This is a genomic window from Pseudomonas sp. ef1 (genome assembly GCF_007293365.2).
GTDB classification, from domain to species: domain Bacteria; phylum Pseudomonadota; class Gammaproteobacteria; order Pseudomonadales; family Pseudomonadaceae; genus Aquipseudomonas; species Aquipseudomonas siliginis.
Genome location: NZ_CM129815.1, coordinates 1,491,051 through 1,548,721 on the forward strand (window position 1 = coordinate 1,491,051; position 57,671 = coordinate 1,548,721).

General features: G+C 59.9%; 46 protein-coding genes and 1 riboswitch (2 of these 47 cut by a window edge). Of the genes, 34 read left to right on the forward strand and 12 right to left on the reverse strand.

The annotated features are described in order from the left end of the window. On the forward strand, positions 1 to 707 hold the 3' portion of the coding sequence (waaA, locus tag FEE99_RS06880) for a lipid IV(A) 3-deoxy-D-manno-octulosonic acid transferase (RefSeq protein ID WP_041477641.1). The gene continues 568 nt to the left of window position 1, outside the view; 707 of the gene's 1,275 nt are visible here — the last part of the coding sequence; its start codon lies beyond the left edge, outside the window; it ends in the stop codon at positions 705 to 707. Between the two features lie 91 nt (positions 708 to 798). Here the strand turns inward: waaA and FEE99_RS06885 are convergent, their stop codons facing one another. Next, positions 799 to 2,232, reverse strand: coding sequence for a TolC family outer membrane protein (locus tag FEE99_RS06885; protein WP_041477642.1), 1,434 nt, complete (start codon positions 2,230 to 2,232; stop codon positions 799 to 801). Between the two features lie 204 nt (positions 2,233 to 2,436). After that, positions 2,437 to 2,542: riboswitch (TPP riboswitch) on the forward strand. A 145-nt stretch (positions 2,543 to 2,687) separates the two neighbouring features. On the opposite strand from FEE99_RS06885, the gene thiC reads away from it, so the two are divergent. Continuing rightward, entirely contained in the window at positions 2,688 to 4,577 is a 1,890-nt protein-coding gene (gene thiC / locus FEE99_RS06890) for a phosphomethylpyrimidine synthase ThiC (RefSeq protein ID WP_041477643.1), read from the forward strand. Positions 4,578 to 4,686: 109 nt separating this feature from the next. Next, entirely contained in the window at positions 4,687 to 5,979 is a 1,293-nt protein-coding gene (gene cytX, locus FEE99_RS06895; protein WP_041477644.1) for a putative hydroxymethylpyrimidine transporter CytX, read from the forward strand. On the opposite strand, the gene FEE99_RS06900 is transcribed toward cytX, so the two are convergent. Next, positions 5,948 to 6,694: an RsiV family protein gene (locus tag FEE99_RS06900; RefSeq protein ID WP_016771974.1), complete on the reverse strand. Its 747-nt coding sequence runs from the start codon at positions 6,692 to 6,694 to the stop codon at positions 5,948 to 5,950. The genes cytX and FEE99_RS06900 overlap by 32 nt on opposite strands. Positions 6,695 to 6,921: 227 nt before the next feature. On the opposite strand from FEE99_RS06900, the gene FEE99_RS06905 reads away from it, so the two are divergent. The 9 genes from FEE99_RS06905 (at position 6,922) to FEE99_RS06945 (ending at position 16,299) form a co-directional block, all read left to right on the forward strand. Further along, positions 6,922 to 7,539, forward strand: coding sequence for an NUDIX domain-containing protein (locus FEE99_RS06905; RefSeq protein ID WP_024011344.1), 618 nt, complete (start codon positions 6,922 to 6,924; stop codon positions 7,537 to 7,539). Beyond that, positions 7,530 to 7,982: a DUF1249 domain-containing protein gene (locus FEE99_RS06910; RefSeq protein ID WP_016771972.1), complete on the forward strand. Its 453-nt coding sequence runs from the start codon at positions 7,530 to 7,532 to the stop codon at positions 7,980 to 7,982. The genes FEE99_RS06905 and FEE99_RS06910 overlap by 10 nt, the downstream gene beginning before the upstream one ends. 97 nt (positions 7,983 to 8,079) lie before the next feature. Beyond that, positions 8,080 to 8,895, forward strand: a complete 816-nt coding sequence (gene cpdA / locus FEE99_RS06915; protein WP_041477645.1) for a 3',5'-cyclic-AMP phosphodiesterase — start codon at positions 8,080 to 8,082, stop codon at positions 8,893 to 8,895. 168 nt (positions 8,896 to 9,063) lie between these two features. Further along, complete coding sequence (locus FEE99_RS06920) at positions 9,064 to 9,672, forward strand: YqiA/YcfP family alpha/beta fold hydrolase (RefSeq protein WP_041477646.1); 609 nt, start codon at positions 9,064 to 9,066, stop codon at positions 9,670 to 9,672. 41 nt (positions 9,673 to 9,713) lie between these two features. After that, positions 9,714 to 11,621: a DNA topoisomerase IV subunit B gene (gene parE / locus FEE99_RS06925; protein WP_024011346.1), complete on the forward strand. Its 1,908-nt coding sequence runs from the start codon at positions 9,714 to 9,716 to the stop codon at positions 11,619 to 11,621. Continuing rightward, the gene (locus FEE99_RS06930; RefSeq protein WP_041477647.1) at positions 11,621 to 12,610 is read left to right on the forward strand and encodes an esterase-like activity of phytase family protein; all 990 of its coding nucleotides are present in this window, start codon (positions 11,621 to 11,623) and stop codon (positions 12,608 to 12,610) included. The genes parE and FEE99_RS06930 overlap by 1 nt, the downstream gene beginning before the upstream one ends. Beyond that, positions 12,607 to 13,131 (forward strand): retropepsin-like aspartic protease family protein, encoded by a 525-nt coding sequence (locus FEE99_RS06935; RefSeq protein ID WP_041477648.1) that lies wholly within the window; start codon positions 12,607 to 12,609, stop codon positions 13,129 to 13,131. The genes FEE99_RS06930 and FEE99_RS06935 overlap by 4 nt, the downstream gene beginning before the upstream one ends. A 7-nt stretch (positions 13,132 to 13,138) precedes the next feature. Next, positions 13,139 to 15,403 (forward strand): DNA topoisomerase IV subunit A, encoded by a 2,265-nt coding sequence (parC, locus tag FEE99_RS06940; RefSeq protein ID WP_024011349.1) that lies wholly within the window; start codon positions 13,139 to 13,141, stop codon positions 15,401 to 15,403. A 185-nt stretch (positions 15,404 to 15,588) separates the two neighbouring features. Further along, on the forward strand, positions 15,589 to 16,299 hold the full coding sequence (locus tag FEE99_RS06945) for a PqiC family protein (protein ID WP_024011350.1): 711 nt from the start codon (positions 15,589 to 15,591) through the stop codon (positions 16,297 to 16,299). A gap of 226 nt (positions 16,300 to 16,525) precedes the next feature. Here FEE99_RS06945 and FEE99_RS06950 read toward each other — a convergent pair whose 3' ends face one another. Beyond that, positions 16,526 to 18,037 (reverse strand): AhpA/YtjB family protein, encoded by a 1,512-nt coding sequence (locus FEE99_RS06950; RefSeq protein ID WP_041477649.1) that lies wholly within the window; start codon positions 18,035 to 18,037, stop codon positions 16,526 to 16,528. A gap of 134 nt (positions 18,038 to 18,171) precedes the next feature. Between FEE99_RS06950 and serB the strand changes: the two genes are divergently transcribed. Beyond that, positions 18,172 to 19,386 carry a phosphoserine phosphatase SerB gene (gene serB, locus FEE99_RS06955; protein WP_041477650.1) on the forward strand — a complete coding sequence of 405 codons (1,215 nt, stop codon included), beginning with the start codon at positions 18,172 to 18,174 and terminating at the stop codon, positions 19,384 to 19,386. Between the two features lie 307 nt (positions 19,387 to 19,693). Continuing rightward, the gene (locus FEE99_RS06960) at positions 19,694 to 20,689 is read left to right on the forward strand and encodes an IS110 family transposase (RefSeq protein ID WP_064361053.1); all 996 of its coding nucleotides are present in this window, start codon (positions 19,694 to 19,696) and stop codon (positions 20,687 to 20,689) included. 70 nt (positions 20,690 to 20,759) lie between these two features. Here FEE99_RS06960 and FEE99_RS06965 read toward each other — a convergent pair whose 3' ends face one another. The 4 genes from FEE99_RS06965 to FEE99_RS06980 all read right to left on the reverse strand — a co-directional run bounded on the left by FEE99_RS06965 (position 20,760) and on the right by FEE99_RS06980 (position 25,850). Next, complete coding sequence (locus FEE99_RS06965; protein ID WP_041480744.1) at positions 20,760 to 22,508, reverse strand: hypothetical protein; 1,749 nt, start codon at positions 22,506 to 22,508, stop codon at positions 20,760 to 20,762. 66 nt (positions 22,509 to 22,574) lie between these two features. Beyond that, the gene (asd, locus tag FEE99_RS06970) at positions 22,575 to 23,435 is read right to left on the reverse strand and encodes an archaetidylserine decarboxylase (RefSeq protein WP_041480743.1); all 861 of its coding nucleotides are present in this window, start codon (positions 23,433 to 23,435) and stop codon (positions 22,575 to 22,577) included. A gap of 18 nt (positions 23,436 to 23,453) precedes the next feature. Beyond that, the gene (gene rhdA / locus FEE99_RS06975; protein ID WP_041480742.1) at positions 23,454 to 24,269 is read right to left on the reverse strand and encodes a thiosulfate sulfurtransferase; all 816 of its coding nucleotides are present in this window, start codon (positions 24,267 to 24,269) and stop codon (positions 23,454 to 23,456) included. Between the two features lie 42 nt (positions 24,270 to 24,311). Continuing rightward, the gene (locus FEE99_RS06980; protein ID WP_041480741.1) at positions 24,312 to 25,850 is read right to left on the reverse strand and encodes an HDOD domain-containing protein; all 1,539 of its coding nucleotides are present in this window, start codon (positions 25,848 to 25,850) and stop codon (positions 24,312 to 24,314) included. Positions 25,851 to 26,016: 166 nt separating this feature from the next. Here FEE99_RS06980 and motA point away from each other — a divergent pair, with 166 nt between their 5' ends. Beyond that, positions 26,017 to 26,868 (forward strand): flagellar motor stator protein MotA, encoded by an 852-nt coding sequence (gene motA / locus FEE99_RS06985; RefSeq protein WP_024011357.1) that lies wholly within the window; start codon positions 26,017 to 26,019, stop codon positions 26,866 to 26,868. 3 nt (positions 26,869 to 26,871) lie between these two features. Then, complete coding sequence (gene motB / locus FEE99_RS06990; protein ID WP_041480740.1) at positions 26,872 to 27,918, forward strand: flagellar motor protein MotB; 1,047 nt, start codon at positions 26,872 to 26,874, stop codon at positions 27,916 to 27,918. 59 nt (positions 27,919 to 27,977) lie between these two features. On the opposite strand, the gene FEE99_RS06995 is transcribed toward motB, so the two are convergent. The 3 genes from FEE99_RS06995 to rsgA form a co-directional block, all read right to left on the reverse strand. After that, entirely contained in the window at positions 27,978 to 28,463 is a 486-nt protein-coding gene (locus tag FEE99_RS06995; protein ID WP_041480739.1) for a toll/interleukin-1 receptor domain-containing protein, read from the reverse strand. Beyond that, positions 28,463 to 29,422 carry a caspase family protein gene (locus tag FEE99_RS07000; protein WP_041480738.1) on the reverse strand — a complete coding sequence of 320 codons (960 nt, stop codon included), beginning with the start codon at positions 29,420 to 29,422 and terminating at the stop codon, positions 28,463 to 28,465. The genes FEE99_RS06995 and FEE99_RS07000 overlap by 1 nt, the downstream gene beginning before the upstream one ends. 312 nt (positions 29,423 to 29,734) lie before the next feature. After that, a complete protein-coding gene (gene rsgA, locus FEE99_RS07005; protein ID WP_024011360.1) occupies positions 29,735 to 30,766 on the reverse strand; it encodes a small ribosomal subunit biogenesis GTPase RsgA in 1,032 nt (343 codons plus the stop codon). A 107-nt stretch (positions 30,767 to 30,873) separates the two neighbouring features. On the opposite strand from rsgA, the gene orn reads away from it, so the two are divergent. From orn to FEE99_RS07035, 6 genes are all read left to right on the forward strand, one after another. After that, positions 30,874 to 31,416 carry an oligoribonuclease gene (orn, locus tag FEE99_RS07010; protein WP_016771957.1) on the forward strand — a complete coding sequence of 181 codons (543 nt, stop codon included), beginning with the start codon at positions 30,874 to 30,876 and terminating at the stop codon, positions 31,414 to 31,416. A 151-nt stretch (positions 31,417 to 31,567) separates the two neighbouring features. Continuing rightward, positions 31,568 to 32,182 (forward strand): trimeric intracellular cation channel family protein, encoded by a 615-nt coding sequence (locus FEE99_RS07015; RefSeq protein WP_178089433.1) that lies wholly within the window; start codon positions 31,568 to 31,570, stop codon positions 32,180 to 32,182. Between the two features lie 177 nt (positions 32,183 to 32,359). Then, positions 32,360 to 33,385: a hypothetical protein gene (locus FEE99_RS07020; protein ID WP_041480736.1), complete on the forward strand. Its 1,026-nt coding sequence runs from the start codon at positions 32,360 to 32,362 to the stop codon at positions 33,383 to 33,385. A gap of 184 nt (positions 33,386 to 33,569) precedes the next feature. Further along, a complete protein-coding gene (locus FEE99_RS07025) occupies positions 33,570 to 36,089 on the forward strand; it encodes a leucine-rich repeat domain-containing protein (protein ID WP_143979088.1) in 2,520 nt (839 codons plus the stop codon). A 341-nt stretch (positions 36,090 to 36,430) separates the two neighbouring features. Then, positions 36,431 to 37,417 carry a hypothetical protein gene (locus FEE99_RS07030; RefSeq protein WP_041480734.1) on the forward strand — a complete coding sequence of 329 codons (987 nt, stop codon included), beginning with the start codon at positions 36,431 to 36,433 and terminating at the stop codon, positions 37,415 to 37,417. Between the two features lie 80 nt (positions 37,418 to 37,497). Continuing rightward, positions 37,498 to 42,240 (forward strand): RHS repeat domain-containing protein, encoded by a 4,743-nt coding sequence (locus FEE99_RS07035; protein WP_081932652.1) that lies wholly within the window; start codon positions 37,498 to 37,500, stop codon positions 42,238 to 42,240. Between the two features lie 55 nt (positions 42,241 to 42,295). Here the strand turns inward: FEE99_RS07035 and queG are convergent, their stop codons facing one another. Further along, positions 42,296 to 43,396 carry a tRNA epoxyqueuosine(34) reductase QueG gene (gene queG / locus FEE99_RS07040; protein WP_041480733.1) on the reverse strand — a complete coding sequence of 367 codons (1,101 nt, stop codon included), beginning with the start codon at positions 43,394 to 43,396 and terminating at the stop codon, positions 42,296 to 42,298. 63 nt (positions 43,397 to 43,459) lie between these two features. On the opposite strand from queG, the gene FEE99_RS07045 reads away from it, so the two are divergent. The 9 genes from FEE99_RS07045 to hflC all read left to right on the forward strand — a co-directional run bounded on the left by FEE99_RS07045 (position 43,460) and on the right by hflC (position 53,531). Continuing rightward, positions 43,460 to 44,959 carry a bifunctional ADP-dependent NAD(P)H-hydrate dehydratase/NAD(P)H-hydrate epimerase gene (locus tag FEE99_RS07045; RefSeq protein ID WP_041480732.1) on the forward strand — a complete coding sequence of 500 codons (1,500 nt, stop codon included), beginning with the start codon at positions 43,460 to 43,462 and terminating at the stop codon, positions 44,957 to 44,959. Next, entirely contained in the window at positions 44,947 to 45,417 is a 471-nt protein-coding gene (tsaE, locus tag FEE99_RS07050) for a tRNA (adenosine(37)-N6)-threonylcarbamoyltransferase complex ATPase subunit type 1 TsaE (RefSeq protein ID WP_041480731.1), read from the forward strand. Before FEE99_RS07045 ends, tsaE begins: the two co-directional genes overlap by 13 nt. A 51-nt stretch (positions 45,418 to 45,468) precedes the next feature. Beyond that, positions 45,469 to 46,848, forward strand: a complete 1,380-nt coding sequence (locus FEE99_RS07055; RefSeq protein WP_370593506.1) for an N-acetylmuramoyl-L-alanine amidase — start codon at positions 45,469 to 45,471, stop codon at positions 46,846 to 46,848. Then, positions 46,845 to 48,752 (forward strand): DNA mismatch repair endonuclease MutL, encoded by a 1,908-nt coding sequence (mutL, locus tag FEE99_RS07060; RefSeq protein WP_041480730.1) that lies wholly within the window; start codon positions 46,845 to 46,847, stop codon positions 48,750 to 48,752. Before FEE99_RS07055 ends, mutL begins: the two co-directional genes overlap by 4 nt. After that, positions 48,752 to 49,723 carry a tRNA (adenosine(37)-N6)-dimethylallyltransferase MiaA gene (gene miaA / locus FEE99_RS07065; RefSeq protein WP_041480729.1) on the forward strand — a complete coding sequence of 324 codons (972 nt, stop codon included), beginning with the start codon at positions 48,752 to 48,754 and terminating at the stop codon, positions 49,721 to 49,723. The genes mutL and miaA overlap by 1 nt, the downstream gene beginning before the upstream one ends. A 95-nt stretch (positions 49,724 to 49,818) precedes the next feature. Further along, the gene (gene hfq, locus FEE99_RS07070; protein WP_016771947.1) at positions 49,819 to 50,085 is read left to right on the forward strand and encodes an RNA chaperone Hfq; all 267 of its coding nucleotides are present in this window, start codon (positions 49,819 to 49,821) and stop codon (positions 50,083 to 50,085) included. 12 nt (positions 50,086 to 50,097) lie between these two features. Beyond that, positions 50,098 to 51,399: a ribosome rescue GTPase HflX gene (gene hflX, locus FEE99_RS07075; protein ID WP_041480728.1), complete on the forward strand. Its 1,302-nt coding sequence runs from the start codon at positions 50,098 to 50,100 to the stop codon at positions 51,397 to 51,399. Positions 51,400 to 51,495: 96 nt separating this feature from the next. After that, positions 51,496 to 52,662 (forward strand): FtsH protease activity modulator HflK, encoded by a 1,167-nt coding sequence (gene hflK / locus FEE99_RS07080; protein WP_024011368.1) that lies wholly within the window; start codon positions 51,496 to 51,498, stop codon positions 52,660 to 52,662. Then, positions 52,662 to 53,531 (forward strand): protease modulator HflC, encoded by an 870-nt coding sequence (gene hflC / locus FEE99_RS07085; RefSeq protein ID WP_016771945.1) that lies wholly within the window; start codon positions 52,662 to 52,664, stop codon positions 53,529 to 53,531. Before hflK ends, hflC begins: the two co-directional genes overlap by 1 nt. 17 nt (positions 53,532 to 53,548) lie before the next feature. On the opposite strand, the gene FEE99_RS07090 is transcribed toward hflC, so the two are convergent. Beyond that, entirely contained in the window at positions 53,549 to 53,755 is a 207-nt protein-coding gene (locus FEE99_RS07090; RefSeq protein WP_143497950.1) for a hypothetical protein, read from the reverse strand. 88 nt (positions 53,756 to 53,843) lie between these two features. Between FEE99_RS07090 and FEE99_RS07095 the strand changes: the two genes are divergently transcribed. The 3 genes from FEE99_RS07095 to FEE99_RS07105 form a co-directional block, all read left to right on the forward strand. Continuing rightward, positions 53,844 to 55,031: an ATP phosphoribosyltransferase regulatory subunit gene (locus FEE99_RS07095; RefSeq protein WP_041480727.1), complete on the forward strand. Its 1,188-nt coding sequence runs from the start codon at positions 53,844 to 53,846 to the stop codon at positions 55,029 to 55,031. Positions 55,032 to 55,085: 54 nt separating this feature from the next. Continuing rightward, positions 55,086 to 56,375: an adenylosuccinate synthase gene (locus FEE99_RS07100; RefSeq protein ID WP_016771943.1), complete on the forward strand. Its 1,290-nt coding sequence runs from the start codon at positions 55,086 to 55,088 to the stop codon at positions 56,373 to 56,375. Positions 56,376 to 56,514: 139 nt separating this feature from the next. Continuing rightward, positions 56,515 to 57,671 carry the 5' portion of a methyl-accepting chemotaxis protein gene (locus FEE99_RS07105; protein WP_041480726.1) on the forward strand. Its footprint extends 778 nt past the window's final position, so only the first 1,157 of its 1,935 coding nucleotides appear in the window; its start codon is at positions 56,515 to 56,517; its stop codon lies off the right edge, out of view.

The following is a 57,671-nucleotide window of genomic DNA, read 5'->3' on the forward strand; positions in this document are numbered from 1 at the left end:
CCCAGCGCTTCCGCGATCTCGGCGCGCGGCCTGAATCTGTCGAGGTCACCGGTTCGATCAAGTTCGACCTGACCATCGACCCGCAACTGTTGCAGCGTGCAGCCGAACTGCGCAGCCGGTGGCAGGCGCAGGATCGCCCCGTGTGGATCGCCGCGAGCACTCACGAAGGTGAAGACGAAGTGGTGCTCGACGCCCATCGTCGTTTGCTGGGCAGTCATCCCGATGCGTTGCTGATTCTGGTGCCGCGTCATCCCGAGCGTTTCAATTCGGTGTTCGACTTGTGCCAGCGCGAAGGTTTCGCCACGGTACGTCGCTCGACCGGGGCCAATGTCGATGCGCAGACGAGCGTGCTGCTCGGCGACACCATGGGTGAGTTGCTGTTTCTCTATGCCCTGGCCGACAGCGCATTTGTCGGCGGCAGTCTGGTGCCGAACGGCGGGCACAACCTGCTCGAACCCGCCGCGCTGGCGAAACCGGTACTCAGCGGCCCGCACCTGTTCAACTTCCTCGACATCGCCGCGCAACTGCGCGAAGCCGGGGCATTGGCCGAAGTGGATGATGCCGAAGGGCTCGCAGTCGAGGTGCAGCGCTTGTTCGAACTGCCGCGTGATGCGCAGCGCATGGCCGAGGCTGGGCTGGCGGTTATGCGCCGTAATCAGGGCGCGTTGCAGCGGCTGCTGGATAGCTTGGGCAGATTGATCAAATAAGCAAAAAGATCGCAGCCTTCGGCAGCTCCTACAGTTGGAATGCATTTCCCTGTAGGAGCTGCCGAAGGCTGCGATCTTTTGTTTTTAGCGCTTAAGGCCGGGCCTTGAGCTGCGCCTCAGCCGCCGACGCCAGATCCGGCGGCAGGAAGTCCTTGTCCGGGTTGTAATCGGCTTTCAGATAGCGCCGCAGATCTTCCAGATCACCCGGGTTCAGCGTCCCCGCCGCCTGCTTCAGGCGCAGGTTGTCGAGGATGTAGTCGTAGCGGGTGTTGTTGTAGTTGCGCACCGAGGTGTACAGCTGGCGCTGCGCGTCGAGCACGTCGACGATGTTGCGCGTGCCGACCTGATAGCCGATTTCCGTGGCTTCCACCGCGCTCTGGTTGGAGATGATCGACTGGCGGCGCGCCTGCACTTGCTCGACGTCGGTGTTCACCGCGCGGTGCAGATTGCGGGTGTTTTCCACCACTTGCCGGCGCAGCGATTCGCGCTGCTGTTCGCTCTGATCCAGTTGCGCATAGGACTGACGCACTTGCGAACTGGTCAGCCCGCCGCTGTAGATCGGGATGTTCAGTTGCAGGCCCAGCGTGCTCTGCTCGACGTTGCCGCCATAGGGCGCGCCGAACGAGTTCGGGTTGGCGAAGCCGAGGGCGTCGTTGTCGCCTTTCTCGTATTTCGCCACGGCGTCGAGGGTCGGCAAGTGGCCGGCCTTGCGCTGCCTGAGCGTCTGCTCGGCGGAGCTGACCGCGTAGTTGCTGGCGAGCAGATTGAGGTTCTGCCGCGCCGCCGTGTCGACCCAGGATTTCGCATCGTTGGGCGAAGGCGGCAGAATCGGCAGCGTGTGGACGATGCCCTGAATCGAGTTGTACTGACGGTTGGTCAGGGTGATCAACGCCTGGAACGCATCATCGACCTGACGCTGGGCGACGATGCGGTTGGCTCGCGCGGTATCGTAACTGGCTTGCGATTGCAGCACGTCGGTCTTGTCCGAAAGGCCGACATCGAAGCGCTCGTTGGACTGATCGAGCTGACGTTTGAACGCCGCTTCTTCAGCCTTGGTCGAGGCCAGATTGTCCTGGCTGCGCAGCACGTTGAAGTAGCTTTCGGCGCTCTGCAGGATCAGGTTCTGCTCGGTCGCCGACAGTTGCAGCGCGGCCTGCTCGTTGACGTCCTTCGCCGCTTGATACTGGAACCAGCGATCGGCGCGGAACAGCGGCTGCGCCAGTGTCGCCTGATAGGAATGCGCGCTGCGGTTGGCGATGGCCGAGGGCTGGTCGATCGAGGTGCGCACGTCGGCGACTTCGGCGCCACCGGAAAGGTTCGGCAGCAGACCGGCGCGGGCCTGCGGCACCACTTCTTTCTGCGCGCCATACTGGGCGCGGGCCGCGGCGAGGTCGGCGTTGTTGTCGACCGCTTCCTGATAGACGCTGACCAGATCGGTTTTGGTCGACAAGGGTGCTTCCGCTGCCCAGGCCATTGTGTTGGACGCACAGGACACGGCAACAGCCAATGAGAGTTTGCGCAGCATGAGGCGATCCCTAGCATGAATATTATGGAAGTAATCCGGGCGCCAAAGGTAAGGCGCAGCCCGCACAGCGTCAAGGCTGAGCAGGCCAAGCGAGTGTAGTTGCGCATTGCTCCGGCAACAATCGGCCAGCGTGGGTATTTACGCCATTCATCATGGCGTTCGCTGTGGTGTTGGCGTTCCTCGGTGGTTGTGTCTAGACTGGCCGGGTTCTTGTCGGGGTGCCTTGCTATGAGGCTGAGATCGAATAATTTCGGATCCCGTTGAACCTGATCAGGTTAGCGCCTGCGTAGGGAACAAGATTTCTCGTCACCCGGCGAGTCCTCTTGTGCTTCGTCCGGGATATTGTTCGACAATCGAACGCTCATGACGAATGCACAGCACCGGTCCTGGTGCGTCCGTGCCTTTCAGGTTCTGCTCCGACAATCCACTGCTGGATGCTGTCTGGAGAGCCCGTGATGACAACAAAAGAAAAAAACGCGATCAACCTGAGTGACTCGGCCAAGGTCGACGAGCAATCGGTCAAGCCGTTCACCCGTTCGCAAAAAATCTACGTTCAGGGCTCGCGCCCGGACATCCGCGTGCCGATGCGCGAAATCAGCCTCGATGTAACCCCGACCGATTTCGGCGGCGAGATCAATGCGCCGGTCACGGTCTACGACACCTCCGGCCCGTACACCGACCCGAACGTGGTCATCGATGTGCGCAAAGGTCTGGCCGATGTGCGTTCAGCGTGGATCGATGACCGTGGCGATACCGAGCGCCTGCCGGGCCTGAGCTCGAACTTCGGCCAGCAGCGTCTGGCCGATGCCGAGCTGACCAAACTGCGCTTCGCCCACGTCAACAACCCGCGCCGCGCCAAGGCCGGGGCCAACGTCAGCCAGATGCACTACGCGCGCAAAGGCATCATCACCGCCGAGATGGAATACGTCGCCATCCGCGAAAACATGAAACTGCAAGAGGCCCGTGCAGCTGGCCTGCTCAAGCAGCAACATGCCGGCCACAGCTTCGGCGCAAGCATTCCGCAAGAAATAACCCCTGAATTCGTCCGCGAAGAAATCGCTCGCGGTCGCGCGATCATTCCCGCCAACATCAACCACGTCGAACTGGAACCGATGATCATCGGCCGTAACTTCCTGGTGAAGATCAACGGCAACATCGGCAACAGCGCCCTGGGTTCTTCGATCGAAGAAGAAGTGGCGAAACTGACCTGGGGCATTCGCTGGGGCTCGGACACGGTGATGGACCTGTCCACCGGCAAACACATTCACGAAACCCGCGAGTGGATCATCCGCAACTCGCCGGTGCCGATCGGTACCGTGCCGATCTATCAGGCGCTGGAGAAGGTCAACGGCGTCGCTGAAGACCTGACCTGGGAGTTGTTCCGCGACACCCTGATCGAACAGGCCGAGCAGGGCGTCGACTACTTCACCATTCACGCCGGCGTGCTTCTGCGCTACGTGCCGCTGACCGCCAAGCGCGTCACCGGCATCGTCTCCCGGGGCGGTTCGATCATGGCCAAGTGGTGCCTGGCGCACCACAAAGAGAACTTCCTCTACACCCACTTCGACGAAATCTGCGAAATCATGAAGGCCTACGACGTCAGCTTCTCGCTGGGCGATGGCCTGCGTCCGGGCTCGATTGCCGACGCCAACGACGAAGCGCAATTCGGCGAACTGGAAACCCTCGGCGAGCTGACCAAGATCGCCTGGAAACATGACGTGCAATGCATGATCGAAGGCCCGGGCCACGTGCCGATGCAGTTGATCAAAGAGAACATGGACAAGCAGCTCGAATGCTGCGACGAGGCGCCGTTCTACACCCTCGGCCCGCTGACTACCGACATCGCTCCGGGCTATGACCACATCACCTCGGGTATCGGCGCGGCGATGATCGGCTGGTTCGGTTGCGCGATGCTCTGCTACGTGACGCCGAAGGAGCACTTGGGCCTGCCGAACAAGGATGACGTGAAGACCGGGATCATCACTTACAAGATCGCCGCCCACGCAGCGGACCTGGCCAAAGGACACCCGGGCGCGCAGATTCGTGATAACGCACTGAGCAAGGCGCGTTTCGAATTCCGCTGGGAAGACCAGTTCAACCTCGGCCTGGATCCGGACACCGCACGTTCCTATCACGACGAAACCCTGCCGAAGGACTCGGCCAAGGTCGCGCACTTCTGCTCGATGTGCGGGCCGAAATTCTGCTCGATGAAAATCACCCAGGAAGTCCGTGAATACGCGGCCAACCAACGCATCGACGCGGTCGACGTGGACGTCGCCAAAGGTCTCGCGGAACAGGCCGAGCGGTTCAAGAAGGAAGGCAGTCAGCTGTACAAGAAAGTCTAGTCACAAGCTGCAAGCTGCAAGCTGCAAGATTAGAAGCAGTCCGCGTACCGCTTTTAACTTGCGGCTTGCAGCTTGCAGCTTTTTCCTGCTCCTCTTTGAGATAACACCCTTGAGCATTCAACCCGGCACCTATTCCCCCGATCTCGCCGTCCCCGCTGCAAAGCGTGTGTTCGGCGGGCGCGATCTGTTTTCCCTGTGGTTCTCCCTCGGCATCGGCCTGATGGTTTTGCAGACCGGCGCATTGCTCGCGCCGGGTCTGGGTCTGTCCGGTTCTTTGCTGGCGATCTTCCTTGGCACGCTGGTGGGCGTGCTGTTGCTGGCTGCAGTCGGCGTGATCGGCAGCGACACCGGCCTGTCATCGATGGCGGCGCTGAAGCTCAGCCTCGGCAGCAAAGGCGCGAGCCTGCCGGCGCTGCTCAATCTGCTGCAACTGATCGGCTGGGGCTCGTTCGAAATCATCGTCATGCGCGACGCTGCCAGTCTGCTCGGCAGCCGCGCATTCAGCGAAGGCTCGCTGTGGGCCAGTCCGATTCTGTGGACGCTGTTCTTCGGCGCGCTGGCGACCTTGCTCGCGGTGAGCGGGCCGTTGACGTTCGTGCGGCAGATTCTGCGCAAGTGGGGCATCTGGCTGTTGCTCGCCGCGTGCCTGTGGCTGACCTGGAACCTGTTCGCCAAAGCCGACCTCGCGGCGCTGTGGGCGCGCGCCGGTGACGGTTCGATGCCGTTCGCCGTGGGCTTCGACATTGCCATCGCCATGCCGCTGTCGTGGCTGCCGCTGATTGCCGACTACTCGCGTTTCGGCAAACGCGCAAAGAATGTTTTCGGTGGCACGGCTGTCGGTTTCTTCATCGGTAACTTCTGGCTGATGAGCCTTGGCGTGGCCTACACCCTGGCGTTCGCGCCGAGCGGTGAAGTCAATGCGTTGCTGCTGGCCTTGGCTGGCGCCGGCCTGGGCATTCCGCTGTTGCTGATTCTGCTCGACGAGTCGGAAAACGCTTTTGCCGATATACATTCGGCGGCGGTATCGAGCGGGATTCTGTTGCGTCTGAAAGTCGAGCATCTGGCCTTGGCCATCGGCGTGATCTGCACGCTGATCGCACTGCTGGCGCCATTGGCGCAGTACCAGAATTTCCTGCTGTTGATCGGCTCGGTGTTTGCGCCGTTGTTCGGCGTGGTGCTGGTGGATCACTTCATCCTGCGCAAGCGCAGTGCTCAGGTCGCGTCAGCCGCATTGCGCTGGCCGGCGTTGCTGGCGTGGCTGGGTGGGGTCAGCACCTACCACTTGCTGGCGAATCTGTATCCGGATGTCGGCGCAACCCTGCCGGCGCTGGTGCTGGCAGGGTTGCTACAACTGGTGCTGGGCCGGGCCTTCAGTTACGGCCGGGAAACAGCTCAGGCTTGAGAATGCCGTTCAGTCGCGGGTAAGGGATCTTCAGTTCGACGTGGCCCAGCGCATAGGGCGCGATGGTGGTCACGTCGTACTTGAGGATCACGCCACCGTAGGTCAGCGCCACGTGTGGGGTTTTCACGAACGGCCAGTTCGCAACGAATTCCGCTTCCTGATCGAGCTTGGTGCTGATCAGCCAACTGTTGTGCGCCACTTGCGCGGCTTTCCAGAATGCCTCTTCCTGACCCGGCAGCAACATGTCGGAGAGATTCAACACCTTGTGCTGCTGGCGCGAATAGTTGATGAAACCGCGACCCGGCGTGCCGTGGGCGCCGCCGGTGTCGAGGTAGCTCGACAGCTCGATGATCACCAGTCCGTCATGCTGCTCGCGTACTTTCGCTTGCAGATAGCTGCTGTTGCGCGGGCCGGCGCTGGCGAGGAACTGCTCGCGGTAGGCGGCCAGGGTTGGCGCCACCGGTGCGTTCTTCTCGGTGCGGGTCATTTGCAGCAAACGTTTTTCGATGATGCCATCCAGCGCCGGCTCGTCCGGGAAGCGCAGGGTGTCGATGTTCACCAGCGGGCAATCGGGGTTGGAACAGCCGGGTTTGAGTTGTTCCGAGGCGTCGCGGGTGGTTTCCAGCGGCGTGCGATAGTTGGGCTGGAACAGGCTGGCACAAGCGCCCAGAGTCAGGGCAATAGCGGCCACAGAGGCAATTTTGAAAAGCGACATGGGCGTCCTTTCGAAAGCAGGGGAAGGCAAAAAGATACCGCTTCGACTCTCAACGGAGCAGTCAGTTCGCCACTAAGCTGATTAGAGTGTGTTTCACCGTCACCGTCCATCCCGCTGACGGTAAAGGGGCTGCATCAAACGGTGCGGGCGCGTTAGGATGGCGCGAAGTCGAGGTTGCCGGTTGTACACAGCAACCTCGTAATGGATGTGCAGTAAAGAGGATGCTTATGACTGACTTTGCCAACGCCATTCCGACCGCCGTTGATATCGTGCGGCGCGAAAAATGCTACGAGGGCTTTTACAAGCTTGACCGTGTGCACCTGCGCCATGAGCTGTTCGCCGGTGGCATGAGCCGCGAGATCAATCGTGAAATCTTCGTGCGCCACGATGCCGTGTGCGTCCTGCCTTACGATCCGCAGCGCGATGAAGTGGTGTTGATCGAGCAGTTTCGTGTCGGCGCCATGGGCAAGGCCGACAACCCGTGGCTGGTCGAACTGGTCGCCGGTCTGATCGACAAGGATGAGCAACCGGAAGAAGTTGCTCACCGCGAGGCGCAGGAGGAAGCTGGGCTGGACATCAAGGCGTTGTGGCCGATGACCAAGTACTTTCCATCGCCGGGTGGCAGCAACGAATTCGTGCATTTGTATCTGGGGCGTTGCAGCACCGACGGTGTCGGCGGGCTGCACGGGCTGGAAGAAGAGGCCGAAGACATTCGCGTAACGGTCTGGGCATTTGAAGATGCCTTGCAGGCCGTGCGCGACGGACGTATTGCCAACGCGGCGAGCATCATCGCCTTGCAGTGGCTGGCGCTCAACCGCGCCGAAGTGAGGGGGCTATGGTCGTAAACAAGCTGCGCGATCGTTATCGGGTTGACCTCGTAGGGCTGCAAGCCGCCTGCGAGGCCAACTACGCGCGCCTGATGCGACTGCTGCCGGACATGCGCAACGAACCCGAAGCGCGGCGTATCGCCGTGACCCAGGGCGAGCAGATGCTTGGCGTGCTTGCCCTCGAGGTGTTGCAGACCTGCCCGTACACCACGACCTTGCAGGTGCGCCAGGAGCACAGCCTGCCGTGGTTGCCGGTGCCGCAACTGGAAGTGCAGGTCTATCACGACGCGCGCATGGCCGAAGTGGTCAGCGCCGAACATGCACGACGCTTTCGCGGCATCTATCCTTATCCGAACGCCGCCATGCACCAGCCCGATGAAAAGGCCCAGCTCAATGTGTTTCTGGGCGAATGGCTGAGTCACTGTCTGGCGTTGGGGCACGAGTACGAAGTCGTTCGCTAGTTGTGAACTGCGTCCGCTTCGGCGGTTTCCCCTTTTTGTCATCCCCCAGCATAATTGCCGCACCCATCCATTGCGTGCTTAGCCCCGGGAGAGCGCCTTGCCTAGCGTATCGACATTGACCAGCGCCGACCCGGCGCTGCTGGTGCAGTTGTCCGACAGCCACCTGTTCGCCGAGGCGGACGGCACGCTGCTGGGCATGAAGACCCGCGAGAGCCTGCAAAGGGTCATCGACCTGGTGTTGGCGCAACAGGCGCAGATCGACCTGGTGCTGGCCACCGGCGATATTTCCCAGGACGGCACGCTGCAGTCGTATCAGGCATTCCGCCAACTGAGCGCGCAGATCAGTGCACCCGCGCGCTGGATTCCCGGCAATCACGACGAGCCGATGGTCATGGCCGAGGCGGCGGTGCAAAGCACGCTGCTGGAGCCGGTGGTCGATATTGGCAATTGGCGGGTGACGATGCTCGATTCGGCGGTGCCGGGTTCGGTGCCGGGCTATCTGCAGGATGATCAATTGCAACTGCTCGCCCGCGCGCTGAGCGAAGCGCCGGAGCGCCATCATCTGGTGTGCCTGCATCATCATCCGGTGTCGATCGGCTGCGCGTGGATGGAGCCGATCGGCCTGCGCAACCCGGAAGCGTTCTTCGAAGTGCTGGATCGCTTCCCGCAGGTTCGCGCGGTGTTGTGGGGGCATGTGCATCAGCAAATCGATCGCGAGCGCAATGGCGTGCGCTTGATGGCCTCGCCTTCGACGTGTATCCAGTTCGAGCCGGGGAGTGCGGATTTCAAGGTCGGTGAGCAGGCACCGGGGTATCGCTGGCTGCGATTGTTGCCGGATGGCCAACTGGAAACCGGCGTCGAACGAGTCACCGACTTCGAGTTCACCGTCGATTACGGCTCCAACGGTTACTGAGACCTCCGTGTAGGAGCTGCCGAAGGCTGCGGTCTGTTGATTTCGCTTTAAAAGACAAGATCAAAAGATCGCAGCCTTCGGCAGCTCCTACAGGTGCATTTGTATGGCCCATCCAATGCAGACTCCCTGTAAACTCCGCTATCTTTCGCCGACAGCCAGGGAGCTCAAATGTCCGGTTCGATCCTCTATATCCACGGTTTCAACAGCGCGCCGGCCTCGAAGAAGGCCTGTCAGCTGGTCGCGGTCATGGAGCGGCTGGGTTTGAGCGGGCAATTGCGCGTGCCGGCGCTGCATCACCATCCGCGTGAAGCCATCGGTCAGCTCGAGCAGGCAATCGCCGAGCTGGGCCGGCCGTTGCTGGTGGGAAGTTCGCTCGGCGGCTACTATGCGACTCACCTGGCCGAGCGCCATGGCCTGAAAGCCCTGCTGGTCAACCCGGCGGTCAGCCCGCACCGGATGTTCGATGGTTATCTGGGCACGCAGCAGAACCTCTACACCGATGAAACCTGGGAACTGACCCACGACCACGTCACGGCGCTGGCCGAACTGGAAGTGCCACCACCGCAGGATCCGCAGCGTTATCAGGTCTGGTTGCAAACCGGCGACGAAACGCTGGATTATCGCCTCGCCCAACAGTATTACCGCGCCTGTGCCCTGCGCATCCAGGCGGGCGGCGACCACAGTTTCCAGGGCTTTGCCGGGCAATTGCCGGCGTTGCTGAGTTTTGCCGGCATGGCTGCCGATATGTATCAGGCAATCGATTTCACCACGCTGTGAAGTCTTGCCCCTCTTTCATGAATGACTGACGACGAGACCTTATGGCCACTCCCAGCGCTAGTTCTTATAACGCCGACGCCATCGAAGTCCTCTCGGGCCTCGACCCGGTGCGCAAACGCCCCGGCATGTACACCGACACCAGTCGGCCGAACCACCTCGCCCAGGAAGTCATCGACAACAGCGTCGACGAAGCCCTGGCCGGCCACGCCAAATCGGTGCAGGTCATCCTGCACGCCGACCATTCGCTGGAAGTCAGCGACGACGGCCGTGGCATGCCGGTCGACATTCACCCGGAAGAGGGTGTGTCCGGCGTCGAACTGATCCTCACCAAGCTGCATGCGGGCGGCAAGTTCTCCAACAAGAACTACCAGTTCTCCGGCGGCTTGCACGGTGTGGGTATTTCCGTGGTCAACGCGCTGTCGACCGAAGTGCGCGTACGGGTCAAACGTGACGGCAACGAATACCAGATGACCTTCAAGGACGGCTTCAAGGCCTCCGAGCTGGAAATCGTCGGCACCGTCGGCAAGCGCAACACCGGCACCAGCGTGTACTTCGCGCCGGACCCGAAATACTTCGACTCACCGAAATTCTCCATCAGCCGCCTCAAGCATGTGCTCAAGGCCAAGGCTGTGCTGTGCCCGGGCTTGCTGGTCAGCTTCGAAGACAAAGGCACCGGCGAGAAAGTCGAGTGGCATTACGAAGACGGCCTGCGCTCCTACCTGGTCGATGCGGTCAGCGAATTCGAACGTCTGCCCAACGAGCCTTTCTGCGGCGCTTTCGCCGGTAATAAGGAAGCGGTCGACTGGGCGCTGCTGTGGCTGCCGGAAGGTGGCGACGCGGTGCAGGAAAGCTACGTCAACCTGATCCCGACTGCGCAGGGCGGCACGCACGTCAACGGCCTGCGTCAGGGCCTGCTCGACGCGATGCGCGAGTTCTGCGAATTCCGCAGCCTGCTGCCGCGCGGCGTGAAACTGGCGCCGGAAGACGTCTGGGAGCGCATCGCTTTCGTCCTGTCGATGAAAATGCAGGAGCCGCAATTCTCCGGCCAGACCAAAGAGCGTCTGTCATCCCGTGAAGCGGCGGCGTTTGTCTCCGGTGTGGTCAAGGATGCGTTCAGCCTGTGGCTCAACGCCAACCCGGAAACCGGTCTGGCCCTGGCCGAACTGGCGATCAACAACGCCGGCCGCCGTCTCAAGGCGAGCAAGAAAGTCGAGCGCAAACGCGTCACCCAAGGCCCGGCATTGCCGGGCAAACTGGCTGACTGCGCCGGGCAGGACCCGATGCGCTCCGAGCTGTTCCTGGTCGAGGGTGACTCCGCCGGCGGTTCGGCCAAGCAAGCGCGGGACAAGGAGTTTCAGGCGATCCTGCCGTTGCGCGGCAAGATCCTCAACACCTGGGAAGTCGACGGCAGCGAAGTGCTCGCCAGCCAGGAAGTGCACAACATCGCCGTGGCCATCGGCGTCGATCCGGGCGCGGCGGACATGAGCCAGCTGCGCTACGGCAAGATCTGCATCCTCGCCGACGCCGACTCCGACGGTCTGCATATTGCGACCTTGCTGTGCGCGCTGTTCGTCCAGCACTTCCGCCCGTTGGTGGATGCCGGTCACGTCTACGTGGCGATGCCGCCGCTGTACCGTATCGATCTCGGCAAAGAGATCTACTACGCCCTCGACGAAGCCGAGCGCGACGGTATTCTCGATCGCCTGGTCGCCGAAAAGAAACGCGGCAAGCCGCAGGTCACCCGATTCAAGGGTCTGGGCGAAATGAACCCGCCGCAACTGCGTGAAACTACCATGGACCCGAACACTCGGCGTCTGGTGCAGTTGACGCTGGGCGAAGACTTCGCCGAAACCTCGGAAATGATGGACATGCTGCTGGCGAAGAAACGCGCCGGTGACCGCAAATCCTGGCTGGAATCCAAAGGCAACCTCGCCGAGGTGCTGGCCTGATGCAGTTTGGCTGGGCCTTGGCGGGTGCGTTGCTGCTGAGTGCGCTGAGCGTGTCGGCCGAGCCGCTGCAAGAGTTGCAGCTGCTTTCCGAACACCCGGTCGAAGGCATCCGCGGCGGTAACCTGTCAGGTCTGGCCATGTGCGGCAACGAGCTGTGGACGGTTTCCGATCGCGATGACGAGCAGATCTATCGGCTCGATACCCACGATCCGGTCTGGCAGGCGCAAACTGTGCACATCGACGTGCCGCCTGTGCCGGAGAGCGGCCTGCCGTGGGGCTTGAGTTCGCGCACCTGGGCGGCGTCGTTCATTCGCGGTGGCGATCTGGATTTCGAAGGCATCAGTTGCGACAGCGTAGGCAATCGCTACATCGTCAGTGAGGCCCATGCGGCGGTGTTGCAGGTGCCGGTCAGTGGCCCGGCTAACTGGCTGAAAATCTCGCCGCTGCTGGTTCGCGAAGCGCGGGCGAGCGGCCTGCTGCTCAAGTTCAATTCGATCTTCGAGGGCCTGGCGATCAACCCGGCCGGTGATCAGATATGGCTGGCCGCCGAACGGCAAAAACGTGGTTTGCTGCTGATCAAACGCCAGCAGACGGTGTGGGATTGTGACGGTCGCTGCGTGCTGCTCAGTGAGGGCGGCAAGGAGATGCAGCCGCCACAGTTTCCCAAGGCGAAAGCGGTTCATCGCGACTTCTCCGACATTTCCTTGTTCAACGGCAAGCTGTTTACCCTTGAACGCAACGCTTTCGAGATCTGCCGTCGCGATGCGCAGACGGCCAAGGTCGAGCAGTGCTGGTCGTATGCCGGCGAACTGTTGCAGGAACAACGTCGGTATTCGCAGAACTACGGACTGGAGGAAGCGCTGATCATTGATGCCGAAGGCGCGTGGATCGGCGTCGACAACAATTTTGGCCCGCGTGCCGACGGCGAAGTCCGCCCGGTGGTCTGGCGCTTCGCCGCGCCGGACGGTGGCTGGAGTGCCAGGCCATGAGCCAGCAACCGCCGGGCAAGCGTGCCGGTCGGGTGCTAATGGTCCTCGCCTGGTGCGCGGCACTGTTTCTCGCGACGAAATTTTTTGGGCAGTGGGAGCAGCGCCAGCAGAATCCGAACATCGTGGTCACGTCGGAGCAGGGCGAAGGTTTTATCGAAGTGAAACTGGCGAGCAATGCCCAAGGGCATTTTGTCGCCAGCGGCCAGATCAACGGCGAGCCGGTGGAGTTCATGCTCGATACCGGCGCGACCGATGTGGCGATTCCGGCGGATCTGGCCAAGCGTTTGAAGCTGCAAGAAGGTTTCGGCGTGACCCTGAGCACGGCCAATGGCCTGAGCCAGGGCTATCGAACGAAGATTGCCCGCCTGCAATTGGGCGACATCGTGCTGCGGGATGTCCGTGCACTGGTGGCGCCGGGGCTGCATGGCGATCAGGTGCTGCTCGGCATGAGCGCCCTGAACAGACTTGAATTTACCCAGCGCGGTGGCACCATGCTGCTGCGCCAGACAACGAACCGATGAGGCCCGCATGAGCGACTCCCTTGATCTCAGCCTGGACGGTGTAGAACGCCGCTCGCTGGCTGACTTCACCGAAAATGCCTACCTCAACTACTCCATGTACGTGATCATGGACCGCGCCTTGCCGCATATCGGCGACGGCCTGAAGCCGGTACAGCGGCGTATCGTCTACGCCATGAGCGAACTGGGGCTGGACGCTGATTCCAAGCACAAGAAATCGGCGCGTACCGTCGGTGACGTGCTCGGCAAGTTCCACCCCCACGGCGATTCGGCGTGCTACGAAGCGATGGTGCTGATGGCGCAGCCGTTCAGCTATCGCTACACGCTGGTCGACGGCCAGGGCAACTGGGGTGCGCCGGACGATCCGAAGTCCTTCGCGGCCATGCGTTACACCGAAGCGCGGCTGTCGCGCTATTCCGAAGTGCTGCTCAGCGAACTGGGCCAGGGCACCGCTGACTGGGGGCCGAACTTCGACGGCACCCTTCAGGAACCGCTGGTATTACCGGCGCGCCTGCCAAACATTCTGCTCAACGGCACCACCGGTATCGCCGTGGGCATGGCCACCGACGTACCGCCGCACAACCTGCGCGAAGTCGCCACCGCCTGCGTACGCTTGCTGGATGAGCCGAAAGCCACGGTCGAACAGCTCTGCGAGCATATTCAAGGCCCGGATTATCCGACCGAAGCGGAAATCATCACGCCGCGCGCCGACCTGCTGAAGATGTACGAAACCGGCAAGGGCTCGGTGCGTATGCGCGCCGTGTACCACGTCGAGGACGGCGACATCATCGTCACCGCGCTGCCGCATCAGGTCTCCGGCGCCAAGGTGCTGGAGCAGATCGCCGCGCTGATGCAGGCCAAACCGTCGAAAGCGCCGCAGATCGCCGATCTGCGTGACGAATCCGACCACGAAAACCCATGCCGCATCGTGATCATCCCGGTCAACAGCCGCGTCGATCACGAAGCGCTGATGCAGCACCTGTTCGCCAGCACCGAGCTGGAGTCGACCTACCGGGTCAACGTCAACATCATCGGTCTGGACGGCAAGCCGCAGCTGAAAAACCTACGTGCGCTGCTGGTCGAATGGCTGGAATTCCGCGTGCTGACCGTGCGTCGCCGCCTGCAATTCCGCCTCGACAAGGTCGAGCGTCGCCTGCACCTGTTGGACGGTTTGCTGATCGCCTACCTCAACCTGGATGAAGTGATCCACATCATCCGCACCGAGGAACACCCGAAAGCCAAGCTCATCGAGCGTTTCGCCCTCAGCGAGATCCAGGCCGACTACATTCTCGACACCCGTCTGCGTCAGTTGGCGCGACTGGAAGAAATGAAGCTGCGCGACGAGCAGGACGAACTGCTCAAGGAACAAGCCAAGCTGCAAGCCCTGCTGGGCAGCGAAGCCAAGCTGAAGAAACTGGTGCGTACCGAGCTGCTCAAAGACGCCGAAACCTACGGCGACGACCGCCGCTCGCCAATCGTCGAGCGCGCCGAAGCCAAGGCGCTGAGCGAGCACGATCTGCTGCCGAACGAGAAAGTCACTGTCGTGCTGTCGGAAAAAGGCTGGGTGCGTTCGGCCAAGGGCCACGACATCGACGCTACCGGTTTGTCGTACAAGGCCGGCGATGGCTTCAAGACCTCGGCGGCGGGGCGCTCCAACCAGTTTGCCGTGTTCATCGATTCCACCGGTCGCAGCTACTCGGTTGCCGCGCATACCTTGCCGTCGGCCCGTGGCCAGGGCGAACCCTTGACCGGCCGCCTGACGCCGCCACCGGGCGCTTCGTTCGAATGCGTGCTGATGCCCGAAGACGATGCGCTGTACGTGATTGCGTCCGATGCCGGTTACGGCTTCGTGGTCAAAGGCGAAGATCTGCAAGCGAAGAACAAGGCCGGCAAGGCCCTGTTGAGCCTGCCGAACAACGCCAAGGTCATCGCGCCGCGCCCTGTGGCCGATCGTGAGCAGAACTGGCTGGCCTCGGTCACGACCGAAGGTCGCCTGCTGATCTTCAAAATCAGCGATCTGCCACAATTAGGTAAGGGCAAAGGCAACAAGATCATCGGTATATCCGGTGAACGCGTGGCCAGTCGCGAAGAATATGTCACGGACATCGCCGTCCTGCCGGAAGGCGCCACCCTGGTATTGCAGGCTGGCAAACGGACCCTGTCGCTGAAAGCCGACGACCTCGAGCACTACAAAGGTGAGCGGGGACGGCGCGGAAACAAACTTCCGCGGGGCTTCCAGAGGGTGGATGCGCTGCTCGTCGAAAACCTCAATTAGGCGAGAACGCCTTCCTAGAGCGTTCGATCTGCGATTAAACGCGTAGATCGACGCTTTGGCGCTGGAGTCGGAACGCATATTCACGGATGATATGGCCTTTCAAGCGCCGGCGTGGCCGAGCGTTCTTCATATTTATTGAGTATTTTCACTGTGGTCAGCCTTGTGGCGGCCACCTGGACGGGATGATGACTGCTCTACGCCCCCTTATTTTGTTGCTCGCCGGCGTTCTTGGCCTGGCGGGTTGCAGCGTTCACCAGCCGGTGTCGCTGTACCAACTGGACAGCGGAAGTCCGGTTCAGCCTGCGCAAAGCGCGGGCATGGCGGTTTTGCTGGGGCCGGTAGTTGTTGCCGATTACCTGCAACGCGAAACCCTGCTGCAACGTCAACCCGACGGCAGCCTGCAAGCGGCGACCGACGGTCGTTGGGCTGGCAGCCTTTCGTCGGATATCGATCAACTGCTGATGCGTCAGGTCGCCGGTCATCTGGACAGCCAGCGCGTGGTGCTGGCGCCGGCCACGGCCGGGTTCACGCCGGATGTGCAGGTTCTGCTGACCATCACCCGTCTGGATTCCGGTGCGAAACAACCGGCGATTCTCGATGCGCAATGGCGTTTGATCGATCGTCGCGGCAAGGTGCGTGATAACCGCATCATTCACCTGCAGGAAACGCACGCTGGCAGCACCGCGTCCCAGGTGCAGGCACAAGGGGTTCTGTTGCAGCGTCTGGCCGAGCAGTTGTCGGTGGCGCTCAAGCCACTGGCCAACCAGCCGCCAGTGGCCGAGGCACCGCGCAAGGCCGCGCCGAAACCCGCAGCGCCGGCGGCGGATGCCGAAAAGCAGCCGAAGATTCCGATGGCCTCGCCTATTCGTACCGATATGGAAGTGTTTCGCTTCTGAGACCGGAATGAGTCAGAACAGAGCCCGCCTTGTGCGGGCTTTGTTGTGTCTGGGGCACAGGATCATTCGTCAGCGCTGAGACCTTCGCGAGCAGGCTCGCTCCCACATTGATCGGCGGCGAGCAGACCTGGTGGGAGCGAGCTTGCTCGCGAAGGGGCCAGCGCAGGCAACAAAAAGCCCGCAGACAATCACTCGTCTGCGGGCTTTTGCGTATCGAGCCTAAGCCTTACGCCCGGCGCTCATGCATCCGCGCCAGTTGCCGTTCGAGCATCGACGGATACGGCTCCATCAACCGCTCCACACAGCAAGCGCCCTCAGGGCTCGCAATCGGCCGGATCCGCGCACGTTGGCGGATCAGCGTGTCATCGCTGATCTTGCGCTCGACCAGCAGCAGATTGCGGCTGTGTTGCGACAAGGCCAGTGCATCCTGAGCCGAATCGGTCAGCAGCAGATCAATCTGGCTCAGACCGAACAACTCATCGCCCAAGGTCAGGCCCAACTGCAATTGCAGGGTGATGCCGCTGTCTGCGACCTCGATCTGCAACTGATGACCCAGAGCACGCAGCAATTCGCCGCAGCAGATGGCATTGGTCAGGTAGTCGTCGCCGCAATCTTCGGTATGGAACAGCAGCAGCGTGCTGCCATCGTTGAGAGTTTCGATTTCGCCCTGATACAGCGACGCGGCCTGCTCGAGGCAGTCGCGATAGCGATCCTGCAGTTCTTCCAGGCGTGCGCGAGGCAAGCGACGCAGTTGTTCCTGCGATCCCAATTGCACGGCCAGTACGGCGGTGTGCTGTGGCACGTCAGGGCTCGGTTTGCGCGTGAGCGGTTGGGCGGCGCCGTTCAGCGATTCGTCGCGCAGGTCGGCGAAGGCGTCATCGTCATCATCGTCTTCGACCGTGCTGACCAGGTGACGCGGCGCCGGTTTCTTCGCGGCCAGCGGGCGGCTTTCGTCGAAGCTCGGATCGCGCAGGTTACGCACCTCGAATTCAGGCTCGTCTTCTTCCTCGGCGAATTCCGGCTCGGGTTCGGGCTCAGGCTCCGGTTCCGGGGCGTAGCTGGCATGCAGCTGGCGCGCCAGATCGCCGATTTCATCCTGGCGATCGATGCCCGGGGTGTGCGCGTCGATGCGGCGCAGCCACACGCGCAATTGCAGCAACGGCGTCGACAGATAGCGGCCCATGCGCAGACTCAGAGCCAATGACAGCGCCAGCAGAATCGCGCTCAGAATGCCCATGCTTTGCAGGCTGATGGTCATCGGCTGCTGGAACTGATCCATGTCCAGGCTGATGCGCAGTTGCCCGGCAGTCACGTCCTGGAAAGTGATCTTGCTCTCGTACATGCCCTCGGCTTCGCCCAACAGGCTGTGCTTGGGACGCTGACCGGACTCGGCGAGGATGCGGTTGTCCACACTGTAGATTGCCGCGTGGGCGACCAGTTTGTTCTTGGTCAGGTTGTTGAGCAGCACGTTGAGGCTGAGGATGTCGTTGGACACCAGCAGCTCGGTGGCGGAGGTGGCGGTCTGCGTGGTCAGGCTTTCGCCCAGCGCATCGGCCTGCTCGTGCATGGCCTGCTTGAATTGCAGCCCCATCACCCCGGCATAGATCACCAGGGCCAGAGCGACCAGGATCACGTTGTGGCTGGCAATGCGCAATGCAATCGGTACACGGCGGTGGCGCAGTGCACGGAAGATCAGCAGGAAGAAGTTATCGGTTTTGACTGGCGTGGGCCGGTTCACTTGAGCTCGGCTCTTTGTCCGTGAAGTTGACGCGCAGTATAGCGACAGGCCCCAGACCGGCAAAGCGCTCGCGGTGCCCGATGGTCACTGAAAGTGGGTAGAATGCGGTTTTTTTCCAGTTGCGGGGGTGCGCGTTGCGCGAAATCGTCCTGATTAACATCACGGGAGTCGACCGTCCCGGTCTGACAGCGGCCATCACCGGTGTTCTGGCACAAGGTGGTGTGAACATTCTCGACATCGGTCAGGCGGTGATCCACGACACCCTGTCGTTCGGCATCCTGGTTGAAATTCCCGATTCCGAACAGGGCAAGTCAGTGCTCAAGGACATCCTGTTCAAGGGCTACGAACTGGATCAGCAAGTGCGTTTCACCCCGGTGTCCGAAGAGGATTACCAGCAGTGGGTGGGCAATCAGGGCAAGAAACGCCATATCGTCACCTTGCTGACGCGCAAGGTCACTGCCGGCCAGTTGCAGGCGGTCAGCGCCATCACCGCCAAATATGGCTTGAACATCGACCATATCGACCGTCTGTCGGGGCGCATGCCGCTGGACACTCCGGCCGACAAGGGCAAGGGCTGCATCGAATTTTCCGTGCGCGGTGAAGCCGCCGATCCGCAGGCCCTGCGCGCCGAATTCCTCAGCGTTGCCCAGGAACTGAACGTCGATATCGCCTTCCAGGAAGACTCGCTGTTTCGCCGCAACCGGCGTCTGGCGGTGTTCGACATGGACTCGACGCTGATCGAAGCGGAAGTCATCGATGAGCTGGCCAAGGCGGCCGGCGTGGGTGATCGAGTGTCCGAAATCACCGAGCGCGCCATGGCCGGTGAACTGGATTTCCGCGCCAGCTTCAAGGAGCGGCTGGCGCTGCTCAAAGGCCTCGACGTCAGTGTGCTCGACTCGATCGGCGCTTCGCTGCGCCTGACCGAGGGTGCTGAAACCCTGTTTGCCGAACTCAAGCGCCTTGGCTACAAAACCGCCATCCTGTCCGGCGGCTTCACTTATTTCGCCAAGCAACTGCAAGCCAGGCTTGGCATCGACTACGTGTTCGCCAACGAGCTGGAAGTGGTCGACGGCAAGTGCACCGGCGTGGCGATCGAGCCGATTGTCGATGCGCAGCGCAAGGCTGATCTGCTCAAGGAGCTGGCGCACAAGGAAGGTCTGCGTCTGGAGCAGACCATTGCCGTCGGCGACGGCGCCAACGATCTGCCGATGCTGGCAATTGCCGGGCTGGGCGTGGCGTTCCGCGCCAAACCGTTGGTCAAGCAGTCGGCGAAGCAAGCGATTTCAACGCTGGGGCTGGATGGTGTGTTGTATCTGTTGGGCTTCCGGGATCGCGACGGGCAGTTGTAACTGACAAAGCACAAAGATCGCAGCCTTCGGCAGCTCCTTGTATGTTCCCCACACACCAGCATGAATGAGATCTAAGCTCGCTGGTGCGACATACGAAGATGTGTTTCTGGGGGAGACCGATCGCTCCTTAAGGCAGGACTTGCTCCTGACCTTGTCTGTAGAGAGGTCCCCCCGCCTCATTGCCCACCACGAAGAGTATCGAGAAGCCGACGAGTCGGACTTCGCATTACAAGGTTGCAGTGGCATGAAGTTCGAGGTCAGGGGAACCAGGAAGCATTTTTAACTCAGTTCTCTTGGAGTTGAAAGCATGAACATGCACGTCGGCTTGGATGTGGGATCTCGCACTACAGCGATGGGCTGGCGCAATGGCGGCCGCTTTGCAGGTCAGTGCAATATCGACCAGACACCGGCGGGGCGCAAAGCTGCTGTCGGCAAATTGCTTGAGCTCAAGCCTATGTCTGTGGTGATGGAAGCCACAGGAATCTACTACCTGGACTTGGCCATGGAGCTCGCTGCGGCAGGTTTGCCAGTCTCGGTTATCAATCCGAAGAGTTTTCACAACTTTGCAAAACTGATGCTGAAAAACAGCAAAACGGACGCAATCGATGCCCAGTTATTAGCTGAGTACGGCGAACGCATGAGCCCAAGGTTGTGGACGCCGCCCACTTCAATACAGCTTGAGCTGCGCGCTATCGGTCGCCACATCAATCGTTTGACGGGTCATCGCACCCGCGCCAAAAACGAGCTGCATGCACTAAAAGCCACTCAAACAACTCTTCTGATGCTGATTGAGGACGAAGAAGAAGCCATCAACGCCTTTGACAAACGAATCGAGCGTTTCCGACTCGCTGGTCGGGCACTGATCGACAACTGCCCAACGTTGAGCGCCCAGTTCGCCCACATGATCACCGCCCCTGGCATGGGTGAGATCTCAGTATTTGCGGCGCTGGCTGAACTGACGACCTTACCGGTAACGCTCAAGTCAGCGCAGGTCAGCCGCCATGCCGGACTCGATGTCCGACTCACGCAGTCAGGCACCAGCATTGATAAACCCGGCCGGATAAGTAAGAGCGGCAATGCCTATTTGCGATCAGCGATGTACATGCCTGCGCTGACTGCCATACGTTGCGACCCGAACGTTAAAGCGTTTTACGAAGCCTTGGTGGCTCGAGGAAAGAGGAAGATGCAGGCTATCGTCGCAGTCATGCGCAAATACCTGACCGGACTATGGGCCTGCATGCGGGCAGGCGAAGACTTCAGTACAGCCAAGCTTTTTAGCGGTAAACACACCCAAAAAGCTTGACCGTGAACAGAGTATCTACATTTGGAATGCATTTCCCTGTAGGAGCTGCCGAAGGCTGCGATCTTTTGCTTTAAAGCGAATTCCACAACGAATCAAAATCCTCCTCACCCCCGCCATTCTGCGCAGGATCCAGCGAGCGATAGGCGAACTGATTGAAACTGTGCGTACTCGCCACCCGCCGATCCAGCCCGGCGCGGTGTTCTTCGCCTTGAGTGTTGATCAACACCTTGTTGCCTTCCTGAAACGGCAGGCGCGGCGCAAGCACGGTGGCCGGCACATCGATCGCACTGATCTCCGGCAACAGCAAACCGCGCAGATAATGGCTGTGATCGTCCTTGGAACGAACCAGTTGCAGCCCGCACGGCTGCGCGTGTGGCGCAACCAGTTCAATGCCCATCTGCGTGCCGCTGCCGCGCACCTGGCGGATCCAGCGAATCACCGCAATGCTCCAGCCTTTGCTCTCGCTGTCCTGAATGCCGAGCATTTCCCCGGCCTGCAATTCCGCCGGCACCTCGCTCGGCCAGGCCAGGCAATAGCCGCCGGGGCTATGGTTGATCACGGGCAAGGCGTAAGTCGGATAGTTCGGCGCGTTGTCGCGGCCTTCGTCCTCGCCTAATTGGTCGTACTGGATTTCCTCGTATGGCAACAGCTCATCGTTGCCTTGCGGTGCGGCGTCGAACGCTTGACTCCAGCTGTCCTTTTCGCCGCTGGTCACCACGCTGCTGAAGTTTGCCGCGCGGGCACCGGGATGTTTGAGCAACTCGCTGAAGGTTCGCTCGCCGCCGAGGTAGAAGTGCAGGGCGCTCATGCCGACGCACACGGTCAATGTGCCCTGGCCGGCGCTGCGCTGAAAACTGCGTTCGGCAGCCTGGCCCCAAGTGGCGTGCAGATGTTGCAGGGTATCGATGCTGAGACCGGCGGAAACAGGCAGGGGGGTTGAAGTCGGCTGCTGCAGCAGGTGCGTTTCGAGCTGTTTGACCAGCGGTTGCGGATCGAAGCCCAGCAGTCCGCTCTGTTGTTCGCTGCGAAACATTTTGCGGTAGCGCGGGCCGACATCGAGTTCCGGACTGACCGCAAACAAGCCGTCGTCGGCGCAGTCGGGATGCAGGTTGAGCAGGGCGCTCCACGGCTCGATCACCTCGGCCAGACGAGCAATCTGGCTCTGGCGTAATTGATTGCAACGGGCACTGCCCAATAGCAGTGCGGCGATGTAGGTCTGTTCGACGCTCAATTCGCTGGTCAAAAACGCCAGATCATCGCGCAGCCGCCGTTGTTGCAGCTGTAATTGCGCAGCGCTGCGATACAGCTGATGCAATTCCAACCACAGGTGTTCCGGCGGTGAACTGTACAGCTGCGTGGCGCGCACCAGTTGCGCCTTGAGGGCATGCGCGGCGCGTTGCAAGGCGGTGCCGACCAATGTCGCGCGGTCCTTGGTGTATTTGGGCAGGATGCGCAGAACGATCTGTTTGTAGCCGATGGCCAATTGGCCTTGCAGCGCCTGACACAGGTTGCTGACTTTGCGCGAACGCTCGTCGAGCATGATCGCCTGATGCAGAAAATGCCGTTCCAGATGCTGGCAGACGAAATACACCTCGGGCCGCAGCAGCTCAAGCAATTGCAGGCGATTGTCGCTGGGGGTGAGCAACAGGTTCAGTTCGCCGAGGCCTTGATACAGCAAGCGGGCGGTTTCGCCGATGTTGGCCTTGGGCAGGCCGGCGATCCAGCGCTTGAGGTCGCGCGGGCTGGCCTCGCAGAACGACAGGCGCGTTTGCGTGGGAGTCGGAGCGCGCAGCTTGGGAGAAAAGTTGGTCTGGCTCATGAGCAAAACCATAGCAGCAAATGCCGCAGTTTGCGGAAGCAGCCTCGGCTGCTTCCGCGAACAGAGTCACGCTTTTGGCAGTGCCAGACCTTGGCCCATCCGCACGGGTGAACCGGCCACCAGCTCTTCGGCCCACTTCACCTGATCCGGGCCAAACAGCACGATCGCCGTCGAACCCAGCTTGAAGCGCCCAAGTTCCGCGCCTTTTTCCAGATGAATCGGTGCGCGTGCGGCTTCGTCGTAGCGGAAGGTTTTCAGCTCGCGCTTCGGTGGGGTGACCAGACCGGCCCACACGGTTTCGATCGAAGCGACAATCATCGCACCGACCAGCACCACGGCCATCGGCCCGCGTTCGGTGTCGAAAATGCACGCCACGCGCTCGTTGCGGGCGAACAGCTCCGGGACGTTTTCGGCAGTGGTCTGGTTCACCGAAAAAATGCGGCCCGGGATGTAGACCATTTCGCGCAGGGTGCCGGCCAGCGGCATGTGCACGCGGTGGTAGTCCTTAGGCGACAGGTAAATGGTAGCGAAGTCGCCGCCCATGAACGGCGCTGCGTTGGCCGCATCCCCGCCGAGCAATTCGAGCACGCTGAAACTGTGGCCCTTGGCCTGGAACACGCGACCGTGCTCGATCGGGCCGAGCTGGCTGACCGCACCGTCGGCCGGGCTGAGGATCGCGCCCGGGGTTTCGTCCAGTGGGCGTGCGCCATCTTTCAGGGCGCGCGTGAAGAAGGCGTTGAAGTGCTCGTAAGCGGTCAGGTCTTCGACCAGCGCTTGCGACATGTCCACTTGATAACGCTTGGCAAACCATTGGGTGAAGGCATTCTTGAACCAGCGCACGCGGCATTCGGCGATGCAGCCGGCCAGGCGCGACAGCAGGTGATGCGGCAGCAGGTACTGGCTGAGGATAAACAGACGCTCTTTCATTAGTTGTCCTTAAAAACCTTAAATCTCGACTGGCGTGTCAGGGTGGTTGCCCCATTCGCCCCAGGAACCGGCGTAGCCCTTGACCCGCGGATAACCGAGGGCTTTGGCCACCAGATAAGTGAAGCCCGACCGGTGATGGGTCTGGCAGTGGGTAATGATTTCCTTGTCCTTGGTGATCCCGAGGTTTTCGAGGATCTGCGGCATGTCGCTGCGGATACGCAGCTGGCGGGCCTGATCCATGCCGGCGGTCCATTCGAAATTGACCGCGCCGGGGATGTGTCCACCCTTGGCGGCGAGGACTTTCTCGCCGGAATATTCCAGCGGCCCACGCGCGTCCCAGATCGCCAGATCGGCGGCGCCGAGACGGCTTTGCAGGTATTCGCGGGTGGCGGTCGGTTCATCGTGCAGGGTCAGCGAGACCGGGCCACCGACGGCGGCCGGCACTTGAATCGACATGGGCATACCGTCCGCCAGCCAGGCCGGCAGACCACCGTCTATATAGTGGTACTTGTCGTGGTCAATGACATCGAGCAGCCAGATGAAGCGCCCGGCCCAGCCGCCGCCCTCATCGTCATACACCACGTAGACCGCGTCTTTGCGATGACCGAGCTCACCAAACAACGCTTCCAGATCGGACTTCGCCGGCATCAGCCCGGGGGCCGGTGGCTGGCCGAGCTGGGTGCGTTTCGGGTCGACAAAACGTGCGCCGGGCAAGTGACCTTCGGCATACCGGGCAGGGCTGGTCAGGTCCACCAGAATCAGTTCCGGGGACTCCAGACGCGGCAGCAGGTCGCTCGGCTCGATGACAAGCGGCAAGCCAGAGAAGTCAGACATGTGAGGTCTCCAGAGCACAAAGGGGAGGATTGTAGCGCAGGCTCATTGGCCACGGCTGCTAAAGCTGTGCAGGGCTTTTTCGATGCACTGCGCGGTTTTGCCGAAGGCCTGCACAGTGATGTCGGCGAAGGGGCCGCCGCCCTGATCGGCAACGACGATCATGATCACCCGACCATTGTTGACCAATGAACGCAGAAACAGATGTTCGCCACGAAACAGCGTGCGCAGGCTCGCCGGTAACAAGGCCGAGAATTGTGCGTTGTTCTCCGGCGTGATCCGCACCTGCGCCTGCTGAGCGAGCAGGCGCTGCAGGACTTTGCTTTGGCTGACGACAAAACTCAGCGCCGCCGCATCCTTCGGCAACCCGGCGGTCTGGTGCACGCGCAGGGTCGAGTGCGTGCGGTCGGCCATCAGAATCATCACCCGGCGCATGCCGCTGGCCACCAGTGCCTCGCGGGCGGCGACGGTCAGGCTCATGGCATTGGTGAAGCGGCTGGGTTCGGCGAGCAGTTCGGCGCATTGCCGACGCCACTGGCCCAAGTCATCCGCATTCGGCGCTGCTGCCGGGAGCATGCCGGCCGGCAAGCGACGAGTGCCCCACGGCCAGATCAGCGAAACCGCCGGGTGCCACAGATCAGGCATCGCATGCTGACGCGCGCTGTTCGCCGCTTGCTGGTGCAACTGTTGCTGCACTTCGTCCATGGAAATCTGCAGATAGAGGCTGGTCAGGTACTGCCAGCGCTTGCTGTGCGGACTGTCCCAGGCCTGTTGCGCCGACAGCGCCAGCCCATTGGCCAGCAGCACGGTATTCGCCGGCTGGTTGAGCCAGCGGCGCAATGTCGGGTCATCGTCGAGGCGATTCTGCTGGCGCAGCGGGTGTTCGCTGTCACGGGCGATGCGCAGCACTTTGACCAGTTCGCGTTGTTCGCTGAGCAGTAATTTGTAGCCTTGCTCGACCCAGATCGGCAGATGCCAGGCCTGGACCAGTGCCTCGGCGATCTTCAACAGGCGCACGCCGAACAATTGCTTTTCGACCACACGTGCCGACTCGCCCTTGTGAATCACCCGCAGTTCCCACTCCTCGAGCAACTGCGGATACGTCAGTGCCAAGGGCCACAGCGGCGACAAAAACAGCAAGCTGCCCCAATGAATGTCCTGCCACAGCCGCGCGAGGCGACTGGCAAAAAAACCGTTGGCCTGTTGTGTCGCGTGCTGGCTGATCAGTTGCAATTGGCGCAAACCCTTGGGGATTTGCCGGTGCGGTTCGGCGGGCAGGCGCGCGAGCAATTCTTCGGTGCGGGCAAGGCCCAGGCGATTGATTGCCACCTCAAGATTTTCCGCCGGCGCGGCCATGGTGCCGTGGGTGTGACGATTCGCCTCACGGATGACGCTCAAGGCCAGCGCCGGGCTGTCCTGCATCAGATCGGCGATGTCACGCAGCGAACTGCGATTGTCGCGGATCGCCCGGCAGACTTTGTCGTGAGCCTCTTGTGGTACGGGCAGGCGGACGCTGTCGAGCAGCTTGACCCAAGCCTGGAGCGTGGTCGGTATTACCGATGGAATGTTCGTTTCATTAGCCATGTCTGGACGAGATCTTCACTGACTGTAGACGCGCCCGGCATGGGCTAAATTGGCTTTTCGCCTGAACTGGCTATAGTCTGGCGCAGTTTTGCCGATAAGTAGAAGAAGAGATTTTTTAACTTCCGAATATGACCTTGAACCCGACTTAAACAAGTACCTTCTACCTATGGCTAAAATTATCGGCATCATCGTCGTATTCGCGAGCGTGCTCGGCGGATACGTGCTCTCCCACGGCAAGATTGCCGCACTGATCCAGCCCTTCGAGGTGATGATCATCGGCGGTGCGGCCCTCGGCGCATTTCTCCAGGCCAACCCCGGTTACATGACGATGCACGTGCTCAAGAAATCCCTGAGCATGTTCGGTTCGCGCTTCACCCACACCTTCTACCTGGAAGTGCTCGGGCTGATCTACGAAATCCTCAACAAGAGCCGCCGTGAAGGCATGATGGCGATCGAAGGCGACATCGAAGATGCCGCCGCGAGCCCGATCTTCGCCAAGTACCCGGCGGTGCTCAAGGATGAACGCATGACCGCGTTCGTCTGCGATTACCTGCGCATCATGTCCTCCGGCAACATGGCTCCGCACGAACTGGAAGGCCTGTTCGACATGGAGCTGTACAGCCTCAAGGAAGACCTCGAGCACCCATCGCACGCGGTCAACGGCATCGCCGACGGCATGCCCGGTTTCGGTATCGTTGCGGCGGTACTCGGGATCGTGGTGACCATGGCTTCGTTGGGCGAGGGCGACCAGGCGTCGATCGGTCTGCACGTGGGTGCGGCACTGGTCGGTACCTTCTTCGGTATTCTCGCGGCGTACGGTTTCTTCGGTCCGCTGGCGCATTCCCTGGCCCACGATGCCAAGGAAGAACTGAACGTCTACGAAGCCATCAAGGCCTCGCTGGTGGCTTCGGCGTCCGGCATGCCGCCGTCGCTGGCGGTCGAGTTCGGGCGCAAGGTTCTGTACCCGGCGCACCGTCCAAGCTTCGCCGAGCTGGAACAAGCGGTTCGCGGTCGCTAAGTCATGGAAAATAATCAGCCGATCATCGTCAAGCGCGTCAAGCGCATTGCCGCCGGGCACCACGGCGGGGCGTGGAAAATCGCCTTCGCCGACTTTGCCACGGCGATGATGGCGTTCTTCCTGGTGCTGTGGCTGCTGTCCACCGCTACGCCGGAACAGAAGATCGCCATCGCCGGTTATTTCAAGGACCCGGTCGGCTTCTCCGAAAGCGGCACGCCGTACATCATCGACTTGGGTGGCACGCCGACCCTGGCGCCGGAAAACACCCTCAACCCGGAAGTGAAGTCGCAGCCGCAACCGGACAAGGTTACGGTCGATACCGATCAGGTTGAAGGCATGGCCGAGCAGGTCGAGAAGGAGCGTCTCGAACTGCTGCTGCAAGAACTGCAGAACAAGGTCGACGAGAACCCGCAACTGCAGAAATTCAAGGATCAGATCCTCTTCGAAATCACCCCGAACGGCTTGCGCATCCAGATCATGGACGCCGAGAACCGGCCGATGTTCGACTCCGGGTCCGCACGCCTGAAGCCGTACTTTGAAGACATCCTGCTGGCCATGGCCGACACCATCAAAGCGGTGCCGAACAAGATCAGCATCAGCGGCCACACCGACGCCAAGCCGTACATTGGCACTGGCGACTACGGCAACTGGGAGCTCTCGGCCAATCGCGCCAATGCGGCTCGCCGTGCCCTGGTCGCGGGCAGCTATCCGGATGCGCAGGTGGCGCGGGTGGTCGGTTATGCCTCGTCGGCGTTGTTCGATCGGGAAAATCCGTTCAACCCGGTCAACCGCCGGATCGACATTGTCGTACTGACCAAAAAAGCCCAGGCCGCCATCGAAGGTGCGCAGGGTCCCGAGGCAGCGAAACCGGCGGATCAGGGGCAGAACGGTGCTGCTCCGGCAGCCCCGGTTGATCCCAATGCCTTGCCGGCGGACAAACAGCCAGTGCCGGCTCACGAGTTGCGCGAACGCTTGAATCTGTTTGACGATGCGGCGCCGAAACCGGCTGAGCCGGGTGGGGCGGCGCCTGCGCCTGCGCCGAAGCAGTAAGTGAAAAAAAGCCGACAGTGATGTCGGCTTTTTTGTGGCTATCACAGGCCGGCACAGTCTCAGAATCCCCGACGAATCCGGTTCTTCAGCTGTTCATGAAACATCTCTGCATCGCGCTTGTAAGCCCCTTTGACCGATTCGCTGATCGAATCCAGCGCCATCGACCGCTTGTTCGACACCTCATCCCGATACGCATCGATGAAGAAATCCAGATCGCTGGCCGTGCTCAGCTTCGGCCATTTGTCCAGATAGATCGGCAGTTGCGCAGGTCCGGTCTTGAACGTACAGATCCGCCGATTGCTGATCGTCGCCTCGCCAATTTCGAAAGGCACCCACCACGACAGTGCAGTTGTCTCCGACACCACCGCCAGCAGATGCGTGCACTCGGTGATGTTGCGGGTAATGACTCCGGTGATGTCGTCCGTGGTCTGCGATTCCGGATCCAGTACGTCGAGGTAAGTCCTGATCTTCGCCTGGGTCAGGCGGGTATTGATGGCAATCGCATGAGCGCGATCCATATGGCGGTAGCTGATGAAGACAGGCATCAGAAATGTCCTTTGAGGGCGAGTTCGCGGTAATAGGCGCCGAGTGCCGTCAGGCGGCAGCCGGTCGAGTGAATGGCGGCGTAGTACATGTGCTCGGCGTCGACCGGCTCGATCAGGCTGTGGCGGTTGCACTTCTGCAACTGGGCGAAGACCTCGCCATGTTCAGGCACGAACGCCTTTTCGGTGGGTTCGTAGCTGGGGTCGAGCGGGTAGACCGATTCGGCTTCGGCGAACCAGTCGGGCAATTTGCGCAGGATCTCCTTGGGAATCAGCGGCGAGACTTCGCGCAGGGAAATGAACTGCGACACATTGGTCTTGAACACCGGACGCTGTTCCCAGGCGCCGAGGGCGTTGTCGACAAAGGAATACAGACTGCCGGGGGTGATTTTGCCGAGGATATTCGCCGCGCCGCCGTGCAGCGCTTGCAGGAGCAGGCCGGTGAACACGCCGTGCTGCGCGCCCTCCAGCGCCGGCTCGGCTTTTTTGCAGGCGGTGAGGATCGTCATACCCTCGCTGACCATGCTGCTCTCGCTGCGCAGGGCGCGCACTTCGCCGGCCGAACCGCTTTCGCAGCAGTCGAGGATGATCACTTTGTTTTTGATCCGCGTGGCCTTGTCCGCCCAGTTCAGGATGTCGCTGATGCGGATGCCGTCCTTGGCGTTGCGGTAGTCCTGGGGTGTCAGCATGCCTTCGTCAGTGTCGGCGTCGAAACCGCCATGGCCGGCGAAATACAGCAGGGCGACGTTGCAGTCACCGGAAAACAACTCGCGGATCTGATCTTCGAGTTTTTGCCGGCTCAAATAATCCTCGGCGGACGTCAACACGACATTCTTGAAGTTGGGGTCGCCGTTGGCATTGGTTTTCAGCACCGAAGCCATGGCCATGGCGTCGTTGCAACAGCCGCTCAGGCCGCCGATATGCGTGTAATCGTTGATGCCGATGAACAGTGCCTTGCGCATGGTCACTCCACCGTGTGCAGGCGGATCGCGCCGACGATGCTGTGGGCACTGCACGCGTGGATGTAGCGAGACGAATGGCGGATGAATAAAACACAGGTTGGCATGGCTTTCCTCGAAGGTCGCTTTGAGCGAAGGAGGAAAGGAATGTAGGCCGCTGGCTCAGGCCTACAAGGTCTGCGCGGCAAAACAGAAAGGTCCTGCAAGCAGTCGCGCAAGTGCCTACAGAAGAGGCTGACGTTTAAGAGGAGAGAGGTGAGTCAGATGCAGTCCGACAGCCGGCAACCCATGGCACAGGGCTGCCGGCGCGACTGTTTAATAACCGTTTTCGGGCAGGCTGGCGATGATCGAGCGATAGCTGTTCATCCGTTGCTGCTGGATGCGGCCATCTTCGAGCGCCTTGAGCAGCGCGCAACCCGGTTCGCGGTCGTGCTTGCAGTCGCGGAAACGGCAAGTGCCGAGCAGGTCATCGAACTCGATGAAACCGGCTTCGACATCGGCGCGGCTGACGTGGCCCAGACCGAATTCACGGATGCCCGGGGAGTCGATCAGTTCGCCGCCGCCAGGGAAGTGGAACAGGCGCGCGGTGGTGGTGGTGTGCGTGCCCTGACCGGACAATTCCGACAACGGCCCGACGCGGGTTTCGACTTCCGGCAGCAGGCTGTTGACCAGCGACGACTTGCCGACGCCGGACTGGCCTACGAACACGCTGATGCGCCCGTCGAGCTGCTTTTGCAGCTGTTCCATGCCATCGCCGTGGTGAGCCGAGACTTCCAGCACCGGATAACCCAGCGTGCGGTACACCGCCAGCAACGCGTTCAGCGCCGGGGCGTTCTGCTCGTCGATCAGGTCGAATTTGTTCAGCAGCAGAAGCGGGCGGATGCCGGCATGTTCGGCGGCGACCAGATAGCGGTCGATCAGGTTGGCGTGAGGCTCGGGCAGCGGCGCGAAAACGATGACGATCATGTCGACGTTGGCGGCAACCGGCTTGAGCTGGCCACGACTGTCGGGGCGGCACAGTTCGGTGCTGCGCGGCAGTTGCGCGACGATCACGCCAATGCCTTGGTTGCCGGCGCGCCATACCACTTTGTCGCCAGTGACCAGCGCTGGCAGGTTGGCGCGCAAGTGGCAGCGGAACACTTGACCGGCGAGTTCGCCGTCGACGGCTTCGACTTCGACCTGCACGCCGAAGTGGGCGATCACCAGGCCGTGTTGCTCTGGGCCAAGGTCGCCGCCCTCGAGGGCTTCGACCGCCGAGGACTCGCGTTTGGCGGCGCGTGCGGCGCGCTCGCCCTGGATCTTTTCGATGCGCCAGTTTTGACGACGATTGAGTTGGCGTTTGGCCATGGGTGTTCCGTCTGAAGAATGCAGCGATTAGGTAAAACGGCCGCGAGTTTAGCACGCCCGGCCACCGGCCTAGGCTAAACTGCGCAGCAATGCCTAGGAGCCCGAATATGCAAAATCCGCAGAACCTGATCTGGATCGACCTGGAAATGACCGGTCTGGACCCGGACAACGATGTCATCATCGAAATGGCCACTATCGTTACCGACAGTGAGCTGAACACATTGGCTGAAGGTCCGGTGATTGCCATCCACCATAGCGACGAAGTGCTCGCGCGCATGGACGAGTGGAATACCCGCACCCACGGCAACTCCGGTCTGACCCAGCGTGTGCGCGACAGCCGCATCAGCATGGCTGAGGCAGAAGCTGAGACCATCGCCTTTCTGGAAAAGTGGGTGCCGAAGGGCAAGTCGCCGATCTGCGGCAATAGCATCTGCCAGGATCGTCGCTTCCTTTATACCCACATGAAGGCGCTGGAAAGCTACTTCCACTATCGCAACCTCGACGTCTCCACGCTCAAGGAACTGGCCGCGCGCTGGGCTCCGGATGTGCGCGACAGCTTCAAGAAGGGCAGCACCCACCTGGCGCTGGATGACATCCGCGAATCGATCGCCGAGCTGCAGCACTACCGCAAGCATTTCATCAAATTCTGATGCGGCGGCATCAGCCCTGACGCTTTCGCGAGCAGGCTCGCTCCCACATGGAATGCGGCTTATGTGGACGCGAGCCGGCTCGCGAGAGGCGCGCCCTCTTCTGGTGCGGCGCCGAAATGGCTAGACTGCGCGCCTTCCTGCCTGGACTGCCATCATGTTGCTGATGCTCTATCTGATCGCCATCACTGCCGAAGCCATGACCGGCGCGCTGTCTGCCGGACGACGCGGCATGGACTGGTTCGGCGTGGTGCTGATCGCCTGCATCACCGCGCTCGGTGGCGGTTCAGTGCGCGATGTGTTGCTCGGGCACTACCCGCTGACCTGGGTCAAACACCCGGAATATCTGGTGCTGACCTCGGTGGCGGCGATGTTTACCGTGTTCACCGCACGCTGGATGCGTCACCTGCGCTCGCTGTTTCTGGTGCTCGACGCGGTGGGGCTGGTGGCATTTACCTTGATCGGTTGCATGACAGCGCTGGAAATGGGCCACGGCATGCTGGTGGCCTCGGTCAGCGGCGTCATCACCGGTGTGTTCGGCGGCATCCTGCGCGACATTTTCTGCAATGACATTCCGCTGATCTTTCGCCGCGAACTTTATGCCAGTGTTTCATTCGCTGCGGCATGGTGCTACATGTTTTGTCTCTATATAAATGTGCCGGGCGAACAAGCCATTCTGATCACTTTATTTGGCGGGTTCCTGTTACGTCTGCTGGCCATCCATTTCCATTGGGAAATGCCGAAGTTCGTCTATAACGACGAACATTGATCATTCTTGCGTTGGTGTATTGGAGGCTGGTTTAAAGGCATATGAGTTGCCGGCGGCTGGTGCGCGCATATTTCTTACACTTTTCACTTTGATATTTTCTTGGTGGGTATGTAACTTTTTTTGCTGACATGTTTTCGATGTCACTATCAAGTTATATTCTCACAGAGGAACTGTATTATGAGTGAAAGCATGGACGCTGCAGGTAATCAACAAAACACTTCGCCCGTTCTTGTGGGGTTGTCCAGTCTGAAGGTCAAGTTTGACGCCAGTGATAACACTCAAAGCAGGGCACTTTTTGCTAATGGCCGGATGCAAGTCAAAGTTCAGGTGCTGGTTGCCGGAGTAGACGCCGACGGCAACGCTGTGCATGTACCGGAAGATGTAATGGAAAGCATCCAGCTTATTCATTACGCGACCGGCAAGACCTTGCGCGATGGTTGGGTCGCGAGCGCAGTCCAAGGGCGGTTTACGCGTGAGGCACGGCCTGCACCGGATGCCTTGGACAGGCACGATGATGATCTTGAGAATGACAGCGTACATCCACAGGTGCGTACGTTCTGGGTTTCCTCGTCGAGTGCCGGAACGACTGAGGTCGGTGCGCGCCTGTCTCTCAACGGGGAGAGGATTTTGAGCAACGGAACCACCCCTGTCAGTGTTCATTACAGCAGCGTGACTCTGGAGGCTGAAAAGCCCGCGACATATGGAGTCTTTCAGTTGTATCAGAACAGGATTGGTAATGAGTCGCCTGGTAATCGTATCTGGAAGTACCATCTGGGGCTGTACCCGGACGGGAAGCAAATCCGCCTGGTCGATTGGATGGTCGAGGGGGCTGAAGAGGGCGAAAACCTCGATTTTGCGGGCGGGAACAGGCTTAACGAAATCAAAACAAATTATATGAAGTGCATTTTCGTCCGTCCCGAAAAAACCAGTGTGACCGTCACCTTGCCTGATAGGGGTGATCCGTTTGTATATGCTTTCACCGGCGATGCGCAAACATGGAATCACAAGCATTACAAAGTAAATACGCAAAGCGACGGAGAACTCACTATTGTGCAGGCGTTATCCGAATACTCGGAAAATACCGGTGCGCAAAAATATGGAAGTGTCCTCTACTTTATCGCTATCGATGAATATGGTACCGGGCATAAGTTGGCGATTCGCGTGAGTTTTTATGAGCGCAATTTGTCTCTTCAGCGAGGCTGAGTTTCATCATCCATTGATGCAATGTCTTGGGATGTAGTAGCTGTATATGCGTTTGGCATCGCGGCTGCAGATAAGCTGCCATGTTCGATGATCAGGCATATGCACGAAAGTGCTTTATCTGATGTCTTGCGCTGGCCCGCAGCGATGTGTGGCCAGCGTCACCACTCCTCAAGGATGAGCATTCATGACTGGCAAACCGCCGAAAATCAAACCTGTATCTGCCCCAACCAGACCCATCGAGTCCAGCGGGGATGGCCTGCCCCGGGCTCTGAACCCGTCTTCGACAATGCCGCATTCGACTGTTGCACATCATCAGGGACCCTTGCCTTCGCCATCTTCTTCAGATTCGCTTGCAGTGATGCCTGTCATCAGTGTGAGCACGGGGCCGAAATATTCCACGATCGACGAGTTCGCAAGTGTGTCCGCAAGGAATTCGCTGGAGAACTACTGGATACCCACGCAAGAGCGTCTCGACGAGACCGATGCATGGGGCATCGCAATCATGAAGCAGCGTCAGTATGTTGCCGTCGCTGACAATCACATCGTACAAGTGGTCCGAGACCCCGAGAGCGGCCTGTTTCGCGCCACACATGCCAGAGAACTGCATCCTTCCGGTCCGCTGTTGAGGCCTGACAGCGAGGGCCGTTTGTGGCATCCGCTGGATGATCCTGAGTCGGCCAATCCAGTTGCAACTGTCTTTACCGGACAAAATCGCACGACAGAGCTTCCCGGCACGGAGTATTCAATAAAGGATTTCCCTCCACTGATGACCCAACGCATATTTGCCGTGAGCGGCGTCGACGCGATGATGGCGCACAGGTCCGACATTCATCCCGCTTCGCTGGCATTGCTGCAGGACACTGCGAGGCGCTTCGCCCTCGATCAAAAGATCCGCCAGTTCATCACCCAAGTGCAACATTCCGATCCGACCGTGCGTGCGCAGGCCGATTCACAACTGCAGGCTTTGTTAACGCTACAGGCAACTGATCTGAGCGAGCGCGTTATCGAACAGTCCCGCGCTTTGCTCTTTGAGCAGAGCGAGCGGGCGTTCGAACTCGATTGCGATGACAACACATTGCAGATGCGACGGATTTTTCCTCATCTGCCCAAGACGATTGCTCAGGCGTTGTGGCGAGAGGCCAGTGCCGCCGACCATATGCATTTGCGCCTGCGGCCGGGAATGCCGAGGCACATGGCAGAAAAAACGCTGGTGGCGCTACGCGAGGTGCGTCTTGCCAGGGCGTGCGAAGGAATCTATCTGGATGCGGTAGCCAGCCTGGACACTGACCAACTGGCGTTGCAGATGATCGGGCAGCTTGATCAGTGGCCGCGACAGATTCGTATCGAGATTCGTCTGCAAGCGTCAGAGGGTGAGTCATTGAGTGCTATTGGCGATGCTCGATCGCCAGTGCGTCACATATTGATTCGTCAGCTTGAAGGCTACGTTATCCAACGCAGCGGCATCGCGTCCCCCCAGGATCGGATGGATCTGTATGCCGCCGTCTGGCGCCTTTTACTGCCCGGGCAGCGCCAGTTGCTCGGTGTAGCACAGGGCGGTGGTGCGGCTCTGCGGCAACTGGTACGCGCACAGCCATTGCCGTCGCGCCAACGCGTGAGCGAATTGTTGGGACTGGCACCGGTGCAGGTAACGGCTGTTCCGGCCAGCGCCCAATACGCGCAAGCGGGGCTGCGAGGCGGCGGCGATGTCAACCCGATGTTGACAGGATCCGTTGTGGAACGTGTCCGTAGCCTCTATCCGCAGCTTGATGACAAGGAGTTGGCCGCGTTCGTTTCCGAGCGCCTGGGATCTGAGCCGTCCACAGTTTTAGCGCGCCTGGAGACAGACCTCGCAATATTGCGCAATGAATTGGCGATCTGGAGTGCGGAAGGATTATCGACCCAAGCGGACTCTTCGCAGGACGCAATGCAGATCGCAGAACAGCGCCCGGCTCGCGAGCAATTTAGCGCAAAACTGCAAGATATCTGGCGACGCAAGTCGGTTTCGAGATGGGGTTACGGTGACTATCATTTTTCCCATCATGTCGATTTTGCTGGTGAGTTACCAAGATTATCCGCCAGGTTCGACTATGTAACAGAGTTGATATTGACTGTGGAAACGCCAAGCGCACGCATCGGCGCTTTTTTTGACAGTTTTCCCAATGTTCAATATTTGATGGTCACTGGCATAAAAATGGAGGACTTCCCGTCAGGGATATTCCAAATGCGCCAGTTGCGTCAACTGGTACTGGACGATTGCTCGCTTGAATTATCTGAAGCGACGGCTGAAGGTGTGTCCAGGATCGAGACGCTCACTTTGTTGAATCTGGCCAACAACCCTCTGACAGTTGCTCCGCATGTAGGCTTCATGACAGGTTTGACCGAGTTGATGCTATATAACGCCAATCTCTCCAGCCTGCCTTCCGGTATAGACAGGCTTGGTGATCTTCGGGTCATGGCGTTACAGGATAATAATATCTCAGACGTAGGGGGCGATTTGTTCGATATTCCGGATACTCAAGATCTATATGTTGGTTTATTGAACAATCCGCTGAGTGACGAGTCGATGCGGCGGATTAATCAATATCTTGAAAATTCCAGTATGGACCGGAAAGTGGAAATCCAAACGGAAGAAGCAGTTTCAGATGTTGATTCCGATAGTGAGTCATCGGAGAGCGGATTTTCGACAGGTCCAGATAGCGACTGAGTGTTGTCGAAAGTAACGGATCGATCACGCTGCCAACATGATTTGGCAAACATAAGCTACTCGCTGACTCCCCTTCCGGTTCGGGTTGATTGAATTCGGAAGGGGTGACAGGCCATCGTGGGCCAGAATCAAAGGGGCGAAAGGCTTAGTGTTGAATCTCGTAACATGCAGATCGCATTTTTTGAAGTTATTAGCATCTGTGTGAATTATTAAAGATGATGTTGAAAGTTTGCTTTTTCACAAAATGTCAAATGTCGCGGCTGTTTATATTTAAATTCGACGTTAATACTTTGCCGAACCCTTGAGGGGTGAAATATATTAATCGGCTGAGGTGTTATCAGATGTTTGATGAGCAAGTTGGTATTTCCCGTATCGAGGTAAAACTCGACGCCACAAATCATGGTCAGCACAAAGTGCTTTATGCCAACGGTCGCATGCAGGTGCGTGTATTGGTGCTTCTGCACGGCATCGATAACAATGGCGACGGCGTATCGCTGCATGGACATCCTGCATTGCCGTCATTGCGGCTGATTGCCTACAACGGTGCTCGGCCTCTGGAGGGAGACTGGAGTGTTTCGATTCAGGAAAATCGTTACGCTCACGAAATGTCGGGTGGGGCAACGCGCCTGACAGAAGTCCCGCGGGTCAGTGACAACCAGATAAGCAACGCCGCAGATCCGGTACAGATTTTCCAGTTCTGGGTCTCGGCTTCCCGACCTGGAATTATGGAAGTGGCTGCCGAGATCTCTTTGAATGGCGTGGTATTGCGAAGTAATGGGGTTGGTTTCGACAGCAGTGTTACGCTGGAGGCGATTCCTCCGAAAGAGTACTCGCTGAGCAGCTTTTCATTGAGCAAGTATGATGAGAAACGGCAGAGGGGTCGATACGATTCGATTCAGCATTATCATATTGCCCTGCGCGCTGAAGGCAGGCAGATTCACCTCCTTGACTGGTACAGCAGTGAGGTGAAACTTGATCCTTATGATTCCGAAGAGGCGGTGCAAGTCTATGTGTCCGGTAATATCCCCGGAATACAAGGTAGTCGCAAAGTTTTTTATGGCTATATGGCACCGATATATGGCGTGCAAGCAACATTCCGCAGTCCCCTAAGCTACGTTACCGTCCCTATCAATAAGGTGCCTGGGCAATTAACCCTTGTTCAGTATCTTTCCGCTGACCCGCAAGCAGCACGGGAAAATGAAAGCGCATTCGAGTTTGCCGTGTTCGATGAGTTCGGTACGGAGCACCGCCTTTGTATCGATGGTGATAAAGAGCGGCTCACTTTTATTCTGGATCAATCCAGGCGGTCAATGAAGCAGCTTAGCTGACTTCGTTGTGTGGTCGGCGCTTTTTGCTGGCCAGTTTTAACTGCTCAACCTAAGTCTGGAAATAAAAGGACGGTTTACCAATGGAAAGTAATTTCTCTCCCTCTGTTCATTCAAACGCTTTCAACTTTGGTGAATTTGTTTCAGGAGGCGTTGATCCCCGCACGGGCATGTACACCTGCGCATTTTCGCTTGGCAAGTTGCACTCGGCGGATCTCAATGGTCCGGAGCTTGCACTTTCAGTGGGCTTTAATCCGCTCAATCAGGCGGATAGTGGTTTCGGCGTTGGCTGGTCTTTGACACTGACCAATTATGACTTGCGCAGCAAAGTGATGACCTTGTCCAACGGTGAGCGCTACAAGGCTGTCGAGACGTCTACCGGCCTTAAGTTCAAGGAAATGAAACTGCAAACGGCGAAAGTGTCAGTCGCTGGAGCAGGGCGCTATGAAGTTCGATACAAGGATGGGCGGCGTGAACTGCTCAAAGTCCTGGCCGGCACTCAGGTCGCCGTCGCGGAAAAAATAATAGCGGCGAACGGTGTGAGCATTACGCTGAAGCATGAGTTGTTCAACCAGTTTCCCCGATTGGCCGAAGTCCGTGATGGCAAGCGCTGCCTGTTGAAAATCACCCGCGCGGCAGGTCAGGTGACGCTGTCCCGGCATCCCGACACTACTTCCAGTTCCAACTACAAGCTGATCTTGAAGAACTCTCGAGTGACGGCCATCGAGCTGCCGGTTGGTAAGGGTTGGGACCTTGAGTATGAAGTCATCGCTGGAGCCAGCTATGTTCATCGCATCGTCAATCCGCTGCGCGGGGTCGAAATCATTCGCTACAAGCGGCACGGCCACCGCTTCATCAGCGGTGTGGAACAGACACTGCCGTTTGTTATCGCTCACGATGTCTACCCTGGGCGCGGTCAGCCCCGACTGTGCAAGACCTACACGTACTCCGACCATAACTTCCTTGGGCAGGGCCTCCTTCCTGCCAAGGATAGTGACCTGGATCCTCTCTATCTGGCGCCCGGCCACTACGTCTACACCTCGGACGAGCACTTGCTGGTCAGCGGCAAAGTACATACCCGCATCAAACGCACCTACAACAAATTCCATCTGTTGGTGGCTGAGGTTACAACCTGTGGTGACGCCCAGATCGCCACCACCACGGAATATCACTGTTCCGTTACCAAGCCATTCAGTGAGCAGGTGGCTCAGTTCCGCATGCCTAAAGTCCACACGGTGACGTACCTCGATCGGCGTACTCAACAGCAGCGTGTGGAAACCACCGTCACCGAGTTCGATGACGAAGGTAACTTGCTCAAGCAGGTCGAGCCCACAGGGGTGACGACGACCACGGAATTTTATCCGGCCAGTGGTGGAGATAACTGCCCAGAGGATCCGCTGGGCTTTTCCAGATTCCCGAAAAAAAGGACGGTGACTGCTGCCGCATCCGATGGTGCTTCGACAGTCACCTACTACGACTACGCGCTGCATCCGGCGCTGGACGGTGCGGAACTGGCATCCGTGTTACCGGTCGAGGAGCGTTTTTGTGAAGTGTTGGAAGGCGTTGAGGTATTGCGTTCGAAAACCGCACGCAGTTATTTGAATACGCCCGGGGATCCACTCAAGCATGGAGCCACGAAAGAGCAAAGTGTCGTTCTGAATGATAAAAAAACCGCTATCGAATTTTCCTATGAGCTTGAGGGTGACTGTTTGCGAGTCAGGTCCAGCACGCGCGGATTTGACGGCACGCTGCAGACCAGTGAGAAAGTGCTGTCGACGCTGACCGGATTACAGGTCTCTGAAGTCGGTGTAGATGGCGAGCACATCGAGCATGAGTACGACGCAATCGGTCGGGCAGTGGGCAAAACGGTTGCTGGCGGCACCCCATATGCGGCCGTTACCCGGTGGACCTATCTGGCTGCCAGCAAACAGCATCCGGCGACAATGGTGACCACGGATCCTGCTGGCGGCGAGCAAAAAGTGACTTATGACGGGATGGAACGGGTGATCACTGTTCAGGAAAAGGACTGCGACCATCCCGACAAGGACGGTCTGATTCAGACACGCACGCTTTATTCTGCGCTGCATGATTCGGTCGGCCACAAGGTCAAAGTGACGCTGACTGATTGGCGTGATGGCAAGCCTTATCCGGTCAGCACCGGCTACGAATTCGATTCCTGGGGCCAGGTCAGCAAGACGCTGCACGATGATGGACGTATCGAACACAGCGAGGCGGACCCGGTTCTTCGCCGGCAGACCCATTGGCTCCAGGGGATGGGCAAGACGATCACCCTCGTCAATGATTTCGGTAAACCGCTGAGTGTCGAGAGCTTCAATCTGAAGAACAAAAGTCTCGGCAAAACTGTGTACACCTATGACGGCTACGGGCGCACAACCAGTCAGACAGACCCTGTCGGCAATACCAGCCGATATGAGTACGACGTTTTTGACCGGATAACCCGCAGTGTCCTGCCCGACGCCACTGCGGTCGTGACCGACTACGCCGGGCATAGTGATGAAGGTCTGCCGATCAACATCAAGGTCGCTGACAAAGTGTTGGGGCAGCAAACTTATGACGGTCTGGGTCGCTTGATCCGAAGTACCGTTGGCAGACGTAAGTCCGAGGCAGGTTATGAAGCGGGCTTCACCCAGCCGCAGTGGTACAGGAGTGCTGATGGCAAAAAAACCGAATTCACTTATTTGCGGGAACTGGGCGGCCTGCTGACTGAGCGCAAGGCAGGGGATCTGGTCACGACCATGACGTATGATCCCCTCAGTGGCAATCCCTTGACCTGTACCGAAAACGGCAGACAGCGCAGCTTTACCTATCACCCCTCCGGGCGTGTGAAAACCGAAACGACGACCCTCGGCGCTATCACCAAAGCAACCTCCAGTACCTGGTCCCTGCAGGGGCGACCGATCGCCCATGTCGATGTGCTCGGAGTCGAAAGCACATCCGAATACGATAAGCACGGCCGCCTGCTATCCACCTCTCAAGGCTCGCTTAAAACCGAATTCCACTACAACGCGCAGACGGGGATGCTGGACTGGACGAAAACCGAAGAAACGTCAATCAAGCGTCAAATGATCACCCGGTTTGCCTATGACGATATCGGGCGTGAAACCCGCCGTACTTTCGAGATTCAGGGTCAGCCAGACCAGACCCTGGAATCGACTTACACGCTGGCTGGCAAACTGGCGCAGAAAGTGTCCAGACGTGGCACTCAACTGTTACGTGATGAACAGTTCACCTACGATGTGCGCGGGCGCTTGATCCAGTACGACTGTGCCGGCACGCAAAAGCCGCGCGATCCGTATGGCAAGGAAATTGTCCGCCAGACATTCACCTTCGATGCATTGGATAACATCCTCACCGTGCAGACGAAGTTCCCGCTGGGGGTGAATCTGACCACCTTCAGTTACGACAATCCTGATCCTGCACAGCTCAGCGCCGTCAAACATTCCCACGTCGACTATCCCTCGGCAGTGACGCTGGAATACGACGCCAACGGCAGGATGATCAAGGACGACCAGGCGCGAACGCTGGCCTATGACGCGTTCGGACGTCTCGAGCAGTTGTCCAGCGCAGGGGGATCAGTGATTCGTGGCTACCATTACGACGGTTTCGACGATCTGGTGGAGCTGTCGCAACCCGAAAAAGCAATTGTGCAGCGTTACTACTACGCAGGCCGGGTTGCCAACGAGGTGAGTGGTGAAAGTTCAACCAGTGTTGTGCGTCACGGTGGAGCGCTCGTGGGGCAACAGCAATCGGGGTTGAACCCCGACGCGCAGCTATACGCCACCGATCAGCAGCAAAGTGTGCTGGCAGCGCTGGGCAAGGAGCAGCTCACCGATTGCGCCTACAGCCCATTTGGGCATCGTCCCGCCGAAGGTGGATTGTTCAGCGTGGCAGGGTTCAACGGCGAACAGCTGGATCCGGTTACCGGGCTGTATCTGCTGGGCAACGGTTACAGGGCTTATAGTCCGACACTGATGCGCTTTCTCGCCCCCGACAGCATGAGTCCGTTCGGCGCGGGCGGATTGAATGCGTACAGCTACTGCCTGGGCGACCCAGTCAATCGTGTCGACCCTACCGGGCATATCTCCTGGCAATCGATCCTGGGCATCGGCCTCAGTGTTCTCGGAATTGTTGCCAGCGTGGTGACGATGGGCGCGGCGACGCCATGGGCAGTGGCGGCATTGGGGCTGGCGGTTGCTTCAGGCCTGGCGGGTATTGCCAGCGAGGTGGTCAATGACCTCGCACCGGGTTCTCAAGCGGGCGAGATATTGGGCTGGATCAGTTTTGGTCTTGGGCTGGCTTCGGTGGGGGCAGGGCTGGCAGCTGGTGCCAAAGCGGGCATCAATGCTGGCAGGAAACTGGCTGGCGCCTTCAAGCAGGGCCTGAGTAGTAAAGGCTCCAAAGCAGCGGGTCAAGAGATGGCCCGAGGCATGATCAAGGGTAAGGGAAACAAGGCGGCGGCCAAGGCGAAGGCGAAGGCCAGCGCGGCCGTTCAGGAGGAGGCCGAGAAACCATGGTCACTCGTCAGGGTCGACCCCAAAAAGAACATCCTTGAGAAAGAGGGCCTTACCGGCTTGCTTGAAAAGGCCGAAACTTTCATGCAGCACATAGAGGCGGGTAACTCTCCGACGTCTTCTGCAGCGCTGATTCATGCCAAATACACGCCCATGCATGGTCCATCCGGCTCAGCATCAAAGCCGATGCATCTCTATCTGTCGCAAGGAGACCGAATATATATGACCGAAAACGCCAAGGAGCGGATCGCGGTCATCAACCAGCTGGGTGGTCATTTAAAGGAAAAAAAGTAAGTCGGAGCACGCAACGAAACGATACAAGGCGAAAGCAGGAGCACTCAAGGTCCGGCTACGATTTGAACAGTGCGCTTGCCGGTTTTGCGAGCGCGCGGTGGGCGTGCTGTTCCAGTGCCCACTCGACATGTTCCCTGACCAACTCTGACGGATAATCACGTCGCGCCTTCAACGCTTCCAGCACAGGAATCGTTGAAGGCGCATTCCCCAGCCCCACCGCCAGATTGCGTAACCAGCGCTCGTACCCGGCACGCCGCAACGGTGAACCTTCGGTGCTGCTCAAGAACTTTTCTTCATCCCACATGAACAGTTCAGCCAGCTCGGCATTATCGAGATTGTGCCGTGGTTTGAAATCGCTTTCTCCAGTCGGCCGGGCGAAGCGGTTCCATGGGCAGACGATCTGGCAGTCATCGCAGCCAAATACCCGATTGCCTATCAATGGCCGCAATTCTTCGGGAATCGCGGTTTTCAGCTCAATGGTCAAATAGGAAATGCAGCGCCGGGCGTCCAGCACGTACGGGCCGACAAAGGCGTTGGTCGGGCAGATATCCAGGCATGCGGTGCAACGCCCGCAATGTTCAGTGCTGTGCGGTTCGTCCACCGGTAGCGGCAGGTCGACGAACAGTTCGCTCAAGAAAAAATAACTGCCGGCCTTGCGGTTCAACACCAAGGTATTTTTACCGATCCAGCCCAGTCCAGCCTGTTCGGCGATGGCTTTTTCCAGCACCGGTGCGCTGTCGACAAACGCACGAAAGCCGAACGGGCCGATCTCCGCCTGGATCTTGTCGGCCAATTGTTGAACACGTTTACGGATCAATTTGTGGTAATCGCGGCCCAAGGCATAACGCGACACGTAAGCCTTTTCCGGCTCAGCCAGGCGTTTGGCCATTTCCGTATCGCCTGGCAAGTAGTCCATGCGCAGGGAAACCACGCGCAACGTGCCCGGCACCAGCTCTTCGGGATGCGAGCGTTTGCTGCCATGGGCGCCCATGTAGTCCATGTCGCCGTGGTAGCCGGCCTCGAGCCAGCGCTGCAGATGCTGCTCGTGTTCGGCCAGGTCCAGACCGCTGATGCCGACTTGCTGGAAGCCCAGCTCGCGGCCCCAATCCTTGATCGATTGGGCGAGGGCGGGCAGGTCTGTGGTGATGGCGGACATGAGGCGAGAGAAACCGGAGCTGAGGTGCGTATAATTCTGCCAGACATCGGAGCCCGAAGACGCATGCCGCAGACGAAAGATGAATTACCCGACGCGCTGTACCGCGCCGCGCAGGTGCGCGAACTCGACGCGCGGCTGATCGCCGCCGGCACGCCGGGCTTCGAATTGATGCAACGCGCCGCCCGCGCGACGTGGCGCGCACTGGTGCGCAAATGGCCGGGCGCGAACGAGCTGACCGTGCTCGCCGGCCATGGCAACAATGCCGGTGACGGTTATCTGGTGGCCGGGTTGGCGCTGCGGGCCGGCTGGACCGTGCGCGTTCTCGCCGTCGGCGATCCGCAACGTTTGCAGGGCGATGCCGCACTGGCCCATGCCGAATCCGTGGCCGCAGGTGTTGTGGTGCAAGGCTGGCAGGGGCAAAGCGAGCTGCGCGGTGTCGTCCTCGATGCCTTGCTCGGCACTGGCCTGAGCGGCGAAGTGCGTGAGCCCTATGCCTCGGCGATCAAGGCGATCAACGCCTGCGGCTTGCCGGTAGCGGCGGTCGATATTCCTTCCGGGCTGTGTGCCGATACCGGGTGTGAACTGGGTGTCTCGGTATGCGCCGATCTAACGGTGACTTTCATTGGTATGAAGGTCGGACTGTTGACCGGTGATGCTGCGGATCATATCGGTGAGCTGGTCTTCAGCGACCTGCAAGCCCCCGACGAAATTTTCAGTGACATTCCTGTCTGCGCTCAGCGCCTGAGCGCCGCTAATCTTCCAGCACTTGCGCCGCGCGCGCCGACCTCGCACAAGGGCCGCTTTGGCCACGTGTTGCTGATCGGCGGCGATCACGGGTTCGGCGGAGCGATTCTGCTCAGCACGGAAATGGCCTTGCGCGGCGGCGCGGGCATGGTTTCGCTGGCGACTCGCCCAGAGCATGTGCCGGCGGCGCTGACCCGGGTCCCGGAGGCGATGGCGCTCGGCACTTCGTCAGCCAATCAACTGATGGGGCTGCTGGAAAAGGTTTCGGTGCTGGTGGTCGGACCGGGTCTCGGTCAGGCCAGTTGGGGCCGTGCCCTGTTGTCGGCGGCCGCCAATGCTGCGTTGCCGCAAGTGTGGGACGCCGACGCGTTGAACCTGCTGGCCAGCGATTTTGTCCAGTTGCCCAAGGATTGCGTGATCACCCCGCATCCGGGTGAAGCGGCGCGCTTGCTTGGCATCAGTACCGCCGAAGTGCAGGCCGATCGCCCGGCCGCTGCTCTGGCGTTGAGCAAAAAGCATTCAGCGGTAGTGGTTCTGAAAGGGGCCGGCAGTCTGATCGCCCATCCCGATGGGCGTCTGGCCCTATGTCATCAGGGCCATCCGGCGATGGCCACGGGCGGGTTGGGGGATGTGCTGGCCGGTCTGACCGGCGCATTGCTGGCCCAGGACATGGACGCGTTCGATGCGGCATGCCTGGCCGTCTGGCTGCACGCCAACGCCGGCATGCAACAAGGCAAATTCGGCCGTGGGCTGGCGGCCAGTGATCTGATTCCAGCCATTCGTCAGTTGTTGGAGGAGCAAACACCGTGTCTGAAGTAACCCTGTACCTGGCCGATGAACAGGCGATGAGCGACTTTGGCGCACGAATCGCCCGCGTCACCCAGGGCCATGGCCTGATTTTTCTTGAAGGCAATCTGGGTATGGGCAAAACCACCCTGTCACGGGGCATCATTCGTGGGCTGGGGCATGTCGGCGCGGTAAAAAGTCCGACCTTCACATTGGTCGAGCCCTACGAGATCGGTGACGTTCGTGCCTTCCACTTCGATCTCTATCGCCTGGTCGATCCCGAGGAGCTGGAGTTTCTCGGCATCCGCGACTACTTCGAAGACGATGCCCTGTGCCTGATCGAATGGCCCGATAAAGGTGCAGGCTTTTTGCCAAAGCCTGACCTGACCATTACCATTAGCCCGCAAGACAGCGGGCGTTCGCTGAAAATTTTAGCCCAGGGCTCGCGTGGCGAGGCCTGGTGTGCCGCTTTGGCATTGGAATCCAATTAAATGATGGGGTTTGGTATGCGCTTTCGCGCGTTGGTGGCTGCCGCTGGACTGATGTTGATGGCAGTAACCGTCAACGCTGTGGCCGATTCAAAGGTCAACAGCGTGCGCCTGTGGCGGGCGCCGGACAACACGCGACTGGTCTTCGACCTCAGCGGGCCGGTGCAGCACAGCGTTTTCACCCTGACAGCCCCTGATCGGCTGGTGATCGACATCAACGGCGCCACCCTCGGCGCGCCGTTGAACGTGCAGACCGCGAACACGCCTATCACCGCGATGCGCTCAGCCCAGCGCACGCCGACCGACCTGCGGGTGGTCATCGACCTGAAAAAAGCCGTCACCCCGAAAAGCTTCTCGCTGGCGCCGAACGCGCAGTACGGCAACCGTCTGGTGGTCGATCTGTTCGACAACCCGGCCGATGCCGCGCCGCCGCCAGCCCCGACGCCATCGGTGGCGACCGTGCCGGCGGTGCCGGTGACTCCGACCGAACCGGCGATCAAGCTGCCGCCAGCCCCGGCTGGCAAGCGCGACATTATCGTCGTGATCGATGCCGGCCACGGAGGGGAAGACCCGGGCGCGTCCGGCTCGCGCGGCCAGCGTGAGAAAGACGTGGTGCTGCAGATCGCCCGCGAATTGCAGCGTCAGGTCAACGGCATGAAAGGCTTCCGCGCCGAGCTGACCCGTACCGGCGACTACTTCATTCCATTGCGCGGGCGTACCGAAATCGCCCGCAAGAAGGGCGCCGACCTGTTCGTCTCGATCCACGCCGACGCTGCGCCGTCCGCGGCCGCTTTCGGTGCTTCGGTGTTCGCCCTGTCCGATCGTGGCGCTACCTCCGAGACCGCCCGCTGGCTGGCCGACAGTGAAAACCGATCCGACCTGATCGGTGGTGCCGGCAACGTCAGCCTCGACGACAAGGACCGCATGCTCGCCGGCGTGTTGCTCGACCTGTCGATGACTGCGTCGCTGACCTCCAGCCTCAACGTCGGCCAGAAGGTGCTGACCAATATCGGTCGCGTTACGCCGCTGCACAAACAGCGTGTGGAACAAGCCGGGTTCATGGTGCTGAAGTCGCCGGACATCCCGTCGATCCTGGTCGAAACCGGCTTCATTTCCAACGCCAACGAAGCGAACAAGCTGTCCGCGTCGAGCCATCAGCAAGCGCTGGCCCGTTCGATCAGCAGCGGCGTGCGCCAGTTCTTCCAGCAGAATCCGCCGCCGGGCACCTACATCGCCTGGCTGCGTGATTCCGGCAAGATTGCCCAAGGCCCGCGCGACCACCGTGTCGGCCCGGGGGAAACCCTGGCGATGATCGGCGTGCGCTATCAGGTTTCGCCGGCCACCTTGCGCGCCGCCAACAATCTGAAAAGCGATGAGCTGAAAGTCGGTCAGCACCTGACCATTCCAGGCACCGAACTGGCGTCCAAAGAATGAACCAGGTAATGAACACGGCGCGCATCGAGCTGCTCAGCCCACGGCTGGCGAACCAGATCGCCGCTGGTGAGGTGGTTGAGCGGCCGGCTTCGGTGATCAAGGAGTTGCTGGAAAACAGCCTCGACTCTGGCGCCAAGCGTATTGACGTCGATGTCGAGCAGGGCGGCGTCAAGTTGCTGCGCGTGCGCGATGACGGCAGCGGTATTTCCGCCGATGACCTACCGCTGGCCTTGGCCCGTCATGCCACCAGCAAGATTCGCAACCTCGAAGACCTCGAACAAGTGATGAGCCTGGGTTTCCGTGGCGAGGCGCTGGCGTCGATCAGCTCCGTGGCGCGTCTGACCCTCACCTCGCGCACCCGCGATGCCGATCAGGCCTGGCAGGTCGAGACCGAAGGCCGGGATATGGCGCCGCGCGTGCAGCCGGCGGCGCATCCGGTCGGCACTTCGGTGGAAGTCCGCGACCTGTTCTTCAACACCCCGGCCCGGCGCAAATTTCTCAAGACCGAAAAAACCGAATTCGATCACCTGCAAGAAGTGATCAAGCGTCTGGCGCTGGCGCGCTTCGACGTGGCTTTTCATCTGCGCCACAACGGCAAGACCATCCTCAGCCTGCACGAGGCCCACGATGATGCGGCCCGCGCACGGCGTGTGGCGGCGATCTGCGGTTCGGGTTTTCTTGAGCAGGCGCTGCCGATCGAGATCGAACGCAATGGCTTGCACCTGTGGGGCTGGGTCGGTTTGCCAACCTTCAACCGTAGCCAGGCTGACTTGCAGTATTTCTTTGTGAACGGGCGGGCGGTGCGCGACAAACTGGTGGCCCACGCGGTACGCCAGGCTTATCGCGACGTGCTGTTCAATGGTCGGCACCCGACCTTCGCGCTGTTTTTCGAGGTCGATCCCGCAGCGGTAGACGTCAACGTGCACCCGACCAAACACGAAGTGCGTTTCCGTGACGGGCGCATGGTCCACGATTTCCTGTACGGCACGCTGCACCGTGCGCTGGGCGATGTGCGTCCGGAAGATCAATTGGCCGGCTCGGTCACCACGGCGATCGTTCGGCCGAGCGGGATCGAGGCTGGCGAGTTTGGCCCACAGGGCGAGATGCGTCTGGCCGCCAATGCGCTGCTGGAGCAGCCGCAGGCGCAACCGGCGTTCAACACGTCATCCGGCGCCAGCGCTGGCGGCGCTTATCAGTATCAATACACGCCGCGTCCGCAATCGGCGGTGCCTGCTGCCGAGGCGCAAGCCGCATACAAGGAATTTTTCGCGCCGCTGCCTGAAGCCAATGCCAGCGCACTGCCGACCGGTCAGGAAGATATTCCGCCGCTCGGCTATGCGCTGGCGCAGCTAAAAGGCATCTATATCTTGTCCGAAAACGCCCATGGCCTGGTGCTGGTCGACATGCATGCCGCCCACGAGCGGATCATGTACGAGCGCCTGAAAATCGCCATGGCCAGCGAAGGTCTCAGTGGCCAGCCGTTGCTGGTGCCGGAGTCGCTGGCGGTCAGTCAGCGCGAGGCCGATTGTGCTGAAGAACACGCCGCTTGGTTTCAGCGTCTTGGTTTTGAATTGCAGCGGCTGGGGCCGGAAACCCTGGCGATCCGGCAGATTCCCGCTTTGCTCAAGCAGGCCGAAGCCAATCGACTGGTCGGCGACGTGCTCTCTGACCTGATGGAATACGGCACCAGTGACCGTATCCAGGCGCACCTCAACGAACTGCTCGGCACCATGGCCTGCCACGGCGCGATCCGCGCCAACCGGCGTCTGGCCCTGCCGGAAATGAACGGTCTGCTGCGCGATATGGAAAACACCGAGCGCAGTGGTCAATGCAACCATGGCCGACCGACCTGGACCCAATTGGGCCTGGACGATCTGGACAAACTGTTCCTGCGCGGTCGCTGATGAGCCAGCTGCCTCCAGCGATTTTCCTGATGGGCCCGACCGCTGCGGGCAAGACCGATCTGGCCATCGAGCTGACCAAGGTGCTGCCGTGCGAGTTGATCAGTGTCGATTCGGCGCTGGTCTACCGCGGCATGGACATCGGCACGGCCAAACCTTCGAAAGAACTGCTCGCCGAATATCCGCACCGGCTGATCGACATTCTCGACCCCGCTGAAGCGTATTCCGCTGCCGATTTTCGTCGCGACGCGTTGCAGGCCATGGCCGAAATCACTGGGCGAGGAAAGATCCCGCTGCTGGTCGGCGGCACCATGCTCTATTACAAGGCTCTGGTCGAAGGTCTGGCGGACATGCCGGCAGCCGATCCCGAGGTCCGCGCGCAGATCGAGGAAGAAGCTGCACGCCTCGGCTGGCAAGCCCTGCACGATCAATTGGCGCAAATCGATCCGGTGTCGGCGGCGCGCATCCATCCCAATGATCCGCAACGCTTGAGTCGGGCACTGGAAGTGTATCGAGTCAGCGGGCAGAGCATGACCGCTCTGCGCGAGCAACAATCTGTGCAAAGTACTGAAGCAGCCGCTTCGGGACGGCAACAATTGCCCTATACTGTCGCGAGCCTGGCCATTGCTCCGGCGAATCGTCAGGTTCTGCACCAGCGAATTGAACAAAGATTCACAAATATGTTGGAACAGGGATTCATCGACGAGGTCGTAGCCCTGCGTAAAAGAAGTGACCTGCATTCCGGGTTGCCGTCTATACGTGCGGTAGGCTACCGCCAAGTCTGGGATTACCTGGACGGCAAGCTGACATTGGCCCAGATGCAGGAGCGGGGCATCATCGCCACGCGCCAATTGGCCAAACGCCAGTTTACCTGGCTGCGCAGCTGGGACGATTTGCACTGGCTGGACAGTCTTGATTGCGACAATCTGCCACGCGCCTTGAAATACCTTGGGACCATCTCCATATTGAGCTGAGTCCTTGCAATTGCCGTCTATCCTTGGGGGTGTGACGGCCGAAGCCATCTGAATTTACCTGTTTTTATTATTGAATCCTTAAAGGAGTGCGGCACATGTCAAAAGGGCATTCGCTACAAGACCCTTACCTGAACACTTTACGTAAAGAGAAAGTCGGGGTTTCCATCTATCTGGTCAACGGTATCAAGCTGCAAGGGACGATCGAGTCGTTCGACCAGTTCGTGATCCTGCTGAAAAACACCGTAAGCCAGATGGTCTACAAACACGCTATCTCGACCGTCGTGCCGGTTCGTCCAATTCGTCTGCCTAGCGCAACCGAAAACGAACAGGGCGATGCCGATGCAGCGCCGGGTAACGCCTGATAGGAGTCTCCTTTGTTCTTTGAGCGCCACGGTGGTGGTGAGCGAGTCATCCTCGTTCACTTGGATGGACAGGACCCTGAGGCGCGCGAAGATCCGCAGGAGTTTCAGGAGTTGGCAAATTCGGCTGGCGCCGAGACCGTCGCGTTTTTTAACGTGCCGCGTCATCGGCCAACCGCCAAATATCTGATCGGCAGCGGCAAGGTCGAGGAGCTGCGCGACCTGGTCAAGGCTGAAGAAGCCGATCTGGTGATTTTCAATCACATCCTCACGCCCAGTCAGGAACGCAACCTCGAACGTGTCTTCGAGTGTCGCGTGATCGACCGCACCGGGCTGATTCTCGATATTTTCGCCCAACGCGCACGCACCCATGAGGGCAAGCTGCAGGTCGAACTGGCCCAGCTTGACCACATGAGCACGCGGCTGGTTCGCGGCTGGACTCACCTTGAGCGTCAGGGTGGCGGTATCGGTATGCGCGGTCCGGGTGAAACCCAGCTGGAAACCGACCGCCGTCTGCTGCGGGTTCGCCTGCGCCAGATCAAGGGGCGGCTGGAGAAGGTGCGCAGTCAGCGCGAGCAGTCGCGCCGTGGCCGATCCCGTGCGGACATCCCTACCGTTTCGCTGGTGGGATACACCAACGCCGGCAAATCGACACTCTTCAACAACGTGACGAAATCCGAGGTGTACGCGGCCGATCAGTTGTTCGCCACGCTCGACCCGACCCTGCGCCGGCTGGAGCTTGACGACCTCGGTCCGATTGTCCTGGCCGACACGGTGGGTTTCATTCGTCACCTGCCGCACAAGCTGGTCGAGGCATTTCGGTCTACGCTCGAAGAGTCGAGCAATTCCGACCTGCTGTTGCACGTGATCGATGCGGCTGAACCGGATCGCATGTTGCAGATCGAGCAGGTGATGGTGGTGCTGGGCGAGATTGGTGCCCAGGACTTGCCGATCCTCGAGGTCTATAACAAACTCGATTTGCTTGAAGGCGTCGAGCCGCAGATCCAGCGCGATGCCGATGGCAAGCCGCAACGGGTCTGGCTCTCGGCGCGTGATGGCAGCGGTCTGGAATTGCTTGAACAGGCCATCGCCGAGTTGCTCGGCAGTGATCTGTTCGTCGGTACCTTGCGCTTGCCGCAACGATTCGCTCGGCTGCGTGCGCAGTTCTTCGAACTCGGGGCGGTGCAGAAAGAAGAATACGATGATGAAGGTGTCAGCCTGCTGGCCGTTCGTTTGCCCCGGATCGAGTTGAATCGATTGGTAAGCCGCGAAGGATTGCAGCCGATGGAATTCATCGAGCAACACACTTTGCAATAAAAGCCTGACAAAGCGGTTGTGCCGCAACGGCAGGCATTCTGTAGCATTGGTCGGCGCGCCGTGGGTGCGTCTTTGCTTTATCAGATGGAGAGCGCTATGGCTTGGAATGAGCCGGGTGGCAACTCGAATAATCAGGATCCCTGGGGTGGCAAGCGCCGCAATAACGGCGACCGCAAGGGACCACCGGATCTCGACGAGGCCTTCCGAAAGCTGCAGGAAAGCCTGAACGGGTTGTTCGGTGGTGGTAAGAAACGCGGTGATGACGGCGGCGGGTCGGGGCGCAGCAGTGGCGGCTTCGGCGGTCTGCTCGGCATCGGCCTGGTCGTGCTGGCGGCTGTGTGGCTGTACAGCGCGGTCTACGTGGTGGACGAGCAGGAGCAAGCCGTGGTGCTGCGCTTCGGCAAGTACTACGAGACTGTCGGCCCGGGCCTGAACATCTACTTCCCGCCGATCGACAAGAAGTACATGGAGAACGTGACGCGTGAGCGTGCGTACACCAAGCAGGGCCAGATGCTGACTGAAGACGAGAACATCGTCGAAGTGCCGCTGACCGTGCAGTACAAGATCAGCAACCTGCAGGACTTCGTGCTGAACGTCGATCAGCCGGAAATCAGTCTGCAGCACGCGACCGAAAGTGCACTGCGTCACGTGGTCGGTTCCACCGCCATGGACCAGGTGCTGACCGAAGGTCGTGAATTGATGGCCAGCGAAATCAAGGAGCGTCTGCAACGTTTCCTCGATACCTATCGCACCGGTATCACTGTCACTCAGGTCAACGTACAGAGCGCAGCGGCACCGCGTGAAGTGCAGGAAGCCTTCGATGACGTGATCCGCGCCCGTGAAGACGAGCAGCGTTCGCGCAACCAGGCTGAAACCTACGCCAACGGCGTTGTGCCGGAAGCCCGTGGTCAGGCCCAGCGCATCATCGAAGATGCCAACGGTTACCGCGACGAGACGATCTCGCGCGCCAAGGGTGAGGCCGATCGTTTCACCAAACTGGTCGCCGAGTATCGCAAGGCACCTGAAGTCACCCGCGAGCGTCTGTACCTGGACACCATGCAGGAAGTCTTCAGCAATACCAGCAAGGTACTCGTGACCGGCAACAAGAACGGCCAGAGCAATCTGCTTTACCTGCCGTTGGACAAAATGATCCAGAACAGCTCGGGCAACGCACCGGTGACCGGTTCGGCCGCCAGCAACAACACGGACGTCACGCCGCATGTCACTGACGTGCCGCAGACGCGTACAAGGGAGACCCGCTGATGAGCAATAAATCGCTGATCGCCCTGATCGTTGGCGTCGTTGTGGTACTGGTGGGCTGGAATTGCTTCTACATCGTCGCTCAGACCGAGCGCGCGGTGCTGCTGCAATTCGGTCGTGTGGTTCAGGCGGATGTCCAGCCAGGTCTGCATGTGAAAGTGCCTTACGTCAACCAGGTGCGCAAATTCGATGCGCGTCTGCTGACGCTGGATGCGCCGACGCAGCGCTTCCTGACCCTGGAAAAGAAAGCCGTGATGGTCGATGCCTACGCCAAGTGGCGGGTGAAAGATGCCGAGCGCTTCTACACCGCGACTTCGGGTCTGAAGCAGATCGCCGACGAACGTCTGTCCCGTCGTCTGGAGTCCGGTCTGCGTGACCAGTTCGGCAAGCGCACCCTGCACGAAGTGGTGTCGGGTGAGCGTGATGCGCTGATGGCTGACATCACTGCATCGCTGAACAAGATGGCGGAAAAAGAGCTGGGTATCGAAGTGGTTGATGTCCGGGTCAAGGCCATTGATCTGCCGAAGGAAGTGAACCGCAGTGTGTTCGAGCGGATGAGCACCGAGCGTGAGCGTGAAGCTCGCGAGCACCGCGCCAAGGGTAACGAGCTGGCCGAAGGCATCCGTGCCGACGCCGATCGTCAACGCCGCGTGCTGCTGGCTGAAGCCTATCGTGAATCCGAAGAGGTTCGCGGTGACGGTGACGCCCAGGCTGCTGCGATCTACTCCAAGGCCTACGGTCAGGATCAGGAGTTCTACGGTTTCTATCGTAGCCTGCGTGCCTACCGTGAAAGCTTCGCGAACAAATCCGACGTCCTGGTCCTCGACCCAAGCAGCGACTTCTTCCGTTACCTGGAAAAAGCCAAACCTTGATACGACGTTGACCTGAATCATTCCGCCCGGCGGCTAAAACCTCGGGCGGGGTGATCCTTTCGGAAAACGTGTGTATGATGCGGCAGCCGGGAAATTCCCGGCTTTTTTGCGTCTGCACGTTTGATTGCTGTTTTTGTTGCAGGCATCGGGTTTGAATAGCCCGAGCGTTTTTCGAGGAAAGTGATGGGCGAAGCCGCCAGCCGGCCTTTCGCTGCGTCGTTCATGCGCGTGCGTTTTGAACGCTCCGGTCATTTTCTGCTTCACTCAAGGCTCGCCTAGTGCTGGCCGCCCGGATCAAAGGGGAATGGCGTAATGGCAACGGTAGACCGCTGGCTGCTGCCAGATGGCATCGAAGAAGTACTGCCACCGGAGGCGGCGCGCATTGAAGTCGCGCGTCGTCAGGTGTTGGATCTGTTCCAGAGCTGGGGTTACGAGTTTGTCGTGACTCCCCATATCGAGTACCTGGAATCCCTGCTGACCGGCGCGGGCCAGGACCTGGATCTGCGTACCTTCAAGGTCATCGACCCGCAATCGGGCCGGCAGATGGGTTTCCGTGCCGACATCACACCGCAGGTCGCGCGTATCGATGCGCACACCCTGCGCCGCGAAGGCCCGAGCCGTCTGTGCTACGCAGGCAGTGTCCTGCACGCCCAGCCGCGTGCATTGTCGTCCTCGCGCAGCCCGATCCAGCTTGGCGCCGAGCTGTACGGCGACGCCAGCCCGAGCAGCGACGTCGAAGTCATCAGCCTGATGCTGGCCATGCTGCAACTGGCCGATGTGCCGGACGTGCACATGGACCTCGGCCATGTCGGCATCTATCGTGGTCTGGCTCGCGCCGCCGGTCTATCCGGTGAAGTCGAGCAGCAGTTGTTCGATGCCCTGCAGCGCAAGGCCATCGATGAAGTGATTACCCTGACCGAAGGCCTGCCGACGGATCTGTCGGGCATGCTGCGCGCACTGGTTGATCTGTGCGGCGGCCGTGAAGTGTTGAGCGCTGCCCGCGAGCGTCTGGCCAATGCCCCGGCGCCAGTGCTGGCGGCGCTGGAAGACCTGCTGGCGATCGCCGAGCGTCTTTCCGTGCGCTTCCCGCAGTTGCCACTGTATTTCGACCTCGGCGAGTTGCGCGGCTACCACTACCACACCGGTGTGGTGTTCGCGGTGTTCGTGCCGGGCGTTGGCCAGTCCATCGCTCAGGGCGGTCGTTACGATGACATCGGCGCTGACTTCGGCCGCGCGCGTCCGGCGACCGGTTTCTCTACCGATTTGAAAACCCTGGTGACCCTGGGGCGTGCTGAGATCGAGCTACCGTCTGGCGGTATCTGGATGCCTGACAGTACGGATGCGGCACTCTGGCAGCAGGTTTGCCAGTTGCGCAGTGAGGGTCAGCGTGTCGTTCAGGCCTTGCCTGGACAACCTTTGGCCGCCGCCCGTGATGCGGACTGCGACCGGCAATTGATTCAGCAGAACGGGCTTTGGCAAGTATCGCCACTGGCTTCTTGAGTTTTCCTGCCGGCCATCGCCGGCACCAAGTTTGCGCGAATGAGGACAAGTGTTATGGGTAAGAATGTCGTAGTCCTGGGCACCCAGTGGGGTGATGAGGGCAAAGGCAAGATCGTTGATCTGCTGACCGAACATGCTGCCGCCGTAGTGCGCTACCAGGGTGGCCACAACGCGGGTCACACGCTGGTGATCGACGGCGAGAAAACCGTCTTGCACCTGATTCCGTCGGGCGTGCTGCGCGAAGGCGTGCAATGCCTGATCGGCAACGGCGTGGTGGTTGCACCTGACGCCCTGCTGCGCGAGATCACCAAGCTGGAAGAGAAAGGCGTGCCGGTGCGCGAGCGCCTGCGTATCAGCCCGTCCTGCCCGCTGATCCTGTCCTTCCACGTCGCGCTGGACCAGGCCCGTGAAAAGGCCCGTGGCGAGCTGAAGATCGGTACCACCGGTCGCGGCATCGGCCCGGCTTACGAAGACAAGGTTGCCCGTCGTGGCCTGCGTGTCGGCGACCTGCTGAACATGCCACGCTTCGAAGACAAGCTGCGTGAACTGGTGGATTACCACAACTTCATGCTGGTCGGTTACTACAAAGAGCCAGCCATCGAATTCGAAAAGACCCTGGCCGAGTGCAAGGAATACGCTGAGCTGCTCAAGCCGCTGATGCTCGACGTGACTGCCGAGCTGCACGATCTGCGTCGTGCCGGCAAGGACATCATGTTCGAAGGCGCGCAAGGTTCGTTGCTCGACATCGACCACGGCACCTACCCGTACGTGACCAGCTCCAACACCACTGCGGGTGGCGTGGCGACCGGTTCGGGCGTTGGTCCGATGTTCCTCGACTACATCCTGGGCATCACCAAGGCTTACACCACTCGCGTCGGTTCCGGTCCGTTCCCGACCGAGCTGTTTGACGAAGTCGGTGCACACCTGGCCAAGCAGGGTCACGAGTTCGGCGCTACCACCGGCCGTGCCCGTCGCTGCGGCTGGTTTGACGCCGTCATCCTGCGTCGCGCTATCGATGTGAACAGCATCTCGGGCATCTGCCTGACCAAGCTGGACGTACTCGACGGTCTGGAAACCATCAACATCTGCGTCGGCTACAAAGACGCGCAAGGCAATGCTGTTGCCCCGACCGATGCTGACAGCTACGTAGGCCTGCAGCCTGTGTACGAAGAAGTGCCAGGCTGGAGCGAATCGACCGTGGGTGCAAAAACCCTGGAAGAGCTGCCTGCCAATGCTCGTGCCTACATCAAACGCGTTGAAGAGTTGATCGGCGCGCCGATCGACATTATTTCGACGGGCCCGGACCGCAACGAAACCATCGTTCTGCGTCATCCGTTTGCTTGATAAGTCGTTGATGTAAAAAACAAAGGCCCCTTAATCGGGGCCTTTGTCGTTTATGCCTGTTGGACGGCATGACCTTTGCTGTGAATCTGTCTACAAGAGTGCCATCAAATTAATGGCGTCAGAAGTAGAGGGATTTAAAGTGTCAGCCGTTCTCTCACTGTTACAAAGCCGTTTGTTGCGGCCGGTGTTCGTTACCCTTGGTATCGCCCTTTTGGTGCAGGTGTTGGTGGCGGTTGCCCTGACGCGGAGCACGGTCACCGCGCTGGAAGCCGATCTGGCCGTGCGCCTGGGTGCCGACAGCCAGAAGCTCTCCGGTGAGCTGGAGCAGGCCGGGCGTGAAGTCACTTCAAGTCTTGATGCGCTGTCAGCCAGTACTCGTCAGCGCCTGACGGTCGGCCTGTCCGCGCGTCTGAAAGAAGAGCAGGCGCAGCTGCGAGCGACGCTGGAAAAGGACCTGAAGGATTCGGCCAACGACATGGCGCAGTTGCTTGCATCCGTAGCGCCGCGTGCCATGTGGGACAGCGACGTGCCGACGCTCTCGGAGTTCGCTCGTCGCGCCCAGCGCAATCCCAACGTGTTGTTCGTGGTGTATGACGACGCCACCGGCCAGCATCTGACCCGTTATCTCAATCGTGAAAACCCGATCAACAAGGCCTTGCTGGAAAAAGGTCAGGGTGAGCGTGCGCTGGATAAAGTGCTGGATGCGGCGAAGAACGATCCCTCAGTCTATTACCTCGAAGCCTCGATCAATCCCAACGGCGTGGAAATCGGCAAAGTGCTGATGGGTGTGTCCACGGCCTCGGTGGAAACCGATCTGGCCGAGCTCGACAAGCGCTTCCTGGCGCTGATTGCCAGCAGCGATCAACTGGTCGGCGACAGCCTCAAAGGCGCAGCGGCGGACAGCGCCAAAGCGATGCAGGCGCGCCTGCAATCGGCGCAAGCCACCGCTGGTGAAATGAAAGCCAACACCGCACAAACCGTTCAGGAAGCTGCCGCCACTCTTCGCTGGCGCATTGGCCTTGGCCTGGCGCTGGTCGGTTGCGGCGTGCTGCTGTTGCTGGCCGTGGTGCTCGGTCATCGTGTGGTCAATCGTCTGAAAATGCTCAATGCGGCGATGGACGATCTGGCAGCGGGCGAGGGCGATCTGACCAAGCGTGTGCAGATCAACAGCAAGGATGAAATCGGCGACATGGCCTCAGCGGTCAATCGCTTTGTGGATAAATTGCAGCCGATCGTGCGCGAGGCGGGCGATGTCGCGCAGCGCACTGGCGTGGAAATTGGCGCGATGACTTTGCG

What these genes read in the sequence shown, in the direction of transcription:
- FEE99_RS06945 (WP_024011350.1), top strand. Translation starts at nt 15,589, where the DNA reads ATGACTGCTCTACGCCCCCTTATTTTGTTGCTCGCCGGCGTTCTTGGC.
- hfq (WP_016771947.1), top strand. Translation starts at nt 49,819, where the DNA reads ATGTCAAAAGGGCATTCGCTACAAGACCCTTACCTGAACACTTTACGT.
- FEE99_RS06935 (WP_041477648.1), top strand. Translation starts at nt 12,607, where the DNA reads ATGAGCCAGCAACCGCCGGGCAAGCGTGCCGGTCGGGTGCTAATGGTC.
- FEE99_RS06900 (WP_016771974.1), bottom strand. Translation starts at nt 6,694, where the DNA reads ATGTCGCTTTTCAAAATTGCCTCTGTGGCCGCTATTGCCCTGACTCTG.
- FEE99_RS06905 (WP_024011344.1), top strand. Translation starts at nt 6,922, where the DNA reads ATGACTGACTTTGCCAACGCCATTCCGACCGCCGTTGATATCGTGCGG.
- rhdA (WP_041480742.1), bottom strand. Translation starts at nt 24,269, where the DNA reads ATGTCTGACTTCTCTGGCTTGCCGCTTGTCATCGAGCCGAGCGACCTG.
- motA (WP_024011357.1), top strand. Translation starts at nt 26,017, where the DNA reads ATGGCTAAAATTATCGGCATCATCGTCGTATTCGCGAGCGTGCTCGGC.
- thiC (WP_041477643.1), top strand. Translation starts at nt 2,688, where the DNA reads ATGACAACAAAAGAAAAAAACGCGATCAACCTGAGTGACTCGGCCAAG.
- FEE99_RS07025 (WP_143979088.1), top strand. Translation starts at nt 33,570, where the DNA reads ATGACTGGCAAACCGCCGAAAATCAAACCTGTATCTGCCCCAACCAGA.
- FEE99_RS07055 (WP_370593506.1), top strand. Translation starts at nt 45,469, where the DNA reads ATGTTGATGGCAGTAACCGTCAACGCTGTGGCCGATTCAAAGGTCAAC.
- queG (WP_041480733.1), bottom strand. Translation starts at nt 43,396, where the DNA reads ATGTCCGCCATCACCACAGACCTGCCCGCCCTCGCCCAATCGATCAAG.
- FEE99_RS07045 (WP_041480732.1), top strand. Translation starts at nt 43,460, where the DNA reads ATGCCGCAGACGAAAGATGAATTACCCGACGCGCTGTACCGCGCCGCG.
- FEE99_RS06995 (WP_041480739.1), bottom strand. Translation starts at nt 28,463, where the DNA reads ATGCCTGTCTTCATCAGCTACCGCCATATGGATCGCGCTCATGCGATT.
- FEE99_RS07030 (WP_041480734.1), top strand. Translation starts at nt 36,431, where the DNA reads ATGTTTGATGAGCAAGTTGGTATTTCCCGTATCGAGGTAAAACTCGAC.
- FEE99_RS06960 (WP_064361053.1), top strand. Translation starts at nt 19,694, where the DNA reads ATGAACATGCACGTCGGCTTGGATGTGGGATCTCGCACTACAGCGATG.
- FEE99_RS06980 (WP_041480741.1), bottom strand. Translation starts at nt 25,850, where the DNA reads ATGGCTAATGAAACGAACATTCCATCGGTAATACCGACCACGCTCCAG.
- FEE99_RS07020 (WP_041480736.1), top strand. Translation starts at nt 32,360, where the DNA reads ATGAGTGAAAGCATGGACGCTGCAGGTAATCAACAAAACACTTCGCCC.
- asd (WP_041480743.1), bottom strand. Translation starts at nt 23,435, where the DNA reads ATGAAAGAGCGTCTGTTTATCCTCAGCCAGTACCTGCTGCCGCATCAC.
- FEE99_RS07035 (WP_081932652.1), top strand. Translation starts at nt 37,498, where the DNA reads ATGGAAAGTAATTTCTCTCCCTCTGTTCATTCAAACGCTTTCAACTTT.
- FEE99_RS07090 (WP_143497950.1), bottom strand. Translation starts at nt 53,755, where the DNA reads ATGAACGACGCAGCGAAAGGCCGGCTGGCGGCTTCGCCCATCACTTTC.
- hflC (WP_016771945.1), top strand. Translation starts at nt 52,662, where the DNA reads ATGAGCAATAAATCGCTGATCGCCCTGATCGTTGGCGTCGTTGTGGTA.
- orn (WP_016771957.1), top strand. Translation starts at nt 30,874, where the DNA reads ATGCAAAATCCGCAGAACCTGATCTGGATCGACCTGGAAATGACCGGT.
- parE (WP_024011346.1), top strand. Translation starts at nt 9,714, where the DNA reads ATGGCCACTCCCAGCGCTAGTTCTTATAACGCCGACGCCATCGAAGTC.
- miaA (WP_041480729.1), top strand. Translation starts at nt 48,752, where the DNA reads ATGAGCCAGCTGCCTCCAGCGATTTTCCTGATGGGCCCGACCGCTGCG.
- mutL (WP_041480730.1), top strand. Translation starts at nt 46,845, where the DNA reads ATGAACCAGGTAATGAACACGGCGCGCATCGAGCTGCTCAGCCCACGG.
- rsgA (WP_024011360.1), bottom strand. Translation starts at nt 30,766, where the DNA reads ATGGCCAAACGCCAACTCAATCGTCGTCAAAACTGGCGCATCGAAAAG.
- hflK (WP_024011368.1), top strand. Translation starts at nt 51,496, where the DNA reads ATGGCTTGGAATGAGCCGGGTGGCAACTCGAATAATCAGGATCCCTGG.
- FEE99_RS06965 (WP_041480744.1), bottom strand. Translation starts at nt 22,508, where the DNA reads ATGAGCCAGACCAACTTTTCTCCCAAGCTGCGCGCTCCGACTCCCACG.
- FEE99_RS06930 (WP_041477647.1), top strand. Translation starts at nt 11,621, where the DNA reads ATGCAGTTTGGCTGGGCCTTGGCGGGTGCGTTGCTGCTGAGTGCGCTG.
- parC (WP_024011349.1), top strand. Translation starts at nt 13,139, where the DNA reads ATGAGCGACTCCCTTGATCTCAGCCTGGACGGTGTAGAACGCCGCTCG.
- FEE99_RS06885 (WP_041477642.1), bottom strand. Translation starts at nt 2,232, where the DNA reads ATGCTGCGCAAACTCTCATTGGCTGTTGCCGTGTCCTGTGCGTCCAAC.
- FEE99_RS06910 (WP_016771972.1), top strand. Translation starts at nt 7,530, where the DNA reads ATGGTCGTAAACAAGCTGCGCGATCGTTATCGGGTTGACCTCGTAGGG.
- FEE99_RS07000 (WP_041480738.1), bottom strand. Translation starts at nt 29,422, where the DNA reads ATGCGCAAGGCACTGTTCATCGGCATCAACGATTACACGCATATCGGC.
- FEE99_RS07095 (WP_041480727.1), top strand. Translation starts at nt 53,844, where the DNA reads ATGGCAACGGTAGACCGCTGGCTGCTGCCAGATGGCATCGAAGAAGTA.
- motB (WP_041480740.1), top strand. Translation starts at nt 26,872, where the DNA reads ATGGAAAATAATCAGCCGATCATCGTCAAGCGCGTCAAGCGCATTGCC.
- FEE99_RS06920 (WP_041477646.1), top strand. Translation starts at nt 9,064, where the DNA reads ATGTCCGGTTCGATCCTCTATATCCACGGTTTCAACAGCGCGCCGGCC.
- FEE99_RS07100 (WP_016771943.1), top strand. Translation starts at nt 55,086, where the DNA reads ATGGGTAAGAATGTCGTAGTCCTGGGCACCCAGTGGGGTGATGAGGGC.